Origin of the sequence: Rhodococcus sp. 24CO, assembly GCF_050586165.1 — a bacterium.
Taxonomy (GTDB): domain Bacteria; phylum Actinomycetota; class Actinomycetes; order Mycobacteriales; family Mycobacteriaceae; genus Rhodococcus_F.
Map to the genome: position 1 here is coordinate 515442 of NZ_JAZFNF010000004.1, position 57671 is coordinate 573112.

Below are 57671 nucleotides of genomic sequence, written 5' to 3' on the forward strand. Positions count from 1 at the left end.
CCGGTGCGGTGGTGAAACCGACCTGGTTGTTCACGACGATGTGGACGGTGCCGCCGGTGCGGTATCCGCGCAGCAGCGACAGGTTCAACGTTTCCGCGACAACACCCTGACCGGCAAATGCCGCGTCACCGTGAAGCATGAGCGGGAGAACGGTGAAGCCCTCTTCGCCCTTGTCGAGGATGTCCTGCTTGGCGCGAACCAGGCCTTCGAGAACCGGGTCGACGGCCTCGAGGTGCGACGGGTTGGCCGTCAGGGACACGGCGATGTCGTTGTCACCGAACATCTGGATGTAGGTGCCCGAAGCGCCGAGGTGGTACTTCACGTCGCCGGAGCCGTGGGCGGCTGCCGGGTTCATGTTGCCCTCGAACTCGGTGAAGATCTTCGAGTACGGCTTGCCGACGATGTTGGCCAGCACGTTGAGGCGACCGCGGTGCGGCATGCCGATGACAACCTCGTCGAGCTGATGCTCGGCAGCCTGGTCGATGACGGCGTCCATCATCGGAATGACGGTCTCGGCACCTTCGAGCGAGAAGCGCTTCTGACCGACGTACTTGGTCTGCAGGAAGGTCTCGAAAGCCTCGGCAGCGTTGAGCTTGCTCAGGATGTACTTCTGCTGAGCAACCGTCGGCTTGGCGTGATGCCCTTCGACGCGATCCTGAATCCACTGACGCTGATCCGTCTCGAGGATGTGCGTGTACTCGACACCGACGTGGCGGCAGTACGCGTCGCGAAGCACGCTGAGCACGTCGCGCAGCTTCATCTTCTCTTTGCCGTGGAAGCCGCCGACCTTGAACTCGCGGTCCAGATCCCACAGCGTCAAGCCGTGGCTGATGACGTCGAGATCGGGGTGGCTGTGGAACTTGTCCTTGACGAACTGCAAGGGGTCCGTGTCGGCCATGAGGTGGCCGCGGTCACGGTAGGCAGCGATCAGTTCGAGAACACGGGTGTTCTTGTCGACCGCGCCTTCCGGCACGTCCTTACGCCAGCGAACCGGCTCGTACGGGTTGCCGAGTGCGTGGAAGATCTCGTCGTAGAACTCGTCGCTGATCAGCAGGTTGTGGATCGTGCGAAGGAAATCGCCCGATTCGGCACCCTGGATGATGCGGTGGTCGTACGTCGACGTGAGCGTCATCAGCTTGCCGACGCCCATCTCGGCCAGCTTCTCGTCGCTGGCGCCCTGGAACTCGGCGGGGTACTCCATCGCGCCGGCGCCGATGATGGCACCCTGGCCCTTCATCAGGCGGGGGACGGAGTGAACCGTGCCGATGCCGCCCGGGTTGGTCAGCGAGATGGTGACGCCGGTGAAGTCTTCGCCGGTGAGCTTGCCTTCACGGGCGCGGCGGACGATGTCCTCGTACGCAGCGTGGAACTGGACGAAGTTCATCGCCTCGGTGTTCCGGATAGCGGCGACGACCAGTGAGCGGTTGCCGTCCTTACCGGGAAGGTCGATCGCCAGTCCGAGATTGGTGTGCTCGGGGGTGACCGCGTGCGGCTTGCCGTTGATCTCGGCGAAGTGGCGGTTCATGTTGGGGAACGCGTTGACGGCCTGGATGATCGCGTAGCCCAGCAGGTGGGTGAACGAGATCTTGCCGCCGCGAGTGCGCGCGAGGTGGTTGTTGATGACGATGCGGTTGTCGAACATCAGCTTCGCGGGGATCGCGCGGACGCTGGTAGCGGTCGGGATCTCGAGCGAGGCCGACATGTTCTTGACTACCGCGGCTGCCGCGCCGCGAAGAACCTTCGTCTCTTCCGCGCCGCCGGCCGGAGCCGGCTTGGCGGGAGCGGCCTTGGCGGCCGGGGCGGGCTTGGCCGCAGGCGCTGCGGCGGGCTTGGCTGCAGGCGCAGCGGCCTTCGGCGGAGCCGGGGGTGCGGGCGGAGCGGCCTTAGGAGCAGCAGGCGGAGTGCGCACAGCGGCGGGGGCGGTTGCGTTGCCGTTCGTGGCAGTTCCGTTTCCACCCCCCGTGTTCGCCGACTCCGGCGAGTAATCGGTCAAGAATTCGTGCCAACTCGGATCCACGGACGACGGATCGTCCTGGAAGCGTTGGTACATCTCGTCAACCAGCCACTGGTTCTGTCCGAATTGGGATGTAGAACTGCTGCTCACGGCAGGTGTTCGCCTCGTTTCTATTTCGGTACCCGATCAGAGCGCCTATATACATGAGATTAGCCCGAGCGTGTGACGAGCAATTGTGCGGCACACAATTTGTGATCTGTCTCACGGCAGCACGAAATCTTTCGACTTCGCGACGCCACTCGGCGGTACAAATCTGTCACTACTGCCGTGCGACGGGGTTACCTTCGACGACAGTTCTCGCTGACAGATTATTCCCTTCGCGCGCCCGAGATGCATCCCAGAGTCTCGAGTAGTGACCATTGGCATACCGCAGGAGCGCGTGCGGGCCGTATTCAACGATACGTCCCCGGTCAACTACGACAATCAAGTCGGCACGTGCGGCCGTCGCGAGGCGGTGTGCAACAACGATCGAGGTCCTTTTCCGGGTGACCGACCGGCTTGCTTCGAGGACCATTTTCTCGGTCGCGGGATCAAGCGTCGCGGTCGCTTCGTCGAGCAGAAGTAGGTCTGGGTCGACCAACTCGGCGCGCGCGAGTGCGATGAGTTGTCGCTGTCCGGCCGACAGTCCCTGTCCGCGTTCCCCGACCGGATGATTCATGCCGCCGCGCATGTCGGCGATCGCGCGTAGTGCGCCGACCGCGCGTGCGGCCTGCTCGATGTCGACATTCGACGCGTCAGGTCTCCCGAAGGCGATGTTCTCTGCGACGCTGCCGGTGAACAGATGCGCTTCCTGCGGTACGACGCCCAACCTGTGGCGGTACTGCGTCAGGTGAAAATCACGGATGTCGGTGCCGTCGACCTGCACTGATCCGCTGGTCGGATCGTAGAACCGGGCCAGTAGTTTGACCACTGTCGACTTCCCGGCGCCCGTCCGTCCGACCAGTGCCACGGTTGTTCCGGCCGGGATGTGTAGGTCGATATCTGTGAGGGCGTCGACCTCGGCGCCGGAGTATCGAAAGCCGACATCCCGCAGCTGAACGTCGCCGTCCAGGCGTCCGTCGAGGGAGATCAAGTCCGCGGAGTCGGCTGTTTCGATGGAACTGGGCGTCCGGAGAAGATCACCGATCCGCTTGAGCCCCACGTTTGCCTGTTGGTAACCGTCGAACACCTGTGAGAGTTGCTGAATCGGTCCGAACAGCAAGCCCAGGTACAGAACAAAGGCGATCAGGACACCCGCGGACGTCGAGCCGTCGGACACCTGACGGGCCCCGACGTAGACCACTCCCGCAAGCGCGAGATCGGAGAGAAACGCGATGAACGGGAAGTACAGCGAAATTGCCCGCTGTGAACGCATCCGTGACCGGCGGTAGCTTTCGGCGCGCTCGGCAAATCGACGTGCCGCGCCCTCTTCCCGGCGGTAGGCCTGCGCTGCCCGCAACCCGGTGATGTTCTCCTGGAAATCCGCGTTGACCATGGAGATCCGCTCGCGGGACTGGCTGTACGCCACCGCGGAGAACTTTCGGAAGATCAGGGTCGAGATGATGAGCGGCGGAATGACGGCAAGCGCCACCAATGCGAGGGTCACATCGGTGACAAGGAGGGCGATCGCGATGCCGCCGATCGTCAGGACACTCACGATTGCCGTCGACATTCCGGTCTGGATGAACGAGGAGAGTGCGTCGACGTCCGTGGTCATCCGGGTCATGATCCGCCCGGACAGTTCCCGCTCGTAGTAGTCGAGACCAAGTCTCTGCAGGTGCGCGTAGCTGCGGATACGTAGCCCGAACAGGACCCGCTCGCCCGCTCGGGCGGTGAGGACCGTCATCACGGCGACTATCGCCCAGCCCGCCACCACCAGCAGCGCGCCCAGTATCGCCGCGGCGGTGAGCGTCCCTGAGTTCTTGTCGACAACCCCGTGGTCGATGGCGTACCGAACCAGTGACGGGAAGGCGATGGTTGCAGCGGAATCCAGTGTCAGGCACACCACGACAGCCGCCAGAATCCAGCGAACCGGGCGGAGTATCCGCAGAAGTGAGAACTGCGGATCGGACTCGCGAAGGCGCGCCGTGTCGGTTGTCGGAGCCTCGCGCAGCGGAGGCAACGCGTCGACCGCAGCCTCCAACGACGGTGTGACGGCAAGAGCGCCGCCCGCACGTGCCGAATCTGCCGGCGATACCGCCGGCCACAGTTGCTCGGCAGTGGGTTCGGACTGGTCGGCGTGATCGAAAGGGCCGATGTCTGCATGTGCAGGGTCGATGTCTGCCGGCTCATCGCTCGATGTGGCGAAGAGGACCCGAAAGAGTGGGCACCGAGATTCCAATTCGTCGACCGTCCCGGAGTCGATGATCCGTCCCTGGTCCAGGACGGCAATTCGATCAGCCAGGGTCAAGGTCGATCGGCGGTGCGCAAGGATGAGGGTGGTCTGCCTGCGTCTGGCCCGGAACGCGTCGAAGATCGCCGCTTCAGTGGCGGCATCGACGGCCGAGGTGGCGTCGTCGAGGATAAGGATTCGAGGGTTGACGAGTAGGGCGCGCGCGAGCGCGATGCGCTGACGTTGCCCGCCTGAGAGTGTCAGACCGCGTTCGCCGACAACGGTGTCGTAGCCGTCCGCAAGCGCCTCGATGAATTCGTCGGCGTGGGCCATCGCGGCCGCTGCGCGGATGTCGTCGGCCGACGCGTCCGCGCGGCCCAACGCGATGTTGGCGGCAACGGTGTCGGAGAAGAGGAACGGCTCGTCGAAGGCGAGGCCGATGGCAGCGCGGAGTTGCTCGCTGCGAAGCTCGCCGATCGGCAGCGACGCGTCGGCGCTGTCGAGACTGATGGTCCCGGACTCGGGCGCGTAGAAGCGGGGGAGCAGCAGCGACAGTGCTGTTTTTCCCGAACCGGCCGGTCCGACGACGGCGACGGTCTCACCGGGTTCGATCTTCAGGTCGAGACCGGACAAGACATGGCGGTCGGAATCAAAGCCGAAAGTGACGTTGTCGAATGTGACGCCGAGCGGTCCGTCGGGGAGATCGAGTGGATGGTCGGGCTCGGCGATGTCGGGCCCCGCCCCGATCACGCCGTAGACGCGTTCGACGGCGGCGCGGGCGAGTTGTGCCATCACCACGACGGAGGACAGCGTGCGCGTGACCGCGGTCATGGTCACGATGTAGGTCGCGAATGCGAGGAAGGTACCGATGGTGATCTGGCCGTGGAGTGCAAGATAGCCACCGACAGCGATCACTGCCACCTGTCCCAGTTGGGGGAGCGCGGCCATCGTCGGTGTGAAACGGGAGTTGATCCGGGCGACACGCATCCGTTCCCCGTAGAGCGTGCGGCCGTGTTTCTCGAGTTGATCGATTGCTCGTTCTTCCTGCCCGAATCCCTTCACCACCCGAACCCCGGTGACTGTTTCCTCGACGTGCTGGGCGAGGTCTGCGGCGCGCTGCTGCGCCGACCAGGTGGCGGCGTACAGGGTCGGTCTCATCAGGAAGACCACAAGCCCGACAGCGGGGATGATCGCCAGCGCGATGAGGGTGAGCAGGGGCGAGAGCCACATCATGATGCCGATGGCCAGCACGAATTGCAGCAGGGCACCGGCGGACATCGGGACCATCGCGAGCAGACCCTGCACGAGTTGCAGATCCGAGATCGAGCGCGAGACGACCTGTCCGGTGCGGATGTCGTCCTGTCCGCGGCCGTCGAGCCGCTGCAAGGACCCGAGCAACGCGAGTCGCAGGTCGTGCTGGACGTCGAGTGAGAGACGGCCGGCCAGCATTCTTCGGCCGTACTGGCAGGCGAAGCGCACGATCGCCAAGCCGGCGATGGCGAGCGCGGTGAGTGTGATGACGGTGCCGGCGTTCTGCTCACCGGCCGCATCGAGGGCATAGCGGGTGAGCAGCGGGAAGGAAATGTCGATCGTTGCGGCGACCACCGTCACGGTGAGCGCGCCGATTGCCAGCCGGCGGTGCAGCCAGCAGGCGTGGACCAGTCGGCGTATCCACCCCGGGTTGTCAGCGATCGTGTTCATCTCGATCCACGGTAGACCCGGGGGCAGACACGCTCGATCACTCAGGTGATGTCGCGCATCCTGGTGCGCAGCCAGCCGCCCCCGACGAGTGCGACGACCCACGCGGCGAGGATCATCGCTGCGCCCGGCCAGGAACTCAACAAGTCGATGTCGATCGAGGGCGCCGCATTGACGAGCACTCCGAGGGTGGCCGACACCGGCAGCGCCTTGCCGATACCGTCGGCGCCGACGGCAAAGGCCAAGGCTCGCAGAATCCATTCACCGAAGACGAACCAGCCGATCACCGACAACATGCCGACCAATTGTGAACCGGCGAGCAGTGTGACGCCGGCACCGATCAGTGCCCACAGCGCGCAGGCGACGATTCCGACGCCGCAGATCGCAAACAGATCCGCGGTGAAGGTGAAGGCGCGAGTGAACAGGAGCATCGCGCCGACGGCAACGACCTGCACTACCAGTGCGTATCCGACCGCGAATGCGGCAACGACACCCAATTTGGCGGCCAACACTGCGTCGCGTCCACGTGCGGTGAGGAACGTCGTGGTGAACGTGGCGTAAGTGAATTCGTTGCCGGCGGCGGTTACACCGAACAACGCCGCGAAGACGAGGGCGATGGTGGTGGGTCCGCCAACCGCGATGGCAGTGGACACGAGATTCACATCGAACCCGGTGTCGGCTCGCTCGGCAACGGCCTCGACAATCGGACGAGTGAACGACGCGGCCACGAGGGCAACGACGACGGGTGCCACGGCAAGTGCCCACCAATAGCGCAGCGAGAGGACCTTCTTGATTTCTGCTTGTGCGAGCGTTGTCACCGGTGGCCTCCCGACGGTCCGTAGGCAGTGGGACCGTAGTAGCCCGACGGCGGACCGTAGTGGCCGGATGGCGGACCGTACTGGCTGGATGGCGGACCCTGTCCGGGAGGGCCGGCGGAATAGTGCGGTGTAGTCATGGCAACGAACAGTTGCTCGAGATCTGCGTGATCAGCTACGACACCGAAGATCGTGACGCCGGAGGCCGCCGCAACCGGAGCAAGTACGTCGCTGTCGGTGCCGCTGACGGCGAGTCGGCCGTCCGGTGTGATCGTGACCGCGGTGATCCCGCGGGCGGCCAGCGCCGTCGCGAACAGTGCGGGGTTGGAGCACGAAACCATCAGTCGACTCTGATGTGACGCGCGGAGGGCCTCGACACTGCCGTCGTAGACCAGAGAACCCGCGCTCAGAAGCACCAGGTTGTCCACGACGGGTTCCACGTCTCGCAGCGCCTGGCCCGTGATCAGTACGGTCCGCCCGGACTCGGCAAACGTCGTCAAGAACTGCTGTAACCAGGCCGTGCCTTCGGGGTCCAGTCCGTGGGTGGGTTCGTCGAGGACCAGGATTTCCGGGTCCCCGAGCAGCGCTGTGGCAAGGGCGAGTCGTTGCTGCATTCCTAGTGAGAAAAGTCCGATTCTGCGGTCGGACGCCGAACTGAGTCCGACTACCGCGAGAACCTGTGTCGTTCGCTGGGCGGGCAGGCCGATCGCGGCAGCGTAGATGTCGAGGTGAGCGCGCGCCGTCCGCGCTGGATGGAGGCCGCGTGTATCGAGGACGGCACCCACAGTCCGGGCGGGCGACGCCAATTTCGAGATGGGCAGGCCGCGGATCGTGGCAGATCCATCGCTGGGCGTCACTAAACCGAGCAGCATGCGCAGAGTCGTCGTTTTTCCGGCTCCGGCGGGGCCGAGTAAGCCGGTGATCGAGCCCGCGTGGACGTCGAAGCTCAGGTCGTTGACCGCCCGTACCGCTTTGAACGTCTTGGTCAAACCGCGAAGTTCGATGGGCGCGGAAACCCACCCCGGTGCACTACTGGTCAAAGATGCTCCCGCGTCGACGGACGTTGTGTTGTGTCGAGCCTACGTTCTCGGCTGTTATCCGCGGAGTACCCGAGTGGTGTTGGCGGGATGGGGCGCGAAGTCGTCCTCGGGGAGAATGACGAGGTGATCGGTCCAGCGCACCGGGGCCGGACCAAAGGCGTCGCGGGCATTCTTGACGACACCCTTACCGATGACGCGGTTGCCGGCGCCACCGATGACCGCGCCGATCCCGGCGGGGACCAGCTTGCCGAGTATGAGTGCGCTGCGCTTTGCGGCGTATTTCATCACGAACTTGCGGACCAACGTGCTGTTCATTCCGCGCATCGTGGAACTCGGGATTTTGCTGGTGATCGCGGTGCCCCAGTTCTTGGCGGTGACTCCGGTGACCTTCTGGACAATTTCCATGCCGGATTCGCCGAGGGCGACAGCGAGGACGAGGGCTCGTCGTTGTTGGTGGTTCTCGATGGAGATTCCGTGGACCGACGCGACTGCCAGAGTGAGAAGTGCCGATGCTTCGAGGAAGAATGCCGACTCCGCGCCGACTGCGGCGATCGACGCCACGGTTCCGACACCGGGGATTGCGGCTGTGGCGCCGACCGCGCTGCCGCTTCCTGTGACGGCCAGGAGAAACATCTTCTCGAGTCGATCGATGATTTGCGCGGGAGACTCGTCCGGATGCGAGTGCCTGACGTGCTCGACGTACTTGGCGACGGCCGGCGCCTGGAGCCGGCTGCCGTTGTCGAGTACCGAGATGAGGATTTTCTCGACCCGCCCGGCGTCGTTGCTGCTCGCGTTGTCGATCGACTTGGCCATCGCTCTGCCCCTCCACAGGTGTCCACTCGGCAATCGGTGGACTTCGCTGTCGAGGATAGGTGAAGTTTTACAGCGGAGCAGGTGGCCTGCGCCATAGGCTTGTGTTGTGTAGCCCGAGACGGAAGGGAACTGCTGTGGGAACCGTTGCTGTGGGAACCGTAGTGTGGCCGACGCTGGTGTATGCCGATGCCCGAGCGGCTGTCGATTTTCTGGTGAAGGCCTTCGGATTTGTGGAGAAAGCGCTGTACGCCGACGGTGACGTCGTTGCACACGCTCAGCTCGATTGGCCCGGTGGCGGCGGGATCATGTTGGGTTCACCCCGCGCCGATTCGTCGATTGCCGGTCTACCACCGGGAGTGGGTTCTGTGTACATCGTTGTCGACGATGCCGACGGCCTTCATGATCGGGCAGTTGCCGCCGGCGCAGTGATCACGCAGGGTCTTCGGGACGAAGATTACGGTTCGCGGGGTTTTACGTGCCGTGATCCCGAGGGCGTGTTCTGGAGTTTCGGAACGTACGGCGGGGAGTAGTTCTTTACCCGATTCCGGGTTACCGTGTTGCCCAATGTTCTTGTGGCACTAATTCGCTCGGGATCGGGGGATGCGGCGGTGTGCCGTCTCCGAACGGCTGGCCGCCGAGTTGTTCGCGGCCGTGTGGTTCGAGCCAGTGCGTCAGTTCCGGCCCCTTGGGAACGATCTGGCTGGGATTGACGTCGGAATGAACTATGTAATAGTGCTGCTTGATCTGGGTGAAGTCGATGGTGTCGCCGAACCCGGGGGTCTGGAAGAGGTCACGGGCATAGTCCCACAGCACCGGCATCTCGGTGAGTTTGCTTCTGTTGCACTTGAAGTGGCCGTGATAGACGGCGTCGAATCGGGCCAGTGTCGTGAACAGTCGAACGTCCGCTTCGGTGATGGTGTCGCCGACCAGGAAACGTTGCTGTGCAAGGCGTTCCGTCAGCCAGTCCAGTCGCGCGAACAGTTGGTCGTATGCCGTGTCGTAAGCTTCCTGGGATCCGGCGAAGCCGCAGCGATAGACACCGTTGTTGACGTCGCGGAACACTTGTTCTGCAACATCGTCGATTTCGGTGCGGAGAGCCTCCGGATACAGATCCGGTGCCCCTTCTCGGTGGTACTTCTTCCACTCGGTGGACAGATCCAGTGTGATCTGCGGGAAGTTGTTGGTGACGACCTTGCCCGTCGCGATCTCCACCATCGCCGGCACCGTGATGCCGCGCGAGTAGTTGGGGTCGCGGGCAAAATATGCGTCCTGTAGTCGGGGGATTTTCAGAACCGGATCGACACCGCCGGGATCGAGATCAAAAGTCCAACTGCGTTTGTCGTGGACCGGTCCGCAGATTCCCATCGACAGAACGTCTTCCAGGCCGAGGAGTCGGCGGACAATGATGGCGCGGTTCGCCCATGGGCAGGCGCGCGCGACGATCAGCCGATAGCGATTCGGTTCGACGGGAAATCCGTCGCGGCCGTCCTCGGTGATACGTGCGGCAATGTAGTTGGTGTCGCGAGTGAATTCGCGGCCTTCTTCGACAAATGTTGCAGAGTTGTCCGCGTTCATGGAGATTCCTCTCGCTCGCGTGTCTCTACACAATACGTCGTTGGACCTGCGCCGTGGTGTGCATTCCCAGGACAGTGAAATCGAGTGCGCGTGCGATTGCAGCGCCGCCGACGTGTCCGCTCGGGATCCGGAGTTGCGGTATCAGACCGGCATCGAGAGCGTCTTCGGTAGCGAGAAAGATTGTTCCGCAAGCCAAACCGCGCTGCCGGTGTGCGGGATCGGTGAGCACAGTGAGATCCGCGACGAATCCTTGGAACTCGCGGTAAGCGGCGCAGGCGAGGGGTTGGTGATCATCCCCGAGCGCTGAGAACCACTGGTCCTGGGCGCTCAGATCGGCAACTGTCGCGTCGTCGGGTGGGCAGGATCTGGCGATGCTCATCGCGTCGGATCGCTCGCGGCTGATCAGAAGTTGTTCTGCGGGTGTGTGATCCGTGTAGTCGGCAAGGAATGCGAGCTCGGTGTGCGAGGTGATCCTGCCGCCGTGATCCTTCGTGAGTTCGAGAAGTCGCGCTGGTTCCAGCAGTGAGGTGGCGTCCTCGTTCGCGGTGTGCTGCGTGAACCATCGCGGTCCGACGACGGCGGCTGCGTCGGCGAGATGCAGCACATGGATCCGATCGCTGTGCTCGTCGTCGACCCGCGCGGTATGCGCCGGACGCAATGCGGAGTCGCCCAAGCCCAGTTCTCGGGCCCACGCGAGTCGGATGATGTCGAGGTGATGGTCGTCCACTCGCTACACGCTAGTCCGGTTCGGGTGGGTTGATCGAGATGGCCTGGCGTCGTATATTCCATGTGGACTATTTCGGGTGGAATAGTCAAGAAATAGTCAATTGCGTTTTGCCGGGAAAGGGGGATCTCATGGGTGACGTGTCATTGACGCCCTTGGGAATCACCGTTCTGGGCCTGCTGTCCGAGCGTTCGATGCACCCGTACGAGATGTATCAACTCGCCTCCGTCCGCCGGGGGGATCAGCTGGTGAAGATCAAACCGGGCTCGCTCTATCACACGGTTTCCAGGCTGGAAAAGCAGGAACTGCTCGCTTCGATCGGGACGGATCGTGAAGGCAATCGGCCGGAGCGGACGACGTACGAGATCACCGATCGAGGCCGGAGCGCCCTCGAGCACCAATTGCGTGAGATGTTGGCGGTTCCGGTGCGAGAGTATCCGCGGCTGCCACTTGCGCTCGCAGAAATGCATAACTTGTCCGCCGCAACTGCGTGTCAGATGCTCCGAATACGTCTCGCACATCTCGACGAGACTATTGCGAAATTCGAGATCGACTACGAAGCGTTGAAGGCCGCGGAAAAACCACGAATCTTCACGGTGGGCGCCGATTACGCCCACGCACTGACCGTCGCCGAACGGGAGTGGATCGGCGCGTTGGTGACAGACATCGAGAGCGGCGAAATGCCCTGGCTCTCACAAGAACTTCTCGACCGGCTGGCCGGCTCCGCAGGCTCTTCCGCACATACTAAGGACTGAAGATGGAAAAGCAGGTCAATCCCTGGCACGCCCTGTGGGCGTTGTGTATCGGTTTCTTCATGATTCTCGTGGACAGCACGATCGTTGCGGTGGCCAATCCGGCGATCATGGCGGACCTCGGAACCGACATCAACAAGGTCGTCTGGGTAACCAGCGCCTACCTTCTGGCTTACGCTGTGCCGCTGCTGGTTACGGGTCGATTGGGCGATCGGTTCGGGCCCAAGAACCTGTACATGATCGGACTCGTCCTGTTCACCGCCGCTTCACTGTGGTGCGGTTTGTCCGGCAGCGTCGAACTTCTCATCGTCGCAAGGGCTTTCCAGGGCTTTGGTGCCGCGATGATGACGCCGCAGACGATGGCCGTCATCACCCGCACGTTTGCGCCGAACAAGCGCGGCGCAGCCATGGGTCTGTGGGGCGCGGTTGCCGGCGTTGCCACCCTGGTCGGCCCCCTCGCCGGTGGCGTTCTGGTCGACAATCTCGGCTGGGAGTGGATCTTCATCGTCAACGTCCCGGTTGGTGTGATCGCGTTCGTGCTGGCGTGGAAGCTGGTTCCGTCTCTACCGACGAGCGAACACAAATTCGACATCCCGGGCGTGATCCTCAGTGCCGCGGGCATGTTCCTGCTGGTGTTCGGCATCCAGGAGGGAAGTTCGTACAACTGGAACGGATTTGTATGGAGCCTGATCGGCGCGGGCGTGCTGCTGCTCGTCGTGTTCGTGTTCTACCAATCACGCAACAAGAACGAACCGCTGCTGCCGCTCGGACTCTTCAAGGATCGCAACTTCTCACTCGCCAATGTCGCCATCACAGCAATGGGCTTTGCCATCACGTCGATGGTGCTGCCGCTGATGTTCTACACCCAGGCGGTACGCGGACTCTCGCCGACACAATCGGCATTGCTGCTCGTTCCGATGGCCGTGCTGACGGGTATCTTCGCTCCGATCGTCGGCAAGCTGGTCGACAAGACGCACCCTCGCTACATTGCCGGAACCGGCTTCGCATTGTTTGCCATCGCACTGGGGTGGCTGGCGATGGTGATGACCCCCGAGGTCGCAATTTGGGAGCTGTTGTTGCCGATCGGTCTCATCGGATTCGCGAATGCATGCATCTGGTCGCCGCTCGCCGCCACCGCGACGCACAATCTGCCGCCTTTGCAGGCGGGCGCCGGAGCCGGCGTCTACAACACCACACGGCAGGTGGGTGCGGTTCTCGGTAGCGCCGCGATCGGCGCATTGATCACCGCGCGGTTGGCTGCGCAGGGCCTCACCGGTGGCAGTTCCGAAGCCGGCGTCGGACATCTACCCGAGGTAGTCCGCGAACCGTTCAGCACCGCGATGTCACAGTCCGTGTGGCTTCCGGCCGCGGTACTCCTCGTCGGATTCGTGGCGTCGGTGTGCTTCGAACGGCCGCAGCGCGGCGACGCCCATGACATGGCAATGGCCGTCGACGCAGAACCGAACCGGGAAACGTCACTGCGCGATTGAGAGAGTTGTCGCGGCTCAGACGGGGCGGGCGCAGGCGCACTGGGTAGCCGCCAGGGTGCCTTCGTCTTGCGCGGTTTCGTAGGCCTCGCCGACCGTCGGCGAGGCGGGTAGTTCTGTACCCGTCTCGCGAGGCCACAGCACCCATCCCGAGGCGGCTCCCACCGTGGCGAGGGCTGCGAGGATGCTCCAGGTGAGCGCGAATCCCGCGCTCGTGCCAACCCATCCGGCGATCGGATAGGTGAGAAGCCAGGCCAGGTGTGAGAGGGAGAACTGGGCTGCGAACACTTCCGGTATGCCTGCGGGGTCGACCGACCGTCGAAGTACCTTTCCGGTCGGGGTGACGATCATGGCCATCCCGGCGCCGATGAGAGCCCACACTGCGGCGGTGAGTGTCCACATGAACACACCGGCCACGGCGAGGGATGCTGCGGCACTTGCGCTGAAGACCAGGACGACGGAACCTGCTGTCATCACGGTCCGTTCGGCCGTTCGGTCGAGAACGCGGGGAAGAACCAGCGCGGTCAGCAACGTGCCGCTACCCGATGCGGCCAGCATCCAGGCCACGTCGGATTGGGTTCCGACAAGTTGGTCGCGGACGTAGTTGACGGTGTTGACCACAACGATCGAGCCGGCTGCTGCCACCACGAGGTTGAGTGCCATGATGCCGCGCAGTCGCGGCGTGGTTACGAAGATCCGCACGCCCGAGGCGATTCGGTCCCACGCCTTTCGGTGAGTGCTGGGACGGGCGTTGGGGATTCGGGTGGCCAACACGAGCAGCGCAGAGATGGCAAAGCCCACGGAGGTGGCGACAAAGAGCAGGTTGAACGTCATGAAGGACAGTGCGACCGCTGCGAGAACAGGGCTGAGCAGGCTTTCCATCGTGTAGGCGACCTGCGATGCCGACAGTGCGCGGGTGAAATCCGCCTCGTCGGTCACGATGTCCGGGATGACCGCCTGGAACGTGGGTGTGAACGCTGCCGACGCAGCTTGGAGAACACCCACCAGCAGATAGATGTGCCAGATCTCGCTGACGAAGGGCAGCGCGATCACCACCGATGCGCGAATGACATCGAGTGCGACGAGGAACGCCCGTCGTGGCAAGCGGTCCACGTATGCCGCCGCGAGTGGTGCGATCAGGACGTACAGGGACATCTTGATCGTCAACGCGGTGGCGAGCACCGCCCCTGCGGACGGTCCGGCCAACTCGTAGGCGAGCAGACCCAGCGCAACCGTCGCCAACCCCGTGCCGAACAGCGCGATGATCTGGGCGCTGAAGAGCAGGCGATAGTCGCGAATCAAGAACAGACGCATGCTGTTCCGTTCCGGTGCGGTCTTAGCGATCCGGTTCATCTGGTTTCACTCCCGCGACAAGATTGAAAGCTCCGGTGAGGACATTGAGGGCGACGATCCCGACTACATCGGCGATCTCGCGATCACCGTAGCCGTGCGCTCGAAGGCCTGCGATGTGTTCATCGGAAATCGAGGTCGGCTCCCGATAGATACGAAGTCCGAGGTCGATCATTGCCGCGATGGCGGGATCGGCCGACGTGCCCGTGCGGGCACGCTCGATCTCGTCCAGTTCGACGCCGTTGGCGTGCGCGGCGGCAACGTGGGCTTCGAGGCAAACAGCGCAACCTTGCTGGACCTGCACGGCGATCGAGATGCGCTCGGTGATCTTGCGGCTGAGTTTCGCTCGCTTCATTGCCCGGGTGAGTTGCAGATAGCCACCCAGTACGGCGGGCGAATGAGCCATCGCCGCGACCATGTCACCGACCTGTCCGTGACGGTTGACGAGTTCGGCGAGAAGGTCTTTCGATGCACCGACAGCCGTGGCCGGTGTGAGAGATGCAAGGCGAGGCATAGCAAGTCCTAAGTGGTTCCGACGGTGGTGGGTTCGGCCGGCGATCGCGAGCCGAACCCACCACCGGAGTTGGTCAAGAATTGACGGTGGATGGGATGGATTCAGGCTCTTCGATCTTCGTCGACCGCATCACTACTGCGGTGATTGCTGCGCCCACAACTGCAATGACGGCTGCACCGATGAACACTGCGGAGAACCCGTTCGTCAGCTCGGTCAGATCGCCGAGTTGATCGGCGCCGAACACTGCTGCGATCGCGGTCATCACCGCGAGACCGACGGCCGAGCCGACCTGGTAACTGACATTGACGATGCCGGAAGCCAATCCGCCTTCTTCGGGGCGCGCGGCCGAAATCGCCGTTCCCAGTGAGGGAATGAACGCCAGCGTCATACCTGCCGCAGCCACGAGCGACGCCGGCAGTACGTCGACCCAGAAGTTGCCGGTGGGCCGGATCAACGACATCCACCCCAAACCGATTCCCAGTACCAGCAATCCGGCCACGATCATTGCTTTTGCACCGAAGCGCGCCATGGCCCGTGGTGCCACGACGACCATGCCGAGCATGACGAAGATCGTCATCGGCAGCAGAGCTGCTCCCGCCGGGAAGGCGCTGTATCCGAGCACTTGCTGCAGGTACAGGTTCAGGAAGAACCACATCGGTATCCAGGCAGCGCCGAGGACGAGCTGAGCGATGTTCGCGGCACCGAGGTTGGGCGCCTTGAAGATTCCCAGACGCACCAGAGGTTCCCGACGCTTGGACTGGATCAACACGAATGCACCCAACAGCGCGGCCGAAACGACGAGCGCCAGCCACGTCTGCCCGGATCCCCATCCGACGTCAGGTGCTCTGACGATTCCGAAGACTCCGACAGCCAGGCCTGCGGTGACCGCCAGTGCGCCGAGGAAGTCGATCGACCCGGTGCGTGCCGGTGCGTTGGGCATCAGGAAGGGAATGGCAATCAATGCGATAACTGCGATAGGGATGTTCAGATAGAAAACCCAAGGCCAGCTTGTGTATTCGGTGATGACGCCGCCGAGGAACACGCCGGCCGTACCGCCCGCCGGGGCGGCAGCGCCGTAGATGGACAGCGCCTTGGTCATCTCTTTCTGCGTGCTGCCGAACAGCATCATCAGCAGGGTGAGCGCCGACGGCGCGATGAGTGCGGCCCCGGCGCCCTGAACTGCGCGGCCCGCAAGTTCGACAGCGACGTTACCGGCGGCACCGGCAACAACGGAACCGATCAGCAGGATCAGCCAACCAGCGGAGAACACTCTGCGGGCGCCGAACAGGTCGGACAGACGCCCGCCGAGGAGGAGCAACCCGCCGAATGCGATGACGTAGGCATTGAAGACCCAGGTCAAGCCTTCCTGAGAAAAGCCGAGATCACTCTGCATCTGGGGGAGAGCGACGCCGATGATCGAGGTGTCCATGATGACCATGAACTGAGCGGCGGCGATCAACGCCAACGCCCACCACTTACGGGTGGATTTCGGTTGTGCGGACATTCTGATTTCCTTACGGGTACGGGGTATATGGGATGTTTGCGAGGTCTGGGAGCGTCGTGGTCGAGAAGTCGCGACATCGGAGCTTCAGGGTGATGAAATGACCTGCAAAGGTGTGCTTTTCGAAGTTGCTCGGCCGGCGCTCGGTGTGGGTGCGCATCGGCTCTCCTTCGAGTCAAAGCAAAGTGTTCGGGCGGTTCGTTGCATACCCTAGGGGGGTATGGTAAAAATTGCAATAGGTTCGGCGAGAGCGGAACCTTACACAGACGGCAGTGGGAGTTCTTCCGACGAGGAAGCCGCTGCCGACCTAACCTCAGGAGGGCAAGATGTTCAGCGAAAACGGCTACACATTGGAATTGGCAACGTCGGAGGCTGCCGTCGGCAACCATGTCCCTCTCCAGTTCCGGATCGTGGATGCAACCGGAACTGCGTTGACCCGGTACGCAGACACCCACGACAAGCAGCTACATCTGATCGTCGTCGGCCGCGACCTGACTGGATTTCAGCACGTGCATCCCGAACTGGACGCGTCCGGAACCTGGCATGTATCAGTAGATTTCGCCCACCCCGGGGACTACCGAGTCTTCGCTGACTTCACCCCGGACGGCGGCGACGGAATCACGCTGAGTGCTGACGTACGCGTCGCCGGCGCCTATGACCCTCGTCCGTTGCCAACCGCGGCCGCCACCACGACGGTCGACGGCTACACCGTCTCCCTCGACGGCGCAGCCCACGGCGGCCAGACATCGAAGCTCACACTCTCGGTCGGCCGAGACGGACACCCGGTCACGGACTTGCAGCCCTACCTCGCCGCCTACGGACATCTGGTTGCGTTGCGCGCCTCCGACCTCGCGTATCTCCACGTCCATCCGGACGGCCATCCCGGTGACGGTGTTACCCCAGCCGGACCGGCAATCACCTTCTACGCCACAATGCCGAGCGCCGAGGACTATCGATTGTTCTTGGACTTCAAACACGACGGAGTGGTGCGTACGGCCGAATTCACTCTCACTGCCGACAGCGCGACCTCGCCCGTGTCAGAGCACGCACACGCTCACCACGGGCACTGAACTCGAACGCCGACATGCAATATGACATTGCCCCGTCAATAGCCAGACGGGCGTGGGCGGTAGCCAGGCATCCTGTGGTTCTCGCCGCGGCACGCTGTGTAGCTAGGTGCGCGCTGACTGCCTTGCAGGACAACCGAAGCCGACAGGTTCACATGTGCTAGTCAGCGACGAAGGGAGTCCGGAAACATCACTGCACGATTGAGAAAGTCGTCCGGGTCGAAGGCTCGTTTGATCGCCCACATCGCGCCGATGTCCTCGGGTGTGAGCGCCATGTCGAGGTAATTGCGTTTGAGCGAGCCGACACCGTGTTCGGAACTGATATTTCCGCCGTAGTGCCGGACCAGTTCGAGAATGCGGAGATAGACGACGTCGGCGTCGGGGCAATTCAGGACGTTCAGATGGATGTTCCCTTCGGCCACGTGGCCGAACAGTATCGGGATCGCCTCCGGTGCGTATTCTGCGATAACGCCGACCGCAGAGTCCGCGAATGCCGCCAGTGTGTCAAGGGGGAGTGCGGCGTCGAACTTGAGGGGTGGGCCGAACAATCCTACGACCTCCGCGAAACATTCACGTGCCGACCATAATCGGGCGGAACCGGCCGGATCGAGCGCTACAGCGGGCACGTCCGGCGGATTGATCCGGTCCATGATCGCGCTCACGTCTTCGGAAGGATCGTGTGCGCCGGATACTTCTGCCAGCAGATACCATCGGCGTCCCGTCGGGACACCTGCCCCTAATCTGTTCGCCGCAAGTTCCAAACCACGGCCGTCGAGTAGTTCAAGTGCATCGACGCCGCCGACGGTACGCAGAATGCGTCCCGCGTCCACAACGGCGCCCAGTGAATCGAACCCGGTGAGTGTGGTGACGCGGTGCTTCGGGACGGGTTGTAATGCCAGGTCGACGCGTGTGATCACTCCGAGAGTTCCCTCGCTGCCCACCCAGAGCCCGGGCAGGTTGTAGCCGGAGTTGTCGACGCGGACGGCGGCTTTACGACGCACGGTGGTTCCACCGGGAAGAACTACCTCGAGTCCGGTGACCTGCTCGGCCATGTTGCCGTATCGAACCGTGTGCAGCCCACCGGCGTTGGTGGCGGCCATACCGCCGATTGTCGCCGTATCACGCGACGCGATGTCGACGCCGAACTTCAGTCCAACATGGGCAGCAGCGGAATGTACTTGCGCGAGTGTCACTCCCGCGTCGACGGTGATCCTCCCCGTGGCGGCGTCGACCTCGCCGATCGTTGTGAGGCGCTCGGTGGAAAGTAGAACGTCGTCGTGTTCGGGCACGGTTCCGGCGACAAGTCCGGTGCGTCCTCCCTGCACGGTGACGGGTGCGCCGAAACGTCGGCAGACGTTCAGTGTGGCGGCTACTTCGGCGGTATCGGCGGGGCGGACGAGGGCCTGGGCACGTCCGCTGTATCGGCCCGTGTGATCGACCGAACGGGAGCGCAGAACATCGGGATCGTCGGTGACGAACCGTTGTCCCACAACGTCGGCAAGCGCTTTTCTCAGACCGTCCACTCCCTGATCGTATGTCGCCCGCGGTGTGGCATGGTGACGGCCATGACTGCTTCCGAACCGCATCCCACCCGTCTCGAGCGAATCGTCACCGATGGCGGTGCCGAGGTTGCCGTGCTGACGTTTGCTCACGGACCGCTCAATCTGTTCGATCAGGCGATGTTCGACGCAGTGATCGCGGATATCGCGTCGTTGACGGCTGCGCCGCCGCGCGCGGTGTTGCTGCGGGCCGAGGGCAAGGTCAACTCCGCCGGTGTCGACGTCCAAGTTTTCGACGGTTTGACCGCCGAGCAGGGCGCCGAGTTGTGGCGCGAGCTTTTTGCGCAGATCTGCCACCCACTCGAGGTGCTGCCGTGTCCGGTGGTCTACGCGGCGCATGGGTTGACACTGACGGCTGCGTTCGAGATTTCGCTGGCCTGCGACATCATTCTCGCCGCGCCCAAGGCGAAGTTCGGGTTGGTGGAGACAGTGGTCGGATTGACGCCGTCGATGGGTGGTCCGCAACGCCTGGCCGAGCGTGCGGGTTCCGGCCGCGCTCGTGAACTGGTGATGACGGGTGATCTGTACGACGCGGCGACGCTTGCATCATGGGGTGTGGTCAATGCCGTTCACGACGATGTCGACGCGGCGGCGCGGGCATTGGTGGCGCGGTTGGCGGACGGGCCGACGCGTGCACATGATGCGACCAAGCAGATCGTGGCGGCGTGGCGTTCCGGCGGTATCGCTCATGCCGATGCGGTGACGCCGACAGTGTCGGGAGCGTTGTTCGAGACCGACGATCTTCGCGGCGCCGTGCGCAGCTTTCTCGATGTAGGTCCAGGAAAGGCCATCTATACAGGCAAGTAAGCACACGGGTATCGCCAGAGTGCTCCACTAAGTGTGACTCGCGTCATATAGTCGAATGGCGCGGGTGTGGGTTTGTCACGGTCTGTGGAGGTACAGATGCGGTCGAGGCTTGTGGAGTATCACTGTTCGAATGGGCTGCTCACGGATACGCGGGTCAGTCGGGCGACGGACGGTCTGCTGCGTTACCGGCAGTTGGATCCGTCGCTGTCGGAGTTGCTCGATGTTGCAGTGCACCGGTTTGCCGGGCGCACGGCGGTCGAGGAAGTGCACGGGGAACAGGTCACCTACGCCGAACTGTGGGCTGAAGCGTCTCGGGTGGCCGGGGGATTGAAGTCGCGGGGAATCGAGATCGGTGATCGGGTGGCCATCCGGTTTGCGGCCGGCGTTCGGTGGCTCGAAGCGTGCCTCGGAGTCATTCTGGCCGGTGGGGTTCCGGTGTCTCTCGGCATGGCGTGGGGCGACGCGGAGGTTTCCGCGGTGATTGCGGATAGTGGATCGGTGTTGGTGCTCGACGGGGAACTGCCGCACGGGGTTCCGTTCATCGACGACGGTGCTGCGCCGGACGAGTTGGCGGTTCTGGCGTACACCGCTGATCCGTCCGGCGCGATGCTGGGCGTCGAATTGAGCAACGAGAATGTGCTCTCGACAATCGAAGGGCTTCTGCATTCGCGCGACTACGGCGTCGAGGGTGTGCGGAATCTTCTGGTGGACAGTGATTTTCGATCTGTCCGCGAGCTGGTTCATGTGCTCGCCACGTTGGTTGTCGGCGGCACCGTTGTTGTGGCGGGTGATTTTTGGCGTGAAAGCGCCCATACCGTCGACATTCTCACCGGGCGCCCCGAGGATCTCCTCGAACCACGATTGCTTGCGGTGGGTCCGGCGGCGCGAGCGGCCTCGCGATCGGTGAAGTGGGTGGACTGCAGTGGGTCTCCGGTGACGGCCGAGCAAGAAGAGAAGCTACTGGCGGCGTTTCCGGCCGCGCAGCATGTGATCGGTTGGGGAAAGACCGAGACGTGTGGCGGGGGTCTGATCTTGCCGATCGAATCGGCTTCGACACATTTGGGAAGCGTGGGAATCGCTTTCGGTGGAATGGAAGTCGCGTTGTACGGCCCAGACGCACCGGGAGGATACGGCGAACTGTGGTGCCGCGGGCCGAGTGTCGCGCGCCGGTACTGGAATTCGCCGGCAGTGACGTCGTCACGTTTCCTGCAGGGCTGGTTCTGCACCCATGACACCGCACAGATCGATGCGGAAGGCTTCGTCCGTATTGTCGAACGAAACGCAGCATGAGTATGCGCGGCGTCGAAAGACTACGAGAGGGAGATGCATGGCAGACGAGGTTCTCACCGAGCGGCGTGGGCGGACGCTGATCATCACGATCAACCGGCCCGAGGCACGAAACGCGATCAACGCCGCGGTAAGCCACGGATTGGCAGCGGCTGTCGAAGAACTCGACGGTGACGACGAGCTGTCGTTGGCAGTGCTGACCGGTGCGGGCGGCAATTTCTGTGCCGGTATGGACCTCAAGGCATTTGTGGCCGGCGAGAACGTGCTGGTTCCGGGCCGTGGTCTCGGTTTCACCGAGGGACCGCCGCGAAAGCCGATTATTTCGGCGGTCGAAGGCTTTGCCCTGGCAGGCGGCACGGAGTTGGTGCTGGCCACCGATCTGGTGGTTGCCTCTTGCGAAGCCAAGTTCGGTATCCCCGAGGTCAAACGAGGCCTGGCCGCAGGGGCCGGCGGATTGTTCCGTCTACCCAAGCGTATTCCGTATCAGAAGGCCCTGGAATATGCCCTGACCGGTGACGCTTTCACGGCGCCGGAAGCGCACTCGTACGGTTTTGTGAACACACTGACCGAACCGGGTAAGGCGTTGGAGGGCGCGTTGGACCTTGCCGACCGCATCAGTCGTAACGGTCCGCTGGCCGTCGCGGTCACCAAAGAGATCATGGTCAAGGCCGGCGGATGGTCGGACGACGAGGCTTTTGCCAATCAATTGCAGTTGTTGGCACCGGTTTTCGGGTCCGAGGATGCACGTGAAGGCGCGACGGCTTTTGCCGAGAAGCGCGCGCCGGTATGGAAGGGTCGGTAACACGACATGGCTACACCAGTTGCCGAATTGCACATGCACATCGAGGGTTCGCTCGAGCCCGAGCAGATCTACCGCCTCGCCGAGCGAAATCGAATGGACTTGCCGTACAAGGACATCGAAGATCTGAAGTCCCGGTACGAATTCTCGGATCTGCAGTCGTTCCTCGATCTGTACTTTGCCAACATGGCTGTTCTGCGCACTGCCGAGGATTTTGCGGATCTCACGCGGGCGTACTTCCGCCGTGCTGCCGCTGCCGGGGTCTCGCACGCCGAGTTCTTCTTCAACCCGCAAGCGCACGTGGTTCGAGGTGTTCCGTTGACCGAGGTTCTCGACGGAATCATGGACGCTGTTGCATCGAGTGAGCGGGAGTTCGGACTCAGCAGCAGCGCCATTGCCGCGATTCTGCGTGATCAACCCGTCAAGGATGCCGAGGAGATCTTCTCGGAGATCATCCGGTTGCAAGCCCCGATTGTCGGTCTGGGCCTCGATTCCGCTGAGGTCGGTAACCCGCCGTCACTCTTCGAGGACGTGTTTGCGCGGGCTCGCGCCGAGGGACTTCGCGTGGTTGCCCACGCCGGTGAGGAAGGTCCGCCGGAGTACATCTGGCAGGCGCTCGACATCCTCGGTGCAGAACGTATCGATCACGGCGTCCGCGCACTCGAAGATCCGGCGCTTGTGGAGCGGTTGGTCGACGAGGAGATTCCGCTGACGGTCTGCCCGTTGTCGAACGTCCGGCTTCGGGTGTTCGACAAGCTCGAGGATCATCCGTTGCGGACGATGCTCGACCTCGGGCTGATCGTGACCGTCAACTCCGACGATCCGGCGTATTTCGGCGGGTACGTCGACGACAACTTCGCCGAACTCGGCCGAGCAATCGGGCTGACCGAGTCCGAACGTGAGACGTTGGCCCGCAATTCCATCAAGGCGTCGTTTGCCAGTGAATCGCGGAAGGCGGAATTGCTGCGTTAGCGAAGCGAACTCAGGCGCCGAGCACTTGGCGTAGGTAGTCGTTGTCGAATACGCGATCCGAGTCGTACTTGTCTCGCACAGCAATGAAGTTGTCGAGTTTGTCGTACGTGGGGCGTAGGTCGTCGACGGTGCGGTTGTGCATTTTTCCCCAGTGCGGCCGGCCGTCGACGGCCTTTGCCATTGCTTCGACTGCGGCAAAGTACTCGGCTTCGGATCGGCGGTGATACTGGTGCACGGCGACGTATGCGGTATCGCGTCCGTTGGCAGTGGAGAGCCAGAGGTCGTCGGCGGCGGCAAAACGAACCTCGACGGGGAATGCCACGTTGGTTCCGGTTCGTTCCAGCCACTGATTGATCTCGTGGAGTAGATCTTTGACGTGTTCGGCCGGGACGGCGTATTCCATTTCCTTGAACTTCACGCGGCGCGGTGAAGCAAAGACCCGATAGCTGCGGTCGGTGAATTCCCGGGCGCCGAGCAGGCGTGACGATATCTGGTTGATGGTGGGGATCGCGGCCGGCGCCAGGGTGGCGATGCGGTTGACGCCCTCGAAGAGCGTGTTCGACATGAAGTCGTCCTCGACAAAGGTTCGGATCGCGCTGACGGGCTTCAACGGTGCGTCGCCGGGCAGGCGGGTGTTCCGTTTGGTGAGGACCCGATCGGTGTGAGGGAACCAGTAGAACTCGAAGTGGTCGACGGTGCGGCACTCGTCTTCCAGCGTGTCCAAAATGTGGGACAGCGTGTCGGGTTTTTCAACGGCGTGCAACGTGAATCGAGGAGAACACGCGAGGGTGATCTTGGTGATGATGCCGATCGCACCCAAGCCGATGCGCGCAGCTTCGAACAGTTCCGGATTTTGGTCCGAGGACGCGGTGACGATTGCTCCGTCGGCTGTCACGATTTCGAGGCTGTGAATCAGTGTAGAAAGTCCACCGAACGCGGCGCCGGTTCCGTGAGTTCCGGTGCCCAGGGCTCCCGCGAGGGATTGGGCGTCGATGTCGCCGAGGTTGGTCATGGCGTAACCGCGTTGCCATAACGCCTCGTTGAGGGCGCGTAGGCGCGTGCCTGCGAGAACCGTGACCAGCGCGCCGTCGTCGGTGGGCGTGATCGATTCGATCCCGGAGAAGTTGTCGAGGCTGACCAGAACCCCGTTGGTGACGGCAGCGCCGGTGAAGGAATGGCCCGCCCCGACTGCCTTCACCTGCCACCCTCGGTTTGCGGCCTCGGCGACAAGCGCCGCGAGTTCACGAGTGTTCCGCGGGGTTGCCCATTGTCGCGGTGAGGCGCTTTGAGTGCCTGCCCAGTTCTGCCATGTATCCGAAGCCATTGGACAATAATGTACTTGGACGTTCGTCCAAGCAAGCATTGTGCCTAGTTTTTCCGTTCTCCGTTCTAACATCATGGGATGCTGAACAGGCTTCCGGCGGACGAGCGCCGCACACAATTGATCGAATCTGCTATTTCCATCGCCGAACAGCGCGGCGTGAGTTCGGTGACGGTCCGTGCTGTGGCGGAAGAGGCGGGCGTATCGCTCGGCGTAGTTCACTACTGTTTCGAGAGCAAAGAGGAACTCATCGCCGCGATGGGTGAGACGCTGATCGTTCAGCTCAGCGAATCGCTCCAGCATGCCTTCGGGCAGGTGCGCCACGCGCCTGATCTGACCGGGATCCAAGGACTGAAGGAACTGCTCCACATCGGATTGACCGGGATGTGGCCGCTCATCGAGGTGACGCCTGATCGGCAGTTGCTGACCTACGAAATCACCGCGCAGGCCCTGCGTAGTCGCAATCTCGGGGCCGAGCGCGCCGGTGCCGTCGCCATCGATCAGTACCGGATCATGGACGAGCATGCCATTGCATTTCTCGAAGAATGCGCCACGATTTCCGGGACTGTCTGGACGGAGTCCTTGCAGTCGTTGGCGCGATGGAGTCTGGCGATGATCGACGGATTGGTTTTGCGTTGGCTCGTTGATCGTGACTCCGATGCCACCATTGCGGAATTCGGTGAAATGGTTCAGGTCATCGCCGGCAAAGCGATCGAGGCGCCGCACTGACCCCGTCATGGACATGCGTCCAATTCAGGTGTTGACTTGACCGCGACGCCGCGACGATGGGACACACGTGAGAACAACACTGGATCGACTTGCTTCCGCTACTGCTGATTTCGACCCGCCCCTGGCCGCTCTCGACCTGACGACTCTGCGCAGCAATGCCGCCGATCTGGTTCGCCGGGCCGGGGGAACACCGGTGCGCGTTGCCAGTAAGTCGGTCCGGTGCCGCGCCGTGCTCGAGGAAACACTGGGCGGTGGGCTCACCGAGCAGGGCGGCTTTCGCGGAATCATGGCCTACTCACTGCGGGAGGCATTGTGGTTGGTCGGTCTTGGCGCCCGCGACATCCTGATGGGATATCCCACCGTGGATCGTGGAGCGTTGGCCGAACTTGCCGGTGATCCGGCTGCGATCGCGGCGATCACGCTGATGATCGACGACGACGCTCAGCTCGACGTCATCAGATCCGCTGCGCCGGGCGCTGCGCCGATTCGGGTGTGCCTCGACGTGGACGCGTCCCTACGGATCGGGCCGATTCACCTGGGCGTACGACGCTCTCCGCTCCGCGAACCGAATGATGTTGCCGCACTGGCTGTGCGCGCGCGGTCGCGCGGATTTGCCGTCGTCGGTGTCATGTTCTACGAAGCGCAGATCGCCGGACTGCCGGACACCAGCGCGCCGATCGGCTGGGTCAAGAAGGTCTCCGCGCGGGAACTGTCGCACCGGCGAAGTGCTGTCGTTTCTGCGGTCACGGATGCGGTGGGCACCCTGGAGATCGTGAACAGTGGCGGTACCGGATCACTCGAAGTCAGTTCTGCCGATCCGGTGGTCACCGAGGTGACGGCGGGTTCGGGGCTGTATGTACCGACACTCTTCGACAGATACCGCGCCTTCCGGCCGGACCCCGCTCTGTTCTTCGCGCTCTCCGCGGTTCGCAAGCCGACCCCGAAGGTCACCACCCTCTTCGGCGGTGGGTACATCGCCTCCGGACCGGCCGGCGCCGCGAGGGTTCCGAAACCGATGCGCCCACTTGGTCTGAAATTACTCCGCAACGAAGGCGCAGGCGAGGTGCAGACGCCGGTCACAGGACGGGTTGCCGGTGATATCGCGATCGGTGACCGAGTGTGGTTCCGTCATGCAAAGGCCGGCGAATTGTGTGAGCGTTTCGACACCGTGAATCTGGTCGATGCCGACGGCACCACCACCGCGGTACCGACGTATCGCGGCGACGGGCAGTGTTTCGGCTAGCCGGCCGTCAGACGCATGAAGGCGCCGAGTTCCACCAGCCCCGCTGGAGTGGTCGGCATGTACTGCGTCAGTGCATACGACCGGACGATGATGGCGCACCATTTTCCGCGTGAGACAGCAACATTGAGGCGGTTGCGTGAGAGCAGAAACGACATGCCGCGTGGAACGTCCTCAATTGCGGACGCTGCCATCGACACGATCGCGACTGCCGCTTCACGCCCCTGGAATTTGTCGACGGTACCCACCTCGACGTCGGTGAATCCCGCTTCGGTGAGATCACGCTCGATAGTGCCCACCTGGGCGTTGTAGGGCGCGACCACCAGAATATCCGCCTCGGTCAGGGGCCGGGTGCCGTCGAACTCGCTGGGATCGGTCCACGGCGTGCCGAGAAGTTCGCGGATCTGCGTCACGATGACGGCAGACTCTTCGGGCGAATACGTCGAGTTACCGGAATGATCGACGTACACCGTGTGCACGCCCGCCGCCAGACCGTCGAGTTTCCGTGCAGCGCTTACCGATTCTTGGGACAGCAGCTTGCCCTCGTAGGACAGGGCCGAGACCGGCGCGCACAGGTCGGGGTGCATCCGCCAGGTCTTTTCGAGGAAGTATCCCAACTCCGGTGGCAGTGCGCCGTGCCCTTCGGCCAGCCAGCCGAGAGCGGACTCGTCAACGGGTTCGGGATGCGTTCCCTGACTGACCTGCGGCAGTTGTTGTGGATCGCCGAGCAACAGCAGATTCCGCGCGGAGACGGCAACGGCAATGGTGTTGGCCAGCGCGAACTGGCCGGCTTCGTCGACAACGAGGAGATCGAGGCTGCCAGGGGGCACTCGATCGGTGTTCGCAAAATCCCACGCGGTGCCGCCGATCACGCAGCCAGTGGATTCTGCCTCGGACAGGAAGCGGGGGAACTCCTGGGGCGTGATGTCGGTCCACTCCGCAATTCGGCTCCGGCTGCCCTTCTTCGCGACCAGAGCCGGATCGAGGCCGGCCTTGACGATGCCGCCCAGCATGTTCTCGACCACCGAATGCGATTGCGCAACAACACCGATACGCCACTGGTGCTTCTCCACCAAGGCCTTGACCACTCGGGCCCCGGTGTACGTCTTACCGGTGCCGGGTGGACCCTGCACCGCAACATAGGAGTCGTCCAGATCGAGGACGGCAGCCGTGATCGCGGACGCGTAGTCGTTGCCTTCGCCGACCGGTGGAAGCGCGTCGCCGGACAGGGTTCGAGGCGTGAGTCGACGCAGAATGTCGACCGCGGCGCGGCGCGGCAACGTGGGCAATCCGTCGCAGGCTTCGGATGCCGCTGTAGCGATGGACTTTTCCATCGGAACCGTCGGAATAGGGCGACCGGGAGCCAGTGCAACGGGAGTCTCGGAGAACTCGTCACCTCGGAGTAGCTCCTCGATGGTGACAACGTCGAGATTGCCGGATTTTTCGACCGAGACGATCTTCACGCCGTTGGTGCCGCGCTGCGCCGGATTGTCGCCCGCAACAGCGTCGGGGGAGGGAACCTCGTACAGCGCATACATGTCGGTGCCGGGACTCAACGTGGTGCCGGTGCCCAGGGTGCCGGTCAACTGGATGCGCCGTCGTGGCTTCTGCCTGGCAGTGTTCTTGTGCCAGTCGGCCTGAATGTCAGGCACGTCGACCACCATCACGTCACGGACATCGACGAGATCTTCGATGGGGGCCGACAAGCGATCGAAATGCGCCCACCAGTGCGGCTTCTTCTCTCGGCTGTGATAGCCGACTGCCGCGGCGAGGAGGGCTGCGGCGTGTTGCTCGGCGGTTCGCGTCGAACCGGCTTTGTGCCCGGCGAATTCGCGCAATTCGATTTCGGTCTCGGTGAGGTCTTCGACGGGCAGGGCGATCTGACCCGTCGGCGCACGCAAGGTGATGTCGTGTTCTGCCGCGCGGTCGACCAACCAATTACGCAGTCGGAGAGTCGATTCGCAGTCGTACTCGTTGTAGTCGGAGATGCCTTGCAGCAGTTCGCTTGCTTCGTCGTTCTTGCCGCGCTCGCGTAGTTCGCAGTAGTCGGAGTACGCAACCACGGACGCTGCGGCATTGACGACGTCGCCGTCGCGGCCGTGTTCCCCCATATAGAGCGGTTCGAGTTTCTTGATGCTGTACGAGCGAGCCCCGATCCGCAGTGCCGAGCGAACAAGCGGATACAGGTCCACGAGCACGTTCTCGCGAAGCAGCGTGTCCACCACCTGCTCGCCCACCCCGTGGCGCGCGGCGAGTCGCAACAGCGCGGACTTCTCGTAGGCCGCGTAGTGATAGACGTGCATGCCCGGATGAGCTTCGCGCCGCGCGGTCACGTAGTCGAGAAAGTCGACGAGGGCTTGGCGTTCACCGGCGCGGTCGTGTGCCCAGAACGGTTTGAACACGTAGTTCTCCGCCGGACCTTCGACGACGCCGAACAGGTACTCCAGCCCCCAGTCGGTGGAACCGTCCTCCGCCCACAGGGGATCGCCCTCGAAGTCGAAGAAGATGTCTCCGTCGTCCGGAACGGGTAGCCCGCCGAGCACCGACGCGTTGTAGATGTGGAACTCGGCCTCGCCGGATTGTTCCTGGCGCAACTGCAGCGCGGCCTGCGCGCGCAACTTCTCCAGAGTGTCGCGGCGGATACCGTCGACGGGTTCGGTGCTGACGGCCAGTTGATCGATCGACTCGATGCCGGCGGCAATCAACTGCATTCGCTGATTGCCACGGAGACCAGCGACCACGAGCAGGTCACGATGGTTCTCGACTTCCACACTGCAGGTATCGCACCGTCCGCAGCGCAGGTACCGGCCGTCGAGCCACTCGGCGGGTGTTCCCTCGGCGCGATGTTCATCGAGAACCTGCTCGAGCTTGGCTCGGCTTGCCGAGAACACCGGCGCGATGTCACCGATGTCGTGGGACGACGTGCTGCCGTCGCCGAGCATCAGATGCACCTGGTCGGAGGCGGCGATTGCGTTGCGGCCCAACGCGTCCGCATAGGCGGCCAACTGCAGCAGTGCCGATACCTTCGCGTGCCGCGACAGCTTGCTGTCGTATACCGCGTACCGATCGCCTTCGCGCACCAGGAAATCGCAGAACCCCAGGAACCGGCCGTCGAAGAACGTTCCCTGGTAAATGACGGGGGCGCCGGAGCGCAGGGCTTCGACTGTGGCGAGTGCTGCTTCGGTGAGCCCGGCGCGGGTGTGTTCGGGCCGTTCCATCACAATCACGCCGTCGCCGTGTTCGGCGATGAACCGTTCCAACTGTTCGCGCTCGTGGTGTTGACCGAGCGCGGACGTTCGTTCCAGCATCGGATCGGCGTCGACGCCCTCCGTCTTGATCAGCCCGGTCCGCGCGTCGAGTCGCCTCAGCAGGCCGAATTCGCATGTTGCGGCCGCCGAGAGGTCACTGGCGCTGTAGATGATCTGATCATCGAGGAGGAACACAGGGGCGATTGTGCCAGCGATGTCCGACAAAACAGCGCGTTGGACACGTCAGAGACGTCGCAAAGCCCGTGAGCCAGGCAGAATGTCCACCATGCCCTTTTTTGACGGTCGACGCGGTCAGGTCCATTTTCGGCGGTGGCCCGCTTCCTACGACGAGCCACTGATGTCGCTGGTGTTCCTGCACGGGTTGGGGCAACACAGCGGGCAGTATCACCGATTTGCGGGCGCTCTCACGTCTTCCGGCATCGAGGTCTGGGCGATCGACCACACCGGGCACGGACTGTCCGAAGGTGAACCCGGCGTGGGTGCTCCGCTGTCGGATCTTGCTGCTGATGCCGCGACCTTGGCGGAGATCGCCCGAGAAGCGCTACCAGGCGTTCTGCAGGCGGTCATGGGGCATTCTCTCGGCGCCGTGACCGCGCTGTCGATGCTGACGCATCAGGATCATCATTTTGTGTCCGCCGTCCTGTGCGGGATCCCGCGCAACGCGGTGGCCCAGGCAGGGTGGGCGGACTTGGCCGATTCCGGGATTCCGGTTCTGGTGGTGCACGGCGTCGACGACCGGATGGCACCGATCGAGCCGGTGCGCACCTGGGCGTCGTCGCTGCCGAATGTGGAGATGCGGGAATTCGAGGATGCAGGCCACGACCTGCTGCACGAGAAGGTGCACACCAGCGTCACTGCCGTGAGCCGCGATTTCCTTCTCGCGCACAGTCGTTGAATCAGGCGAGTGCGTCGAGCACGTCCTTGGACGTAACCGGATGCGAGAACATCGGGTAGTCGTAGGTGATGGCGTTCTCGTGTTCTGCTGCTGAGGTTCCAGCGACGCAGTCGGTGAGAGTGATGACGCGGTAACCGTTTTCGTAGCCGGTGCGCATGGTGGACTCGACACAGCAGTTGGTCAGGAATCCGCCGAGGATGATCGTTCGGATTCCCTTGCTGCGCAGGATGAAATCGAGATTGGTGCTTGCAAAAGTGTCGAGGCCGCGTTTGCCTTCGACGAGAATATCGCCGTCCTGAGGAGTCAGTTCGTCGACGATTGCGGCTCCCCAGCTGCCTTTGACAAATGCCTTTCCGTCAACGACGCCCTTGAGGATTCCGTACGGGTGTGAGGTGATCTCGTTGTATCCCTCGGCAAACGTGATCGGCGCGTGCATGACGGTGACGCCGGCAGAGCGAGCGGCCTCGACCAGTGCCGTGGTGTTCGCCAGTAGCCCGGTTGATTCCATCACGGGGGCAACGGCGTCATGCAGGACTCCGCCTTCGGTGGTGAAGTCGTTCTGATATTCGATGAGCACGACTGCGGTGGTTGCGGGATCCAACTCGAGCTTTTCGGTCATGTCGACACCTTTGGTTGTGTGTTTCGGGCCACGTCTATTTAACAGTTTGTCTGACAAGCAGGCAAGAGGTAGCGTCGGCGGCATGGACACAACTCCGCTCGCGCGTATTCCGCTGAGCCTTGCCGTGTCTGGCAGGCTCCGAGACGCGATTCTCGACGGATCTTTGCCGGTCGGCGAGTCCTTGCCCACGGAGCAGGAACTGGCACAGACGTTTTCGGTGGGCCGCTCCACAGTTCGCGAAGCGCTGCGCGTACTTCAGGCGCAGGGGCTTGTGACCGGTGCCGACACTGTGTCGACAGCTCGTCCCAAGGTGACGCACGAGAACACTGCTGATTCTGCAGCCACCGCTTTGAGTACAGCTGTGCAGGTGGGCGCTGTTCCGCTTCCGGACCTGGTCGAATTGCGGGTGCTCCTCGAAGCGTCGGCACTGCGCGGTGTCCGCGAGGTTCCGGGCGCTGCGCGCGTTGCCATCGAGGAGATGCGTCGGGCCACCGAGAACAACAACGTGTCTGCGTTCCACGACGCGGATGTCGACTTTCACGTCGCCTTGGCGGGCGCCGGTGGGAACCGCGCCTTTGTGTTGGTGATGACGGTTCTGCGGGAGTGTATCGCCGGCTATCTGATGAGCGAACTCGCGGCGATCGAGGACTCGGCGGCCACGCTGCGGTGCCTGCTTGCGGAGCACGAAGCCATCGCTGACGCGATTGCGGCCGGTGAATCCGATTATGCGGCACAGCTTGTCGAGAAGCATGTACGCGGTTTCTACGAAGGACACACGGAATGACGACGACGGTGGACATGCTGGGAGAGCGACTACGGGAAGTGCTGGGGGAGAAGGCCACCACTGATCCCGATCGGATGGGCGCCTATACCCGGGACCAATCCTTGCTGACCACGGCCGGTGTTCCGGCGGCTCTCGTCAAGGCAACGTCCGTCGATGACGTCGCCGCGACGATGACGGTTGCCCACGAACTCTCCATTCCGGTCGTGACCCGCGGTGCGGGAACCGGTTTGGCTGGCGCTGCCAACGCTCTCGACGGGTGCATTGTGCTCAGTGTCGCGGGTATGAATCGCATTCTCGAGATCGATGCCGCGGCCCGCACGGCAACAGTGGAGCCCGGCGTGATCAACGGCGATCTTGCGGATGCGGCTCGGGCACAGGGTCTTTGGTATGTTCCGGATCCGGGAAGTCGGGCTATCTCGAGCATCGGCGGTAACTTGGCCACCAATGCCGGTGGTATATGTTGCGCGAAATACGGTGTCACGGGTGATCATGTCGCGGCACTCACCGCAGTTCTCGCTGACGGCCGCGTGATCCACACCGGGGCAAAAACCCGCAAGAATGTGGCAGGTCTGGATCTGACGCATCTCCTGGTTGGTTCCGAGGGAACGCTTGCCGTCATTGTCGAAGCCACGATGCGATTGCGGACCGCGCCCACCGCTGCAACCACGGTTGTTGCGTTCTTCGACTCGGCGGAGAAAGCGATCGAGGCGGTCCTGGCCGTTGCCGCGGTGGCCGAACCGTGCCAGATGGAATTGATGGACGCGGTGACCATCGACGCTGTAAACCGATTCACGAGAATGGGTCTCGACGAATCGGCAGGGGCGATGCTTCTCATTCAGTGCGACGGTAGATCCGCCGCGCAGGAAGCGGCAGACTGCGCGGCGGCCTGCACGCGCGTCGGCGCAACCGAGGTGTTCCACACCGACGATCCCGAGGAAGGCGACGCGTTCACCGCTGCGCGTCGTATGGCGTTGCCGGCGCTCGAGGCGATGGGAACCGTGTTGCTCGACGACGTCGCCGTACCGGTACCGGCGTTGCCCCGAATGCTCGAACGTATCCAGGAAGCTGCTGAGCGGCACTCGGTGACCATCGGAACCTTCGGTCATGCCGCTGACGGAAATCTCCATCCCACCATCGTGTTCGACGCCGCGGAACTGGGCGCGCAGGATCGTGCGCGTGGGGCGTTCGACGACATCGTGCACGCGGCACTCGAACTGGACGGCACGATCAGCGGTGAGCACGGCATCGGAGTTCTCAAGGCGCCGTACATGTCCGACATGATCGGCTCCGTCGAACGTGAGTTGATGCTCTCGGTGAAAGCCGCCTTCGACCCGAGAAACATCCTGAACCCCGGTCGCGGTATCTGAGCAGTCATATAGAAATGGCCCGGTTCGCCAACGATGTGAATCATTGGCGAACCGGGCCACATGCTTGCTGGGAGATCAGGCGTACAGGTCCGTGATCGCACCCTTGTGTGCTTCGTGAATGATGTTGCGCTTGAGCTTGAGCGTCGGGGTCAATTCGCCGCCCTCCTGGGTGAAGTCGACCTCGAGGATCGTGTACTTCTTGATCTGCTCCGGATTCGAGACCTTCTTGTTCGCGTCCGCGACCGCTGAGTCGATTTCGGCGATGAGATCGGGATTCTTGATCAGATCAGCGATGGGACTTCCGGCCGGCAGGCCGTTGCGCTCGACCCAGCCGGGCAGGGTTTCCAGGTCGAGTGTGATCAGTGCGCCGATGAACGGTTGGCCGTCACCGACCACGAGGCACTGGCTGATCAGAGCGTGGGCGCGGAGTGAATCCTCGAGACCGGCCGGAGCGACGTTCTTTCCGCCTGCGGTGACGATGATTTCTTTCTTGCGCCCGGTGATCGAGACGTAGCCTTCGTTGTCGATCGATCCGAGGTCACCGGTATGGAACCAGCCGTCGATGATCGACTCTGCGGTGGCCTTCTCGTTATGCCAGTAGCCGGCAAAAACCACCGGACCCTGCACCAGGAGTTCACCGTCGTCTGCGATGCGAGCGGCATGACCGTTGATCGGCTTGCCCACGGTTCCGACGCGCTGCGCGGCCGAGGTGTTGACCGTGAGGGCGGCGCTGGTCTCGGTGAGGCCGTAGCCCTCGTAGATCGGGATGCCGACGCCACGGAAGAAGTGACCCAGGCGGGCTCCGAGTGCAGCGCCGCCGGAGACTGCCCGTTCGCAGTCGCCGCCGAGGGCCGCACGCAGCTTCGAGTACACAAGCTTGTCGAACACAGCGTGCTTGAGCTTGAGCGCGATGCCGGGGCCGCCCTTTTCGAGCGCTTCGCTGTACTCGATGGCCGTCGCTGCGGCCTTGTCGAAGATGCTGCCCTTGCCGCCGTCAACTGCCTTCTGGCGTGCCGAGTTGTACACCTTCTCGAATACTCGCGGAACCGAGAGAATGAAGGTCGGCTTGAACACGGCAAACTGCTCGAGGAGTGTCGTGAGGTCCGACGTGTGGCCAACGGTGACCTTGGAGTCGAAGGCGCCGAAGGAGATTGCCCGCGCGAAGACGTGAGCCAGCGGCAGGAACATCAGTGTCTTCTTGCCGGGAATCATGGATTCCGGCATGGCCAGGCGGCAGGCCGCGGACTCTGCGTAGAAATTGGCGTGCGTCAGCTGGACGCCCTTGGGACGGCCAGTTGTGCCGGAGGTGTAGATCAATGTTGCCGGCGATGCGGCCGTGACCTGGTGACGACGGGCTTCGAGTTCTTCATCGGTGATTGCAGCGCCGCGACTCGTCAGGTCTTCGAGAGCGCCCGATTCGATGACGAGGACCTCACGAAGCGCCGGGGCGGCTTCGGTGACGTCCTTGATGTTCGTGGCGTGATCGGCAGTCTCGACGATCAGCAAAGACGTAGCCGAATCCTCGAGGATCCACTGTGCCTGATCGGGGGAAGAGGTTTCGTAAATGGCGACCGTGCAGCCGCCGGCAGTCCAGATCGCGTAGTCGGTGACAACCCACTCGTAGCGCGTTGCCGAGAGGATAGCGACGCGGTCGCCGAGCCCGACTCCCGACGCGATCAGACCCTTGGCTACAGCCGAGACCTGCTTGGCGAATTCGGCTGCCGTGACATCGACCCACGCGCCGTTGACGAGGCGCTGGAACGGCACGAATGTGGGGTCTTCGCTGGCGTGCCGGAACACGGAATCCGCCATGGACGCGTTCTCCGGAATTGTGAACGTCTGTGGAACTGAAAACTCACGCACTTTGACCCCTCCAGTGACAACCGATAACTTCGATGTGCATTGCATCACATTAGTCGTTATTTTGCACTGTCGTTACTATTCGGTAGATCCAATTGAGGTCCGACCAGGGAATTGGTGTTACCGAACGTTGCGGGTTACTTATGCCGCGCTCTCCAGCGACCGTCCGTGAATCGACAGCCAGCGCCTGATTGCGTAGTCCAATCTGTCTGAATCCACTCCCAGTTGCTCCGCGGTTGCTGCCAGGATCTCGGCCGCATCCGTCAGCGGTTCCGTCGTGCCGAGTGTCGTGCTGATGAATGTGTGGGCGGCGGTGCCGAGATCGATGTGGGGAATGCCCGCCAGCATCAGCAGATGCGCCCAGGTCACTTCCGCGTCGTCGCCGCACGCTTCGGTCCAGGCTTGCCTGACGGAGTCGAGGGCGTGATCGGAATCAGCTGCAGCGAGAAGATCCTCGACAGAGTTGATGTGTAGATGATGCAGGCGCTCAGCGACCTGCTGGATGTGTCGCGCCTCGATCGGTACGCCGGTCGCGGTGTATCGACGCTTGTACGAGCCGATCTTGCCGGCCCACTGGTCGGAACTGCCCGCTTCCTCGAAGGTTCGGAGAAGTTCGCGTGCGCCGTCGGTCACGGGCAAGGATTCACGAGCTTGACGGTAGGCGAGGTATCGGTCGACGACGGCAACTTCACTGTGGCCGCAACTGGACTGCACGGACTCGATGATGCACAGGGCCAGGCTCGCGCGGTAGGCGTCCGACGCCACCCACGCAGAGGGGTCGCCTAATCGGTCGCGGCAGGCTGCTGCGACTACGTCGACGGTGTCGGTCGAAATGCTCACGATGTCCTCCGGAAAACTTCTGTGCCTATGTCGTTTCTGCTCCACACGGGCTATCGGCACCGAGGCGCAAAATGTTGCACACATCACACAATTTTTCTGAAACGTCGAGAAGTTTCATCCTTCGAGCAGGTCAACGACCTCGGCGTCGGTCAGCTGATGGAAATCGTCGAAGGCCGCGCCGACCCCGCCGAGTATCGCCGGAACGAAGGGACATATGACGCGGTCGGCCGAATCGGCAAGCAGGCGGATCGATTCCGGTGATGCCACGGGGACGGCAACGATCACTCCCGTTGCACCCTGCGCACGGGCACATACCGACGCCACAGCGGCACTCGCTCCCGTCGCCATTCCGTCGTCGACGATGACGGCCGTTCGCCCGCTGAGCGGAACTGCCGGGCGACCGGCCCGGAGCAGGTGTGCCCGGCGCTCGAGTTCTGCGCGCTCGGACTCTTCCACCCGCGCGAGCGCTTGCGGTGATACCCGCTCGGCGGCAATCACGTCGTGGTTGAGTACGCGAGTGTCACCCTCGCCGATGGCACCGAGAGCCAATTCGGGATTTCGGGGGGAACCGAGTTTGCGTACAACGAGGATGTCGAGCGGTGCATCCAGTGCCGACGCGACCTCGACCGCGACAGGAACGCCGCCGCGCGGCAGTCCGAGAACGACGGGATCGTGGAGTCGCGCGGCGTCCAGCGACCGGGCGAACATCGCAGCAAGGGCCCGGCCTGCTTCAAATCGGTCTCGGTACTGTGCCATAGCTGTCCTGATTGAGGTGTGACCTCGATACTTCCGACGCTACTCGGTTCTCCCGTCACCGTTCGGTAACTGTGAACCGCCGCAGTGAGAGGGCCGGATTCTTTTCGCGGACCTCGTCGATTCGGCTTCGACTGACCTGCGCCGCGGCCACACCCACCTGCTCGCCGAGTGAGCACAGCACCACACCCATGGGGTCGACGATCATGCTGGCACCGGCGCCGCCGCGCGCGCTTTGGTCCGCCGCGGCGATGTACATGGTGTTTTCGATCGCGCGCGCCCGGACCAGCGTGGTCCAGTGGTCTTCCTTCAACGGCCCGGGTACCCACTGCGCCGGCAGGAGCAGGACGTCAGCGCCGGCGTCGACGATCCTGCGGGTGACTTCGGGGAACCGGAGGTCGTAGCAGGTCTGGAGGCCGAATGTGAAGCCGTCGCACTGAAAGGTCTGGGGGTCCTCGATCTCCCCAGGTGCGATCACTGCCGATTCGAGGTAACCGAACGCGTCGTAGAGGTGAAGCTTGCGATACGTGGCGACCAAATCGCCGCGCGGGTCCATCGCGACGAGCGTGTTGGAGATCCTGCTCACGTTGGGCAGACGTTCGTTCATTCCCGCGACTACGAAGATCCCGAACTCTGCGGCAATGGCAGACAGCCCGGTTCCGAAGTCACCGCCGAGGTCCTCGGCGGCCTCGATCAGGCGCTCGTCGCTGCGTGGCGGCGTGAACATCGAGTACTCGGGAGCGACCAGTACTTTTGCGCCCTGACCAGCGGCATCGGCCGCCAAGGTGTGTAGTGACTTCAGGTTCGCCTCCTTGTTCATATCGGGAGCGAACTGTGCAACGGCAACGACGGTCCGAGAGGGGCTGTTGGCGGTGTCTTCAGTCATGCTTCTTACGCTAGGCGAAACGCCCGGTGAACGCGGATCCACCGGAATAGTTCAGCAGGTCGGTTCTCGTGTCTATACTCCTTCGGCTAAACTGCTGGTCAAATGAGTGATATTGAGCGTGACCCCGAACCCCCAACATTTGCCGACCTCGACATCGATGATCGGGTACTGAAGGCACTGTCTGACGTGGGCTACGAGTCGCCCTCGCCGATCCAGGCTGCCACCATTCCGCCGCTGCTCGAAGGCAAGGACGTCGTCGGACTTGCCCAGACCGGTACCGGTAAGACGGCTGCTTTCGCGGTTCCCGTCCTGTCGCGGATCGACACGTCGATCAAGCAGACGCAGGCACTGGTACTGGCTCCGACACGTGAGCTCGCGTTGCAGGTTGCCGAGGCATTCGGCAAGTACTCCGCGCACATCCCCGGACTCAACGTCCTGCCGATCTACGGCGGCCAGAGCTACGGTGTCCAGCTGTCCGGCCTGCGCCGCGGTGCGCACGTTGTCGTAGGTACGCCCGGTCGTGTCATCGACCACCTCGAAAAGGGCACTCTGGACCTGACAAACCTCAAGTACCTCGTTCTCGACGAGGCCGACGAGATGCTCAAGATGGGTTTCCAGGAGGACGTCGAGCGCATCCTCCGCGACACCCCCAGCGAGAAGCAGGTTGCCCTGTTCTCCGCGACGATGCCCGGTTCTATCCGTCGCATCTCCAAGCAGTACCTGAACAACCCGGTCGAGATCACGGTCAAGTCCAAGACCTCGACGGCGTCGAACATCACGCAGCGATACATCCAGGTCGCGCACCAGCGCAAGCTCGACGCGTTGACCCGTGTCCTCGAGGTCGAGGCCTTCGAGGCGATGATCATCTTCGTCCGCACCAAGCAGGCCACCGAAGAGTTGGCCGAAAAGCTGCGCGCTCGCGGGCATTCCGCTGCCGCTATCAACGGTGACATCGTGCAGACGCAGCGTGAGCGGACCATCGGTCAGCTCAAGAACGGTGCCCTCGACATTCTCGTGGCCACCGACGTCGCTGCGCGTGGCCTGGACGTCGACCGCATCTCGCACGTCGTGAACTACGACATCCCGCACGACACCGAGTCGTACGTTCACCGCATCGGCCGTACGGGTCGCGCCGGACGCCAGGGTGACGCGTTGCTGTTCGTCGCTCCGCGCGAGCGTCATCTGCTCAAGTCCATCGAGAAGGCAACCCGCCAGCCGCTGGCCGAGATGCAGTTGCCCAGCGTCGATGACGTGAACGCGCAGCGTGTTTCCAAGTTCGGTGACTCCATCACCGAGAGCCTGGCATCGGAGAACCTGGCGCTGTTCCGCAAGATGATCGAGGACTACGACCAGGAACACGATGTTCCGCTCATCGACATCGCTGCCGCCTTGGCAGTGCAGTCGCGTGACGGCGACGCTTTCCTGCTCGCTCCCGAGCCGCCGGCACCGCCGCGTCGTGAGCGTGAGCCGCGCGAACCGCGTCCACCGCGCCGCTTCGACGACGGTCCGGCTCCGCGTTCGCGTGGACCCGAGGGCCAGGAATTGGCGGCGTACCGCATTGCAGTCGGCAAGCGTCACCGCGTGGTGCCGGGTGCCATCGTCGGTGCCATCGCCAACGAAGGCGGCTTGCGTCGCAGCGACTTCGGACACATCAGCATTCGTCCCGACCACTCCATCGTGGAGTTGCCGGCAGATCTGTCCAACGAGACTCTCGAAGCCCTGCGGCGGACCCGCATCTCGGGCGTCTTGATCCAGTTGCAGCCTGACTTCGGCCCGCCGCAGGGACGCCCCAGCGGCCGTGGTGGTCGTGATGACCGTGGTGGACGTGACGACCGCGGCGGACGCGACAGCCGTGGTGGCGGACGCGATCGCTACGACAGCTGATCTTCGTCTCGAAAACTAACAGGCGCTGCACCCCGATTCGGGGGAGCAGCGCCTGTTTTTGTATCCGGTTTTCGTATCAGAGGGTGCTGGGCGCGAGATCGTGGGAATCTTTACTGCCGGTGTTGAATTGGGTTCGGTACAGCTCGGCGTACCGACCGCTGTGAGCGAGCAGTTCGGTGTGCGTTCCGCGTTCGATGATGCGGCCCGCTTCGACAACCAGGATGAGATCGGCAGCGCGAATGGTGGACAGGCGGTGCGCGATCACGACTGCCGTCCGGCCGGCAAGAGCCTCGCCGAGTGCTTCCTGAACGGCAGCTTCGGACGTCGAATCCAGATGGGCGGTGGCTTCGTCGAGGATGACAACGCGAGGTTGGGCGAGCAACAACCGCGCGATGGTGAGGCGTTGACGCTCGCCGCCGGATAGTCGATAGCCACGTTCGCCGACAACGGTGTCGAGTCCTTCCGGCAGTGACGCGACCAGAGCGGTGAGGCGGGCACGCTCGAGGACTTCGCGGAGTTCGGTCTCGGATGCATTCGGTCGTGCGAGCAGCAGGTTGGATCGCAGACTCTCATGGAACAGGTGCCCGTCCTGGGTGACCATACCGACGGTTTCGCGGATGGAGTCGGCGCTGAGGTCGCGGACGTCGACGCCGGCGAGTTCGACGGAACCCGAATCCACGTCGTAGAGGCGCGGAATCATTTGGGCGATGGTGGATTTACCGGCGCCGGATGTTCCGACGAGCGCCACCATCTGGCCGGCTTCGGTGCGGAAGGACAGATCATGGAGCACGTTCTCGCCGCCGCGGCTGTCGAGAATCGCCACTTCCTCGAGGGACGCGAGGGACACTTTGTCCGCCGACGGATATGCGAACTTCACGTTCTTGAACTCGACGGATACGGGCCCGTCCGGCACTGCGACGGCGTTGGGCTTCTCGGTGATCAGTGGCGCGAGATCGAGTACTTCGAAGACCCGCTCGAAACTGACGAGGGCGCTCATGACGTCCATGCGGGCGCTCGCAAGAGCCGTCAGCGGGGAGTACAGCCGAGTCAGCAGCAATGCCATCGAGACAACGGCACCGGCGTCCAGTTGCCCGCGCAAGGCGTAGTAGCCGCCGAGACCGTAGACGAGCGCCAGAGCCAAGGCTGAGACGAGCGTCAGGGCCGTGACAAAAACGGATTGAAGCATGGCCGTCCGCACGCCGATGTTGCGCACGCGCCGGGCGCGCACCGCGAACTCGACGGACTCTTGTGACGGGCGTCCGAACAGCTTGACCAGCGTTGCACCCGGCGCTGAGAAGCGCTCGGTCATCTGGGTGCTCATCACGGAATTGTGGTTGGCGGCTTCACGATTGAGAGCCGCCAGCCGGGCACCCATGCGCCTGGCCGGAATCACGAAGATCGGCAGAAGCAGTAGTGCGAGGACGGTGATCTGCCACGAGATGCCGAGCATGACGATCAGCGTGATCACCAGCGTGACCAGATTGCTGACCACGCCGGAGAGCGTGTCACTGAACGCGCGCTGGGCCCCGATGACGTCGTTGTTGAGGCGGCTGACCAAAGCTCCCGTGCGCGTGCGAGTGAAGAACGCGATAGGCATTTTCTGGACGTGGTCGAACACCGTGGTCCGCAAGAGCAAGATCAGGTCTTCACCGATACTCGCGGAGAGCCAGCGCGTCAGCATTCCGAGTGCGGCCTCGAGAATTGCCACAACCGCGATCAGCACGGCCAGGATGACAACAACCTTGACGGCGTCGCCGCCGACTATCGCGTTGACCACCCGGCCTGCGAGGACCGGTGTTGCGACGGCTAGTGCCGCCGTCACCACACTCAGCAGGAGATACCAGCTGAGGTTGCGTTTCTGCGGAATCGCGAATGTCGCGATTCTTTTCAGCGTCGCCTTCGAAAAAGGCCGCTTGTCGTCTTGCGCGTGCATCGCGTTGTACATCGCGTTCCACGCGGTGACTTCCATACTCATGTCTCAGGCCCTTCGGTCGCCGGCCACGAAGATTACGCGGCCGGTACGACACGAAGGTAAAACCTCGAGTGTGCTTGAGGTCAAGCCCACTACTTGGCTACGTCCACCACCACACGCGTGGGGTCCGACAGCAGCGTCACCGAGAACGGCTGCTTTTCCGTTACGCCGATGAACGACTGTGTGACGCCTTCGAAGACAGACGACCCGTTGACTTCGGTGACAACCCCACCGGCGATTCCTGGGACGGGGTTCGGGCCGGAGTACTGCTCCACGCCGCTGTCGAACGGGTAGGCGGAACCGTCGATCAGCACCTGGATTATTGCGTCGCCGGCAATCTCCATCGGCTTGCCGCTACCTTCCTGGACGGCAGCGTCGACGTACTTGACGCGCCATCCGGGGGTTCCGGTTCCGCCCATTTCGTACACGACGCGGTCGAAGTTCTCGTGCGAGCCGATCCGGACGTCGGTGACGGTCAGTTTCGATTCGGCGACGGCCGCGGCGGTTTTGTCCGAGCTATCGGTTGGCGCGGGTTCCGCAGCGGCGGCGCTCGTGGTTGCAGACACCGAGGTGGTGACGGCAGTCGGTGTGGTCTCTGCGGTCTGTGAGCACGCGGTCAGGCTCGCCCCCACGATGATGGCAGCGATGGCGGCAACTGATTTCGTCCGGTTCGTTGTCATGCTTCGATCGTAGGGCTCTCGGTCGGTGGCTCTGCGACGGCGTGCGCGGAGTTACCTAACCGATATCGCCGTCGACGTAGAGCCAGTTGCCGTCGATTCGAGCAAATCTGCTGCGCTCGTGGAGGTTTCCGCGTTCGGTTCCGTAGGAGTAGTGGGCGCGGAATTCGACCGTACCGTCCGAATCGAACAGGCTGCCGCGCTCGGTGGAAAGAATCTCGAGCCCAGTCCAGCGCTGGTGTGGGTCCAGATCCAGTGTGGTTGGACGGTGGTCGGGATGCCAGGTCCGCTTCAGATAGTCGGTGTCCAGGAGGGCAAATGCCGTGTACCTCGAGCGCATGAGAGTTTCAGCGGTCGGTGCGGACGCACCGCCCTCGAGATATTTGCCGCAGCAGTCGGCGACGGTATTGCCGGTGCCACACGGGCAGAGTTGGGCGGTAATGGGGCGGCGTGAGGTCACCACCCCATTACAGCACGCGAACTCAGACCAGCTTGCTTTCGTGGTTGTCCCAGTACGGCTTACGAAGATCTCGTTTGAGGATCTTGCCCGTCGGATTCCTCGGGAGTATCTCGACAATGTCGATGCTGGTGGGGCACTTGAACTTTGCGAGGCGTCCCTGGGTGTACGTGATCAGTTCGGCTTCGGCGATCTGGGTGTCGGCATGCAGGACGACCACGGCTTTGACGGTTTCGCCCCACCGGTTGTCCGGTACGCCGATCACGGCGACTTCGGCGACGGCGGGGTGCTCGACGAGTACTCGTTCGATTTCCGGGGAGTAGACGTTCTCTCCGCCGGTGATGATCATGTCTTTGAGGCGGTCTTCGATGAAGACAAATCCCTCGGAATCGGCGCGGCCCATGTCGCCGCTGCGTAGCCAACCGTCCGGTGTGATTGTTTCAGCAGTAGCTTCGGGCTTGTTGAGGTATCCCGGCGTGCATTGCTCCGATCGCCACCAGAGTTCTCCGACAGTTCCGACGGGGGTGTCCTCGAGCGTGACGGGATCGACGATGCGAATCTCGACCCCCGGAATGGCAGTGCCCGCCGATGCCATGCGTTCGACTTGTGATTCGTCACGGTGGACGTCAGGCATGAGAGCGGTGACAACACCGGCCATTTCGGTCATGCCGTAGACCTGGACGAACTCGGTATCCGGCCAGGCTGCCAGCGCTCCTCGCAGCAAAGGCAGGGGCATGGGGGCTGCGCCGTAGGTGATGCGTTTGAAGGCGCGGAAGGCGGCGACGGCCTGATCGCCTGCAGCCAGGACTCCGGCGATGACGGGTGGCACCAGGAATGCGATGTTGGCGCCGGCGGCGAGGCCGGCGAAGATCGACGGTCCGTCAGCTTCGCGGGTGAAGTAACAGCGTCCACCTGCGTGAATTGCCATGATGGCGTAGCAGGTTCCTCCGACGTGGAACATCGGCATGGCGACCAGGAATATGTCGTCATCGTGTTTCGGCAGGATGTCGAGGACATTGTTGCTGTGCGCGAACAGGTTTCGGTGGGTGAGCTGAACTCCCTTGGGGCGCCCGGTCGTTCCGGAGCTGTAGAGGATCAGGGCTGTGCTGTCGGCCGTGACTACGGGACGAGCGGCCAACGGCGGGGCTTCGTCGAGCCACGGTTCGAATTCGTCGTTCTCGCTGCCGACAGCGATGATCAGTTCGACGGCGGTGAGGCGATCGCGCATGGCGACGACCTGGGGGAGGAGTTCGTTACCGACAAATAGGATGCGTGCCCCGCAGTCACCGAGGATGTAGTCGAGTTCCTCGCCGGCGAGCCGCCAGTTCGGAATGGCATTCGAGGCGCCGAGTAGTGAAGCGGCATAGGTGATTTCGAGACAGGAGAGATGGTTCTTGTCCAGGAAGGCGACGGTGTCTCCCGGTCCGATTCCGGATTCGGCGAGTGCGCCCGCAATGCGCAGGATGCGACCGTGCCACTGGGCCCACGTATAGGTGGTTTCCTGGAACGTCACGGCCGGTTCTTCGGGTTTGACGCTCGCCCAGTGTTCGAGTTGATCGAAGATGATTGCAGTGGCGGCGTCGGACATCGGACCACCTTTCTCGAGTGATGTGTGTCACAAGGCTAGTGGGCGGTTGGCGTCCGCATGTGTGTTTTCCGTTGACAACTCAGGGGAGCACCTACGGAAATCAGGGTGGTCCCTGATAGCGGTGGCGCCGAGTAGACGACAGGATGGAGCGGAGCCAGTTGGCACCCTCATGCCGTGGGTGCTCGATACACCGAAGTGAAGACGAAAGGCGATCATGAGTTCGCACGCCCAAGATGTCGCGGCCCGCGCTGTCGGCCTGTCCAAGACGTACGGCACCGGGGATACCCAGGTGCATGCACTCAGCGCTGTATCCGCAGATTTTGCTCGGGGTGAGTTCACGGCGATCATGGGCCCGTCGGGTTCGGGGAAGTCGACGCTGATGCATTGCCTCGCAGGTCTGGATTCGGCGAGTTCCGGTTCGGTGCTCATCGGTGACACCGAACTGACCGGGCTGTCGGACAAACAGATGACGGCGCTACGACGCGACCGCATCGGATTCGTTTTTCAGGCGTTCAATCTGGTGCCGACGCTGACGGCGCTCGAGAACATCACGTTGCCGCTCGATATCGCGGGGCGCAAGGCCGATCCGGCGTGGTTGGACAATGTGCTGACGAAGCTCGGTTTGAAGGACCGCCTCGATCACCGGCCGGGTGAGTTGTCGGGTGGGCAGCAACAGCGTGTTGCGTGTGCGCGGGCTCTGGCCGGTCAGCCCGAGATCATTTTCGGGGACGAGCCCACGGGCAATCTCGATTCGCGTTCCTCGGGGGAGGTTCTGTCGATTCTGCGGTCCGCGGTGGACGAGTTCGGTCAGACCGTGGTGATCGTGACGCATGATCCGCGCGCTGCTGCGTATGCGGATCGCGTCGTATTTCTGGCGGACGGCAAGATAGTCGACGAATTGCGTGAGCCGACGGCCGATTCCGTTCTCGATCGGATGAAGCGTCTGGATGCTCCGCAGGTTCCGGTCAACGTAGAAGCCGGAGCTTGACGATATGGCTTCGATAACCAATTCGCCGATGCGCAAGGTGTCGTTGCGTAACTTGGCGGCGCACAAGGTGCGGTTGGCGCTCACCGTGTTGTCGGTGGTGCTCGGTACGGCGTTTGTCGCCGGGTCGTTTGTGTTCACGGATACGTTGCAGAAGACGTTCGACTCGATTTTCGAGAACACTGCTCAGGGCGTCGACGTCCGGGTGTCGATGCCGGATCGCAACACCAGTGGCGTTCCGATCGAGGATGTCGACAAGCTGGCGGCCGTCGACGGAGTTCGCGCCGTGGCACCTGCCGTGAGTGGACAGATCGTTCTGATCAACGCCGACGGTGGTGCCGTGCAAACGGGTGGCGCTCCGAGCATCGGTACGTCGTACCTGCCGGCAGAGCGGGCGATCACACCGCCCGATCCGTACTCGGAAGGTGGCCCACCTGCGGCTGCCGGAGATATCGCATTGAATGCGAGTGCGATGGAGAAAGCGGGTTTGTCGGTCGGTGACCAGGCTCGGATACTGGTGCCGGCGAGAGGAATCGTCGACGTCACGGTGACCGGTATCTACGAGGGGTCGGGTAGTGACACCGGGGGTTTCATCGGAGCTTTGTTCACCGACGAGCAGGCGCGCAGCCTGTTCACGGACGGTAAGCATGTCGACTACATCGACGTAGCCGGTACCGGCCTGTCGCAGACCGAGATGCAGCAACGGGTGGCGCAGGCCTTCCCGGACTTGCAGGTGCAGACCGGAGACGAGGTCCGCGAGGAGACCAAGGCCGAGGTCGACACCGCGCTCAGCTTCATCAACTACTTCCTGCTGGCGTTCGGCGCTATTGCCCTGTTGGTCGGCACGTTCATCATCTACAACACCTTCTCGATGATCGTCGCGCAGCGTTTGCGTGAACTGGCGTTGCTGCGTGCGGTGGGAGCGAGCCGGGCTCAGGTCGGCCGCTCCGTCGTCACCGAAGCGTTGATCGTCGGATTGATCGGCAGCGTCATCGGATTGCTGGCCGGCATCGGACTGGCCTACGGTCTGCGCGGGTTGCTCAATGCCTTCGACGTCGGGTTGCCGGAAGGTTCGTTGCAGGTCAGCCCGCGCACGGTCGTTGTCGCGTTGGTTGTCGGCGTTGTCGTGACGACGCTCAGTGCCTATGCGCCGGCGCGTCGGGCGTCCAAGGTTCCGCCCGTCGCGGCGATGCGCGAAGAGTTCGCTTCCACCGGTGACTCGCTTCGTGTCCGGACGCTTGTCGGCGCCGTTCTCGGTGTTCTCGGTGCTGTCCTGGTGGTCGTCGGTTCGCGGGGAACCGGTGAGGGCGCGGCGCTGACCGTCGGCGGCGGAGCGTTTGCGCTGATCATCGCTGTTCTGCTCGGCTCACCTGCGTTGTCGCAGCCGATCGTGGGTGCGCTCGGTGTTGTCTTCGCAAAACCGTTCGGATCGGTGGGGCGTCTGGCGCGTACCAATGCGGTCCGCAATCCGCGTCGTACTGCTGCCACGGCCTTCGCCCTGACGTTGGGCTTGATGCTGGTGACGGTCATCGGTGTGTTCGGCTCTTCGGCCAAGGCGAGTATCAATGAGCTGATCGACGTGGGCGTGACCGCTGATTACATCCTGACCGGGCCCAATGCGGTGGGCGTGCCGCGAGGCGCAGCCGACGCAGTACGGGCGCTCCCGGATGTGCAGAGTGCAACGTCGCTGCACGGGGTTCGGGCAACTGTGAACGGACAGGACGAGCAGGGGGCGTCGTTGGACGGCCCGATCGACGGGGTTCTTGATTACAACATCGTCGAGGGCACTGCCGATCTGTCCGGAAACAACATGATGGTCTCGCAGACCACGTCGACCGAGAACGGCTGGACCGTCGGATCGACGCAGACGTTGACGGGCGCAGACGGGACCCAGTACCCGGTGGTTGTTGCGGGAGTGTTCGAGGACAACCAGCTGATCGGCTCGTGGATCGTCTCGGACGAGGCGTATCAGGCATTGATGCCGGCAACCAGCCTGCCTGATTTTGCCGTTCTGGTGAAGGCGACGCCGGGCGCCGATGTGACAGCCTTGCGCGGAGAACTCGAGCAGGCCACGGAAAAGTATGTGGTTGTCCAGGTTCAGGATCGTGAGGAGTTCAAGGGAACCCAAGGGCAGCAGATCAATACGTTGCTTGCGATTTTGTACGGACTCCTGGCACTGGCGGTGGTGATCGCGATTCTGGGCATCATCAACACCTTGGCTCTTTCGGTTGTGGAACGCCGTCGAGAGATCGGAATGCTGCGGGCGGTCGGTATGCAGCGGGCTCAGATGCGGCGCACGATCTACCTCGAATCCGTTCTCATCGCGGTCTACGGCGCGGCCGTCGGCGTCGTGCTCGGCATCGGATTCGGTTGGGGATTCGTCAGTACGCTCCGGGACCAGGGCCTGGGCCAGATCACGATTCCGTGGGGTCAGGTTGCGTTGATGCTTGTCGGTTCCGGCATCGTCGGTGTGCTCGCGGCACTGTGGCCGGCCAATCGAGCGGCCAAGACGAAGCCACTGGAGGCGATTGCGGACCTGTAGGGGGCAAGGGGCTGTCACATTCACGCGACCCGCATGGTGCGCACTTTTGGCTGTTCACGCTGCCAAAAGTGCGCACGGGTAGCGTTGCTACCCATGATTACTCTTCAAGAAGTCGGCGATCGTGAATCCTGGCGCTGCTGGCTGTGTGACGAGCCCGTCGACCCCGACATGTCGGTGAACGATCCCCGCGGCCCGAGTGTCGACAGCATCAACACCGCCAAGAAGGGCGGCAAGTCCAAGGGTGGTGTCGAGCGACTCGCACACCGCGCATGCAACACCAAGAAGGGTGCCGTCAAGCCGGTCGTGGCGTGGCCGGATCGGTTGTTCGTGGTTGATCCCGCGCCGATCATCGGTGTTGTGGAGCAGCTCGAACGTAAAGGTGGCCGGGTCGCGGTTGCACGTTGCCCCGGCAAGGACGACGCCCAGGACGCGTCGGAGTGGTTGCTCGATCGGCTCTCGCGATTGGCCCCGGATCTGAACGTCGAAACGAGTATCGACCCTGCTGGTGGTGGGTTCCTTTTGGTTTTGAAAACCGTGTAGTCGGATTCGGTCCGCCTTTTCTCCGGGTGTCCTAGCCTTGTCGTGAGCGATCGGGGTACGGTCGAGTCGAACATGAATCCGGTTTCGAGTGCGAAGGAATCACGATGAATCTGGCGTTGACCGACGAGGAACTGGCGTTCCGGGACGAAATGCGGACTTTCTTCCGCACACAGATTCCTGAATCGACCAGGAACGCGTACGCCCACGGGGAAGAGCTGGGACGCGAGCGAATGGTCGAGTCGCAGCAAATCCTCAACGCCCACGGCCTGGCCGTCCCGCACTGGCCGGTCGAGTGGGGCGGTAAGGATTGGACTCCGGTTCAGCACAACATCTGGCTCGACGAGTTGCAGTTGGCGTCTGTTCCGGAGCCCCTCGCGTTCAACGCGAACATGGTCGGACCGGTCATCGCGGCTTTCGGTTCGCAGGAACAGAAAGAGAAGTTTCTTCCGGCGACGGCAAACCTCGATATCTGGTGGTGTCAGGGCTTTTCGGAGCCGGAAGCCGGTTCCGACCTCGCGTCGCTCAAGACCCGCGCAGTCCGGGACGGCAACGACTGGGTGATCAACGGCCAGAAAACCTGGACCACGCTCGGTCAGCACGCAGACTGGATCTTCTGCCTCGTTCGCACCAACCCCGATGCGCCCAAGCGGCAGGCGGGTATCTCGTTCATTCTGGTCGATCTGAAGACGCCGGGTGTGACGGTCCGTCCGATCAAGCTGATCGACGGTGGCTACGAGGTCAACGAGGTCTTCTTCGAGGACGTCCGCGTTCCGGGCGAGAATCTGGTCGGCGAGGAAAATCAGGGCTGGGGCTACGCCAAGTTCCTGCTCGGCAACGAGCGCACCGGCGTCACGCGGGTCGGTTTCTCCAAAGTCCGTGTGGCTCAGGCAAAAGCACATGCCGCTGAGGTCAAGGTCGGAAACGGGACGCTGCTCGAAGATCCGTTGTTCGCCGCTCGCCTGGCAGAGCTCGAAAACGAGTTGCTCGCGCTGGAGCTCACCCAACTGCGTGTTGTCGCAGGATCCACGGACGGTAAGCCGAACCCGGCTTCCTCCTTGCTGAAGTTGCGTGGCTCCGAATTGCAGCAGGCCAGCACCGAGTTGCTGATGGACGTTGCCGGCCCCGATTCGCTGCCGTTCGACGCGGGCACCGACATCGCGTCGGCGGGCTGGGCGCAGCACTCGGCCCCGGCTTACCTGAACTACCGCAAGGTTTCCATCTACAGCGGATCGAGCGAAGTGCAACGCAGCATCATCGCCTCCTCGATCCTCGGATTGTGAGGCGTGGCATGGACTTCGAACTCAATGACGAACAGAAGCTTCTTCGCGACACCACCAAGGATCTTCTTTCGCGTAGCTACGACGCGGAAAAGCGAAATGCCATCACCGACGCAGACCCCGGTTGGAGCCCGCAGGTGTGGAAGCAGTTGGCAGAGGTCGGACTGCTTGGTCTGACGTTCTCCGAGGACGATGGTGGCATGGACGCCGGTCCCGTCGAGATCGGCGCTGTCATGACCGAGATCGGTCGACGCCTTGCGCCGGAGCCGGTTCTGGACGCAGTCGTGACGCCGGGTGGACTGATCTCCGAAGGCGGCAGCGCGCAGCAGCGGTCGTCGATTCTTTCCGGGGTTGCCGAGGGCGTCACATTCCTTGCTTTTGCCGATCAGGAACCCGGAATTCGTTGGCCTGCAACGCAGCGGGCGACGACGGCAACGCCGGCGGGTGACGGCTGGAGTATTACCGGTATCAAAAATCCGGTCGGCCACGGCGGATCTGCGGACATCCTGGTTGTGAGCGCGAGCTTGCCGGAAGGCGGTGTCGGCCTGTTCCTGGTCAAAAGTGACGCATCCGGATTGGTCCGCAAGTCCTACGCAACCCACGACGGTTTGCGTGGAGCGCAGGTCGAGTTCACCGATACGCCTGCCGAGGCGCTCGGTGCGGGCGGCGACGCGTCGGCGTTGATCGTGGCCGCGCAGATTCGTGAGCAGGCCGCTTTGTGTGCCGAGGCTGTCGGTGCGATGGAAGAGGCACTGCGTCTGACCACCGAATACCTCAAGACGCGCAAGCAGTTCGGGGTTCCGCTGGCGAAGTTCCAGACGCTGACACATCGCGCGGCGGACCTGTACGTGTCACTCGAGTTGGCGCGCAGCATGAGCTTGTACGCGACGATGTCGCTGGCCGACGGAGTGGTCGATCCCGTCATCGCGTCTCGGGTCAAGTTGCAGATCGGGCGATCGGCGCGCCTGATCGGTCAGGAAGCAATTCAGATGCACGGTGGCATCGGTATGACGGCGGAGTACCCGGTAGGTCATTACGTCAGCAGGCTTGTTGCCATCGAGCACACGCTCGGCAGCGCCGAGGATCACTTGCGTGTGTTGGCTGCAGGCGTGGCCGACCACGAAATGGTCACTGTGGTCTGATCTTCCACGAGAGCCGGTCAGGGGCCGCATTCCGCAGTCGCGGGGTGTGGCCCCTGACCGGTCAGTGTCCGCCCCGCAGCACGTCCAACCGGATTCTGCGCGCTTCGATGTGCGCGGCGGTCTCGGTGAATGCACGTTGCCAGTCGGCGGACTGTGTTCGCTCGGCCGCCTCCAGCAGGAGCGCACCGGCGTCGAGGGGGAAGCGGGCTTGCGCGCTTCGCAGCGTCGAGTAGTGGCTGTGACGGGAGTGGATGCCCAGTTCTTCGCCGGAGGCAGCGTGTTTGGCGGCTTCGCATTCGAGGGCGCTGACAAGTTTGTGGGCGATCGCCAGCGGCCAGGGGCGGTCGATGCCGTCCAGCAGTGCACTGCCGTCGACGCCGAGGAGATAGCTGTCCGCATGGCCGGCAAGGATGTACGTGATCCGTTCACGCGGATGCGCAATTGCGACGACGCGGCGGTCGGTGTTTCTGCCGTCCCGCTCGAGCAAAGCCGATGCCCAGGCCGGGTTCTTCTGCAGAACTGTTGCGGCGGTCCATGATTCGGTCATCACGTCGCGCCACTGTTTCTCGATGGGAATGCGAAGAACGTCGTGTGGTGAACCGATCATCGCTTCCCACAACACAAGCGGAGTAGCCGTCACCACTTGGCGTAGCCACCATTTCCCGATTCCCTTGTACTGGGCCCCGACGTCTTCGATACCGTCGCGTGGGGCTTTGTCGTCGAGTGAACCGGGCAACCGAATGACGAGGCGCGGCCGCAGGGGTTTGGTCTCGAGTCGCACCCAGGTGTGAGCCCGGGTAGCCATACGTTCGGCAAACGGGGACTCGGGAAGTTGGCGGAGCAGTTGGATCGAACGTTCTCGGACCGGCGGCGACAGATCGTCGAGTCCGCGTTCGAGAATGTCGTAGTCGTGCTCGCCCAAGCCGACGCTCAGCCGGTCCAGGAATTGGCGTCGCAATCCCGCGGGTTCGTTGTCCCACGCGATGTCGAGTTCTTCCGTTGCGAGCGCGGGGTCAACTGTGCGGATGTAGTCGAACCACGCAAGACGGTCGTCCGGGTCGGGTGAGAGCCACAGTTCGTCGCGGCGTGACCCGACGCGACGCAATTGTGCCCAGGCAGGATTGTGGTCTGCCAGATACTGTCCGCGCGGACCGGCAAGTCGAAGGAGGGCCTCGCGATGTTCGAGGTGGGTGCGCGCCGCTTCCATGAGCGCGGGAACCGTCGGTGCGGGGGCAACGTATCGGTAGGTCTCGGCAACCTCGAACCATTCGGGCAACGACGGTGACCGCGTCTCGAGCAGTGACGTCACGTGCGTGATCGCCGACGCGGGGAGCGTCGGACGCTCTGCCGTTCCGGCGGATCGCAGCGAGGTCACTTGCCTACGGTAAGGCAGGGGTGTGCCGACTTTCACTCGGGGTAGCGGCGCGGATGTCGAGATTCTGGGAGAGTGGACAGCGGCACCTGGGAGGCTTGACATGGCAGAAATTCATGGCGTCACGGTGGGCGATGGAACCAGTGGGGCGGAAGTGAACAGTGGTGCAGATGTGTCGGTTGCCGAACGTCGTGCCCTGATTTCCAGCCATGTCCGAACCTGGTGCGAAGCAGGAATCGTCGAATCGAATCGCCCCGAGCTGTCCACTGAAGTCGCGCTGCTGTTGGCGGGCGGCTACGTCGACGACGAGACCCGGGCAGTCATGGCCAACCGTCGCGCGGTCGGACGGTCGTTCCCGGACATCGGTGGCTGGTCCGAGCTGAGATACCTCACGGACGAGTACACGCGAACGTGTCGACGGCTGAGCGCTGCCCGAATCGGTCCGGTGCAGGTTGTCCTGGAACGGCGAGTGCAGGCTTTGGAGAAACGCGTCCACGCCGCACGCTCGGCGGTCGTGCGATCAAACCGCCATTTTGCGAGCAGCGTCCGCGCTATTCGCAAGGACCGGCGTGACGGACTGCATCTTGACGTGGAGCAACGCGAAGCCCTGTTCGTCGGACTCACGCGCACACCGGTCCCGGCGAAGTCGACTACCGGACTGGGCTCCGTCGCAGATAGCGGAAGTGCTGCACTCGATAAACTCGCCGGGCGGTTGGCAAGCATCGAGGGTTCCGGAGTCCTCGCCGACGCGGGCCGTCGTATGGCCGAAGTGCTCGACGGCTTGGCGCCACACGACGACGACGGCATCGCCGGGAAATACGACGCGCTGCTCTATCTGGCCGGCAACGTGTACGACCGCATCGAGTCCTCGCATGCCTGGCATTCCGATCATTTTGTCGTTCAACGCAATCAACTCGACCTTGCCGACGAGATAACCCAGATATCCGTGGATACGGTTGCCTTGCGGTCGATCCTTGCCGAACTCGACGAGGCCGCCGACCTTGCGCGCGACGCGGCGACAAGAGAGTCGATCGACTCGCGAACGCGGGCCCTCGGCGCGGTGTGGGATCAGTTGGTCGAGCGAGTTGCGGCGTTGGCGCGGATCGGTGACCTGGTCTCCCGGGCTGAGGAGCAGCTCAGTTCTCAGCGGGCCGTGGAGCACGCGGCGAGCTTGGACAGCCGCATCGACGACCTGCTGGCGCGGTCCGGATCGCGGGAGTTGTCGGCGGCCAACACGCACTACGTCGGCGATCAATTCGACGGTGTCGAGGAGCTGATGTTCGCCCACCGCGCGGCGCTGTACGGCGACATCGCACTTCTGACCTCTGGGAATGAGCGGCCCGCACCTTAGGTGTTGAAGCGTGGGCGCGGTAAGGTCGAGGTAAGTAGCCGGCCGTGAGCCGGATTCGCCGGGCGTTGGACGCGACAATTGTTCGCTGGCGCCCCACCCGCAGGCCGATCTGGCGATACCGGGCGCAACAGCTTCAAGAAAGTCGACCATGGAAGACACCGCAAGTCGTGGCATCAACGCGTTCATTTCCGAGGTAACCCAGCGTGGGGGCCAGGCCGTGCGGTTGACGCATTCGCGTCGCAACCCGGTGCAGGTGACGGGCAATGACGGCAGTTCTCGCATCGTCCGGGTTCGGTCCAAGCTCGATGGTGACTGGCAGGCCCGGCGCCAGGACGAGTCGATCGAGAGCGACGACACTCGCTCCGAGTTCTGGGTTTTTGTCGATCTTGCGGTTACCCCTCACCAGTTCTTCATGCTGCCGTCGGTGGAGGTGGCGGACGATATCCGGTCCGAGGTCGATCTGTGGATGATGGACACCCCGGGTCGCACCCGAACGGGGCATCACGCAATTGCGCGTGGACGTGTTGCCCACGGGCATGACCGCTGGGACGTTCTGGGCGTCGCTGCGGTCAAGGATCCGAGCATCCACGTTGCAGCGCCGGTAGCACCGAAGCGCGCGAAGACTGCGGTTGTCGTCAAGAAGCGTCGTGCCAGCGCCGCCGACGACGAGATCCCGGTGATTGATCTGCGCGTCGAGGTGAGCGCCGATTGCCACGGGTACCGCTGGATCGGTCGATTCGACGAAACGAGCGGCGTACTCGAAATCATGCGTGGCCCCATGGAGGGACGCAGGTTCCCCAACCCGACAGCTGCTGCGAATGCTGTCACCGGACATATTTCCGGAGATATCGAGAGCTACGACGGTTGGGTGTTCTGGACCGTCGACGGCGCCGCGTTGGGTTCGCGGCACCGCCGTAGCGCCTGAGCTCTCATCACTGCGCCTGAGCTCACATCACTGCGCCTAAGCTCCCACTGCTGCAGACACCTGTTCGAGCAGGTCGAGCTCACTCGACGAGAGCACCAGATCCGGTGCGTCGAGTAGTGCTGGAAGCTGTTCCACTCGGCTGACGCTGGCAATGGGCGCTGTGATGCCTGGCCGGGTCAGCAGCCAGGCCAAGGCGACGGTCGACATTTCACAGGTGTGATTTGCGGCGATCTCGGCAATCGCGTCGACCACCGCCAGACCGGCATCGCTGAAGTAACTTGCCGTGATGCGTTCGCGGGGGCTTCCGTCGATATCCGCGCGGGTTCGGTACTTTCCGGTGAGGAACCCGGACGCGAGTGCAAAGTAGGGAAAGACGCTGATGTTGTTGTCGGTGGCGATCTTCGCGAGCTCCGGTTCGTACGAATTCCGGTGCACCAGGTTGTAGTGGGGCTGCAACGCGATGGGTCGCGCGTACCCGTTCTCCTCCGTGATTCGCAGCCATTCGCGAACGCGTTCGGGTGTGTAGTTCGAGATGCCGAGGTGTCGAACCTTGCCGCTCTCGACCAGTGCGTTGAGCGCTTCGAGAGTTTCCTCGAGCGGTGTACTCGGATCGTCGAAGTGTGCGTAGTACAGATCGATGCGGTCGGCTTGGAGGCGGCGAAGTGACGCGTCCGCTGCGGCAGCGATGTTCTCTGCCTTCAACCCCTTGAAATCGGGGTGGCTGCCGACCTTGGTGGCAACGACGATGTCTTCCCGGAGCCCGCGATCGGTGATCCACTTTCCGATGATGGTTTCGGATTCTCCACCGGAGTTACCCGGGGCGGAGGCCGTGTACGAGTCGGAGGTGTCGATGAAGTTCGCACCGGATTCGGCAAAGGCGTCGAGTATCTCGAAGGACGTCGCCTCGTCAGCGGTCCACCCGAAGGGGTTGCCGCCCAAGGACAACCGAAAAATGTCGATATCCGAGCTGCCGATTTTCGCCACTGCGCAGAACTCCCGTCGATGCAACGCCGACGCCATTCGTCGACGTTCGAACCGTACCGTGTAGCACTCCGGAAGGGGGTGTGGAGTCCGGAGAACGGGTCGAAATCGTTGCTGTTCGTGATTGCCTCTGGCGGTGCGGGGTATGGCCACTTGGTAATGAGCTTTGTTCGACGGACTGTGAGAAGGAGAGTCCGATGTCGATGGTCAGTGAAGCGACCCGGGTGGTAACGGGCGCGGCAAGCGTGACCACCAGTGCCGTGGGCGCCGTGGGTGGCGGTCTTGTCGGCGGGGTGAACGGCGGAATCCGCGGCGCGGTCGGTGGTGTTCGCGACGGTGTGCGAGCGGGAAGCAAGTCGACGCCGACGGCTGTTCTCACCCTCGCGGCGATGGGTGCTGCCGGTTTGGTCGAGTGGCCGATCCTGCTGGGTGTGGGCGGCGCGGCCGTCGTGCTACGGCAGTGGGATCGTCACGACGGCGAGCGGGAGGCAGGTGAGCCGAAAGAAGTCGAGCAGAAGAAAATCGACAAGACTGTGAGAGCGGAGCTGGGTGCTGCCCAGACGCCGGATCCTGCGCAGGTGGCAGGTGTGGGCACGCCGGAAAAATATACGACCAAACCGGGACCGGTGGCGTGAATATGTTCCCAGCCGGACTCACCGGACTTCTGTCCACACCGTTTCGATCCACGGCCGATCGTCAATTGATCGGACGGGCCTTCAGCACTGCTGTTGCGGCCGCGGGAATTGTTCCGGCACTGGCAGGTTCGGTGACGCGGGTACCGAACCTACCGGGATCGTCGTTGCTCGCGGCCGGGGTCTCGGTTCTACATCATCAACCGGCGCTGCGTCAGCAGCTGGAACGCCTCCTCGGGCGCGAATTGACCGATCTGATCCTCGAATCGGCCAAGTCGGTGACCGACGTGGTGACACAGGCACCTGCGGCGTTGACGGTTGATCTGGGCATGCGCTCGCTGCTGCTCGGCGAAGCCTGGAGTCTGCGTAACGCGTCGCAGGAGTGGGGTGTTGCCGTGTCGTCGGAGGTGCCGGATGACGAGAGCCGCGGGCAAGGTGAGCGCCATGCGGAGCGAGTAGCGCTGGCTCAGTTGGCAAGTGGTGCTGCAGTCGGTGCGCTTACCCAGAATTCCGAGATCGCGTCGACTGCAGTGCGTGTTGCGGCGCCACGGGCGTTGCGGATTTCCCGCGAGGCGTTTGCCTCGGTGCTGACGAGGGAGCTGTGGCAGCGCGAGGGATCGCTGGTTGTCGACCCCGGTGCCGCTCGGCGGCTCGACCGGGTCGACACAGTTCTGATCGATCCGCGGGTACTCCTCACCCAGGAGCTTCGGGTGGCAGACATTCGCGGTGTCGCGGACTCGGACCGGGTTCATATCTGGAACCGTTCGCGCCGAAAACTGGGAAACGACAAGCTCACTGTCGGGTGGCACCGGATCGGCGGTGCCGATGTGCTGGTGCGTCCCGCCCGAAAACCATTGGCACAAGCTGTAGTAGCGGAACTGCGGGCTGCTGGGGTACGCGCCGTCAGCCTCGATGTCGACACTCTCGGGTCTCTGCGCGGCGGTTTCGACGAACTCCTCGATGCCCCCGGCGACAGCGACCGGGACGTCGACCGGGCGTTGGAATCGGCACTGACGACGCTGTCGGATTCCGGCGCACGTGTCGGAGTGGTCAGTTCGGTCCACCTGGCCGGTCCTGCTGAGATCAGGATCGGCGTGGCCGAGCCTGATCGGGCGCCGCCGTCTGCGGATATCCTCGAACATGACCTTGCCGGAGTGTGGCGCGTGCTGCACGCTCTGCCAGCGGCACGGGCAGCGACGAGACGCGGCGTCGAATTATCCAGCGGTGCTTCGGTCCTGGGCGCCTTGGTCATGCTTCCCGGCGTGCGTGGCCGCGGCCCGGGTCCGATTACGATCGGGGCCGGCGCTGCGCTGTGGACCGGTTTCCAGTTGGCCCGCTCGGCAGTTGGTGTCGATCTTCCCGAAGGTTCCTCGCGCAACGACTGGCATGAGCTGGGGACCGACGAAGTGCTACAAGAACTCCCGTCGCACGACGAGAAGGCGCCGGCTGAAACTCGATCCGGACCGTTGTCGCGCGTTGCTGCGCCGATCCGGGTGGGCCGCGACGTTCTGGACGCAGTCCGATCCGAGTTATCGGATCCCCTGACGCCGGTACTGGCGACCGGATCGGCGGCCAGTGCAATTCTGGGCTCGCCGATCGACGCGTTTCTGGTGGGTTCCGTGTTGGCCGGTAATGCCACGCTGTCTGCGGTACAGCGACTGCACTCGGAACATGTTGTTCGCGAACTCCTTCGGGTGC

General features: G+C 63.1%; 47 protein-coding genes (2 of these 47 cut by a window edge). 23 read left to right on the plus strand and 24 right to left on the minus strand.

Annotation, left to right across the window (positions count from 1 at the left end):
• From V2B23_RS12620 to V2B23_RS12640, 5 genes are all read right to left on the minus strand, one after another.
• On the minus strand, positions 1 to 2104 hold the 5' portion of the coding sequence (locus tag V2B23_RS12620; protein WP_430950634.1) for a multifunctional oxoglutarate decarboxylase/oxoglutarate dehydrogenase thiamine pyrophosphate-binding subunit/dihydrolipoyllysine-residue succinyltransferase subunit. 1625 nt of this gene lie to the left of the window's left edge; 2104 of the gene's 3729 nt are visible here — the first part of the coding sequence; the start codon lies at positions 2102 to 2104; its stop codon lies beyond the left edge, outside the window.
• A gap of 169 nt (positions 2105 to 2273) precedes the next feature.
• Positions 2274 to 6026: an ABC transporter ATP-binding protein gene (locus V2B23_RS12625; RefSeq protein ID WP_430950635.1), complete on the minus strand. Its 3753-nt coding sequence runs from the start codon at positions 6024 to 6026 to the stop codon at positions 2274 to 2276.
• A gap of 41 nt (positions 6027 to 6067) precedes the next feature.
• Positions 6068 to 6841, minus strand: coding sequence for an ABC transporter permease (locus V2B23_RS12630; protein ID WP_430950636.1), 774 nt, complete (start codon positions 6839 to 6841; stop codon positions 6068 to 6070).
• A complete protein-coding gene (locus V2B23_RS12635) occupies positions 6838 to 7878 on the minus strand; it encodes an ABC transporter ATP-binding protein (protein WP_430950637.1) in 1041 nt (346 codons plus the stop codon). Before V2B23_RS12635 ends, V2B23_RS12630 begins: the two co-directional genes overlap by 4 nt.
• A 54-nt stretch (positions 7879 to 7932) precedes the next feature.
• Positions 7933 to 8691, minus strand: coding sequence for a hypothetical protein (locus V2B23_RS12640; protein WP_430950638.1), 759 nt, complete (start codon positions 8689 to 8691; stop codon positions 7933 to 7935).
• Positions 8692 to 8852: 161 nt separating this feature from the next.
• On the opposite strand from V2B23_RS12640, the gene V2B23_RS12645 reads away from it, so the two are divergent.
• Positions 8853 to 9221 (plus strand): VOC family protein, encoded by a 369-nt coding sequence (locus V2B23_RS12645; protein WP_172937482.1) that lies wholly within the window; start codon positions 8853 to 8855, stop codon positions 9219 to 9221.
• 19 nt (positions 9222 to 9240) lie between these two features.
• Here the strand turns inward: V2B23_RS12645 and V2B23_RS12650 are convergent, their stop codons facing one another.
• Both V2B23_RS12650 and V2B23_RS12655 read right to left on the minus strand, forming a co-directional pair.
• Positions 9241 to 10266, minus strand: a complete 1026-nt coding sequence (locus V2B23_RS12650) for a glutathione S-transferase family protein (RefSeq protein WP_430950639.1) — start codon at positions 10264 to 10266, stop codon at positions 9241 to 9243.
• A gap of 25 nt (positions 10267 to 10291) precedes the next feature.
• On the minus strand, positions 10292 to 10993 hold the full coding sequence (locus V2B23_RS12655; protein ID WP_430950640.1) for a GNAT family N-acetyltransferase: 702 nt from the start codon (positions 10991 to 10993) through the stop codon (positions 10292 to 10294).
• A gap of 128 nt (positions 10994 to 11121) precedes the next feature.
• Between V2B23_RS12655 and V2B23_RS12660 the strand changes: the two genes are divergently transcribed.
• Together V2B23_RS12660 and V2B23_RS12665 are read left to right on the plus strand one after the other, a co-directional pair.
• On the plus strand, positions 11122 to 11745 hold the full coding sequence (locus tag V2B23_RS12660; protein ID WP_430950641.1) for a PadR family transcriptional regulator: 624 nt from the start codon (positions 11122 to 11124) through the stop codon (positions 11743 to 11745).
• Between the two features lie 2 nt (positions 11746 to 11747).
• The gene (locus V2B23_RS12665; protein WP_430950642.1) at positions 11748 to 13232 is read left to right on the plus strand and encodes a DHA2 family efflux MFS transporter permease subunit; all 1485 of its coding nucleotides are present in this window, start codon (positions 11748 to 11750) and stop codon (positions 13230 to 13232) included.
• A gap of 15 nt (positions 13233 to 13247) precedes the next feature.
• Here the strand turns inward: V2B23_RS12665 and V2B23_RS12670 are convergent, their stop codons facing one another.
• The 3 genes from V2B23_RS12670 to V2B23_RS12680 all read right to left on the minus strand — a co-directional run bounded on the left by V2B23_RS12670 (position 13248) and on the right by V2B23_RS12680 (position 16597).
• The gene (locus V2B23_RS12670) at positions 13248 to 14582 is read right to left on the minus strand and encodes an MFS transporter (protein ID WP_430950643.1); all 1335 of its coding nucleotides are present in this window, start codon (positions 14580 to 14582) and stop codon (positions 13248 to 13250) included.
• Complete coding sequence (locus V2B23_RS12675; protein WP_430950644.1) at positions 14566 to 15093, minus strand: carboxymuconolactone decarboxylase family protein; 528 nt, start codon at positions 15091 to 15093, stop codon at positions 14566 to 14568. The genes V2B23_RS12670 and V2B23_RS12675 overlap by 17 nt, the downstream gene beginning before the upstream one ends.
• 73 nt (positions 15094 to 15166) lie before the next feature.
• On the minus strand, positions 15167 to 16597 hold the full coding sequence (locus tag V2B23_RS12680; RefSeq protein ID WP_430950645.1) for an MFS transporter: 1431 nt from the start codon (positions 16595 to 16597) through the stop codon (positions 15167 to 15169).
• A 323-nt stretch (positions 16598 to 16920) separates the two neighbouring features.
• Here V2B23_RS12680 and V2B23_RS12685 point away from each other — a divergent pair, with 323 nt between their 5' ends.
• The gene (locus tag V2B23_RS12685; protein ID WP_430950646.1) at positions 16921 to 17664 is read left to right on the plus strand and encodes a hypothetical protein; all 744 of its coding nucleotides are present in this window, start codon (positions 16921 to 16923) and stop codon (positions 17662 to 17664) included.
• Positions 17665 to 17825: 161 nt separating this feature from the next.
• Here V2B23_RS12685 and V2B23_RS12690 read toward each other — a convergent pair whose 3' ends face one another.
• Positions 17826 to 19184 (minus strand): FAD-binding oxidoreductase, encoded by a 1359-nt coding sequence (locus V2B23_RS12690; protein WP_430950647.1) that lies wholly within the window; start codon positions 19182 to 19184, stop codon positions 17826 to 17828.
• Positions 19185 to 19226: 42 nt separating this feature from the next.
• Here V2B23_RS12690 and V2B23_RS12695 point away from each other — a divergent pair, with 42 nt between their 5' ends.
• The 4 genes from V2B23_RS12695 (at position 19227) to V2B23_RS12710 (ending at position 23085) form a co-directional block, all read left to right on the plus strand.
• Complete coding sequence (locus tag V2B23_RS12695) at positions 19227 to 20027, plus strand: enoyl-CoA hydratase/isomerase family protein (RefSeq protein ID WP_430950648.1); 801 nt, start codon at positions 19227 to 19229, stop codon at positions 20025 to 20027.
• Positions 20028 to 20123: 96 nt separating this feature from the next.
• Positions 20124 to 21317 carry a class I adenylate-forming enzyme family protein gene (locus V2B23_RS12700; RefSeq protein WP_430950649.1) on the plus strand — a complete coding sequence of 398 codons (1194 nt, stop codon included), beginning with the start codon at positions 20124 to 20126 and terminating at the stop codon, positions 21315 to 21317.
• A gap of 37 nt (positions 21318 to 21354) precedes the next feature.
• A complete protein-coding gene (locus V2B23_RS12705) occupies positions 21355 to 22116 on the plus strand; it encodes a crotonase/enoyl-CoA hydratase family protein (RefSeq protein WP_430950650.1) in 762 nt (253 codons plus the stop codon).
• A gap of 6 nt (positions 22117 to 22122) precedes the next feature.
• Complete coding sequence (locus V2B23_RS12710; RefSeq protein WP_430950651.1) at positions 22123 to 23085, plus strand: adenosine deaminase; 963 nt, start codon at positions 22123 to 22125, stop codon at positions 23083 to 23085.
• Between the two features lie 10 nt (positions 23086 to 23095).
• Here the strand turns inward: V2B23_RS12710 and V2B23_RS12715 are convergent, their stop codons facing one another.
• Positions 23096 to 24409 (minus strand): D-arabinono-1,4-lactone oxidase, encoded by a 1314-nt coding sequence (locus V2B23_RS12715; RefSeq protein ID WP_430950652.1) that lies wholly within the window; start codon positions 24407 to 24409, stop codon positions 23096 to 23098.
• Positions 24410 to 24487: 78 nt separating this feature from the next.
• Here V2B23_RS12715 and V2B23_RS12720 point away from each other — a divergent pair, with 78 nt between their 5' ends.
• The gene (locus V2B23_RS12720; protein ID WP_430950653.1) at positions 24488 to 25135 is read left to right on the plus strand and encodes a TetR/AcrR family transcriptional regulator; all 648 of its coding nucleotides are present in this window, start codon (positions 24488 to 24490) and stop codon (positions 25133 to 25135) included.
• Positions 25136 to 25202: 67 nt separating this feature from the next.
• Positions 25203 to 26378 (plus strand): amino acid deaminase/aldolase, encoded by a 1176-nt coding sequence (locus V2B23_RS12725; RefSeq protein WP_430950654.1) that lies wholly within the window; start codon positions 25203 to 25205, stop codon positions 26376 to 26378.
• On the opposite strand, the gene V2B23_RS12730 is transcribed toward V2B23_RS12725, so the two are convergent.
• On the minus strand, positions 26375 to 29818 hold the full coding sequence (locus tag V2B23_RS12730) for a TM0106 family RecB-like putative nuclease (RefSeq protein ID WP_430950655.1): 3444 nt from the start codon (positions 29816 to 29818) through the stop codon (positions 26375 to 26377). The two genes, V2B23_RS12725 and V2B23_RS12730, sit on opposite strands and share 4 nt — an antisense overlap.
• 82 nt (positions 29819 to 29900) lie before the next feature.
• Here V2B23_RS12730 and V2B23_RS12735 point away from each other — a divergent pair, with 82 nt between their 5' ends.
• Positions 29901 to 30539 (plus strand): alpha/beta hydrolase, encoded by a 639-nt coding sequence (locus V2B23_RS12735; protein ID WP_430950656.1) that lies wholly within the window; start codon positions 29901 to 29903, stop codon positions 30537 to 30539.
• Between the two features lies 1 nt (position 30540).
• On the opposite strand, the gene V2B23_RS12740 is transcribed toward V2B23_RS12735, so the two are convergent.
• Entirely contained in the window at positions 30541 to 31158 is a 618-nt protein-coding gene (locus tag V2B23_RS12740; RefSeq protein WP_141486230.1) for a cysteine hydrolase family protein, read from the minus strand.
• A gap of 82 nt (positions 31159 to 31240) precedes the next feature.
• Between V2B23_RS12740 and V2B23_RS12745 the strand changes: the two genes are divergently transcribed.
• Both V2B23_RS12745 and V2B23_RS12750 read left to right on the plus strand, forming a co-directional pair.
• The gene (locus V2B23_RS12745; RefSeq protein ID WP_430950657.1) at positions 31241 to 31942 is read left to right on the plus strand and encodes a FadR/GntR family transcriptional regulator; all 702 of its coding nucleotides are present in this window, start codon (positions 31241 to 31243) and stop codon (positions 31940 to 31942) included.
• A complete protein-coding gene (locus V2B23_RS12750) occupies positions 31939 to 33309 on the plus strand; it encodes an FAD-binding oxidoreductase (RefSeq protein ID WP_430950658.1) in 1371 nt (456 codons plus the stop codon). Before V2B23_RS12745 ends, V2B23_RS12750 begins: the two co-directional genes overlap by 4 nt.
• Positions 33310 to 33384: 75 nt before the next feature.
• Here the strand turns inward: V2B23_RS12750 and V2B23_RS12755 are convergent, their stop codons facing one another.
• The 4 genes from V2B23_RS12755 to V2B23_RS12770 form a co-directional block, all read right to left on the minus strand.
• A complete protein-coding gene (locus V2B23_RS12755) occupies positions 33385 to 35172 on the minus strand; it encodes an AMP-dependent synthetase/ligase (protein WP_430950659.1) in 1788 nt (595 codons plus the stop codon).
• A gap of 138 nt (positions 35173 to 35310) precedes the next feature.
• Positions 35311 to 36009, minus strand: a complete 699-nt coding sequence (locus tag V2B23_RS12760) for a heme peroxidase (protein WP_430950660.1) — start codon at positions 36007 to 36009, stop codon at positions 35311 to 35313.
• A gap of 114 nt (positions 36010 to 36123) precedes the next feature.
• Complete coding sequence (locus V2B23_RS12765) at positions 36124 to 36765, minus strand: phosphoribosyltransferase (RefSeq protein ID WP_430950661.1); 642 nt, start codon at positions 36763 to 36765, stop codon at positions 36124 to 36126.
• Between the two features lie 55 nt (positions 36766 to 36820).
• Positions 36821 to 37648 carry a carbon-nitrogen hydrolase family protein gene (locus tag V2B23_RS12770; protein ID WP_430950662.1) on the minus strand — a complete coding sequence of 276 codons (828 nt, stop codon included), beginning with the start codon at positions 37646 to 37648 and terminating at the stop codon, positions 36821 to 36823.
• Between the two features lie 102 nt (positions 37649 to 37750).
• On the opposite strand from V2B23_RS12770, the gene V2B23_RS12775 reads away from it, so the two are divergent.
• Positions 37751 to 39532, plus strand: a complete 1782-nt coding sequence (locus V2B23_RS12775) for a DEAD/DEAH box helicase (protein WP_430950663.1) — start codon at positions 37751 to 37753, stop codon at positions 39530 to 39532.
• Between the two features lie 76 nt (positions 39533 to 39608).
• On the opposite strand, the gene V2B23_RS12780 is transcribed toward V2B23_RS12775, so the two are convergent.
• The 4 genes from V2B23_RS12780 to V2B23_RS12795 form a co-directional block, all read right to left on the minus strand.
• Entirely contained in the window at positions 39609 to 41507 is a 1899-nt protein-coding gene (locus V2B23_RS12780; RefSeq protein ID WP_430950664.1) for an ABC transporter ATP-binding protein, read from the minus strand.
• Positions 41508 to 41596: 89 nt separating this feature from the next.
• Positions 41597 to 42184 (minus strand): AMIN-like domain-containing (lipo)protein, encoded by a 588-nt coding sequence (locus V2B23_RS12785; protein ID WP_430950665.1) that lies wholly within the window; start codon positions 42182 to 42184, stop codon positions 41597 to 41599.
• Between the two features lie 55 nt (positions 42185 to 42239).
• A complete protein-coding gene (locus V2B23_RS12790; RefSeq protein ID WP_430950666.1) occupies positions 42240 to 42641 on the minus strand; it encodes a YchJ family protein in 402 nt (133 codons plus the stop codon).
• A gap of 22 nt (positions 42642 to 42663) precedes the next feature.
• Positions 42664 to 44226: a long-chain-fatty-acid--CoA ligase gene (locus V2B23_RS12795; RefSeq protein WP_430950667.1), complete on the minus strand. Its 1563-nt coding sequence runs from the start codon at positions 44224 to 44226 to the stop codon at positions 42664 to 42666.
• Between the two features lie 214 nt (positions 44227 to 44440).
• On the opposite strand from V2B23_RS12795, the gene V2B23_RS12800 reads away from it, so the two are divergent.
• From V2B23_RS12800 to V2B23_RS12820, 5 genes are all read left to right on the plus strand, one after another.
• The gene (locus V2B23_RS12800; protein ID WP_033236733.1) at positions 44441 to 45214 is read left to right on the plus strand and encodes an ABC transporter ATP-binding protein; all 774 of its coding nucleotides are present in this window, start codon (positions 44441 to 44443) and stop codon (positions 45212 to 45214) included.
• A 4-nt stretch (positions 45215 to 45218) separates the two neighbouring features.
• Positions 45219 to 47753 (plus strand): ABC transporter permease, encoded by a 2535-nt coding sequence (locus tag V2B23_RS12805; RefSeq protein WP_430950668.1) that lies wholly within the window; start codon positions 45219 to 45221, stop codon positions 47751 to 47753.
• 93 nt (positions 47754 to 47846) lie between these two features.
• A complete protein-coding gene (locus V2B23_RS12810) occupies positions 47847 to 48293 on the plus strand; it encodes a hypothetical protein (RefSeq protein ID WP_045069580.1) in 447 nt (148 codons plus the stop codon).
• A gap of 104 nt (positions 48294 to 48397) precedes the next feature.
• Positions 48398 to 49573, plus strand: coding sequence for an acyl-CoA dehydrogenase family protein (locus V2B23_RS12815; protein WP_430950669.1), 1176 nt, complete (start codon positions 48398 to 48400; stop codon positions 49571 to 49573).
• Between the two features lie 8 nt (positions 49574 to 49581).
• Positions 49582 to 50712: an acyl-CoA dehydrogenase family protein gene (locus V2B23_RS12820; RefSeq protein ID WP_430950670.1), complete on the plus strand. Its 1131-nt coding sequence runs from the start codon at positions 49582 to 49584 to the stop codon at positions 50710 to 50712.
• A gap of 61 nt (positions 50713 to 50773) precedes the next feature.
• Here the strand turns inward: V2B23_RS12820 and V2B23_RS12825 are convergent, their stop codons facing one another.
• Positions 50774 to 52087: a DUF5691 domain-containing protein gene (locus V2B23_RS12825; protein WP_430950671.1), complete on the minus strand. Its 1314-nt coding sequence runs from the start codon at positions 52085 to 52087 to the stop codon at positions 50774 to 50776.
• Between the two features lie 100 nt (positions 52088 to 52187).
• On the opposite strand from V2B23_RS12825, the gene V2B23_RS12830 reads away from it, so the two are divergent.
• A complete protein-coding gene (locus V2B23_RS12830) occupies positions 52188 to 53435 on the plus strand; it encodes a hypothetical protein (RefSeq protein ID WP_430950672.1) in 1248 nt (415 codons plus the stop codon).
• Positions 53436 to 53583: 148 nt separating this feature from the next.
• A complete protein-coding gene (locus V2B23_RS12835; protein WP_430950673.1) occupies positions 53584 to 54360 on the plus strand; it encodes a hypothetical protein in 777 nt (258 codons plus the stop codon).
• A 36-nt stretch (positions 54361 to 54396) separates the two neighbouring features.
• Here the strand turns inward: V2B23_RS12835 and V2B23_RS12840 are convergent, their stop codons facing one another.
• Positions 54397 to 55344, minus strand: a complete 948-nt coding sequence (locus V2B23_RS12840; RefSeq protein WP_430950714.1) for an aldo/keto reductase — start codon at positions 55342 to 55344, stop codon at positions 54397 to 54399.
• Positions 55345 to 55538: 194 nt separating this feature from the next.
• Here V2B23_RS12840 and V2B23_RS12845 point away from each other — a divergent pair, with 194 nt between their 5' ends.
• A complete protein-coding gene (locus V2B23_RS12845) occupies positions 55539 to 55976 on the plus strand; it encodes a hypothetical protein (protein ID WP_430950674.1) in 438 nt (145 codons plus the stop codon).
• A gap of 2 nt (positions 55977 to 55978) precedes the next feature.
• Positions 55979 to 57671 carry the beginning of a cation-translocating P-type ATPase gene (locus V2B23_RS12850; protein WP_430950715.1) on the plus strand. 2171 nt of this gene lie beyond the right edge of the window, so 1693 of the gene's 3864 nt are visible here — the first part of the coding sequence; the start codon lies at positions 55979 to 55981; its stop codon lies beyond the right edge, outside the window.

Excerpts from the sequence above, each read along its gene's own strand:
- V2B23_RS12745 (WP_430950657.1), top strand. The coding sequence starts at position 31,241 with ATGGACACAACTCCGCTCGCGCGTATTCCGCTGAGCCTTGCCGTGTCT.
- V2B23_RS12775 (WP_430950663.1), top strand. The coding sequence starts at position 37,751 with ATGAGTGATATTGAGCGTGACCCCGAACCCCCAACATTTGCCGACCTC.
- V2B23_RS12625 (WP_430950635.1), bottom strand. The coding sequence starts at position 6,026 with ATGAACACGATCGCTGACAACCCGGGGTGGATACGCCGACTGGTCCAC.
- V2B23_RS12715 (WP_430950652.1), bottom strand. The coding sequence starts at position 24,409 with ATGGCTTCGGATACATGGCAGAACTGGGCAGGCACTCAAAGCGCCTCA.
- V2B23_RS12750 (WP_430950658.1), top strand. The coding sequence starts at position 31,939 with ATGACGACGACGGTGGACATGCTGGGAGAGCGACTACGGGAAGTGCTG.
- V2B23_RS12785 (WP_430950665.1), bottom strand. The coding sequence starts at position 42,184 with ATGACAACGAACCGGACGAAATCAGTTGCCGCCATCGCTGCCATCATC.
- V2B23_RS12740 (WP_141486230.1), bottom strand. The coding sequence starts at position 31,158 with ATGACCGAAAAGCTCGAGTTGGATCCCGCAACCACCGCAGTCGTGCTC.
- V2B23_RS12780 (WP_430950664.1), bottom strand. The coding sequence starts at position 41,507 with ATGAGTATGGAAGTCACCGCGTGGAACGCGATGTACAACGCGATGCAC.
- V2B23_RS12845 (WP_430950674.1), top strand. The coding sequence starts at position 55,539 with ATGTCGATGGTCAGTGAAGCGACCCGGGTGGTAACGGGCGCGGCAAGC.
- V2B23_RS12770 (WP_430950662.1), bottom strand. The coding sequence starts at position 37,648 with ATGACTGAAGACACCGCCAACAGCCCCTCTCGGACCGTCGTTGCCGTT.
- V2B23_RS12685 (WP_430950646.1), top strand. The coding sequence starts at position 16,921 with ATGTTCAGCGAAAACGGCTACACATTGGAATTGGCAACGTCGGAGGCT.
- V2B23_RS12675 (WP_430950644.1), bottom strand. The coding sequence starts at position 15,093 with ATGCCTCGCCTTGCATCTCTCACACCGGCCACGGCTGTCGGTGCATCG.
- V2B23_RS12700 (WP_430950649.1), top strand. The coding sequence starts at position 20,124 with ATGCGGTCGAGGCTTGTGGAGTATCACTGTTCGAATGGGCTGCTCACG.
- V2B23_RS12710 (WP_430950651.1), top strand. The coding sequence starts at position 22,123 with ATGGCTACACCAGTTGCCGAATTGCACATGCACATCGAGGGTTCGCTC.
- V2B23_RS12680 (WP_430950645.1), bottom strand. The coding sequence starts at position 16,597 with ATGTCCGCACAACCGAAATCCACCCGTAAGTGGTGGGCGTTGGCGTTG.
- V2B23_RS12795 (WP_430950667.1), bottom strand. The coding sequence starts at position 44,226 with ATGTCCGACGCCGCCACTGCAATCATCTTCGATCAACTCGAACACTGG.
- V2B23_RS12800 (WP_033236733.1), top strand. The coding sequence starts at position 44,441 with ATGAGTTCGCACGCCCAAGATGTCGCGGCCCGCGCTGTCGGCCTGTCC.
- V2B23_RS12830 (WP_430950672.1), top strand. The coding sequence starts at position 52,188 with ATGGCAGAAATTCATGGCGTCACGGTGGGCGATGGAACCAGTGGGGCG.
- V2B23_RS12805 (WP_430950668.1), top strand. The coding sequence starts at position 45,219 with ATGGCTTCGATAACCAATTCGCCGATGCGCAAGGTGTCGTTGCGTAAC.
- V2B23_RS12640 (WP_430950638.1), bottom strand. The coding sequence starts at position 8,691 with ATGGCCAAGTCGATCGACAACGCGAGCAGCAACGACGCCGGGCGGGTC.
- V2B23_RS12735 (WP_430950656.1), top strand. The coding sequence starts at position 29,901 with ATGTCCACCATGCCCTTTTTTGACGGTCGACGCGGTCAGGTCCATTTT.
- V2B23_RS12705 (WP_430950650.1), top strand. The coding sequence starts at position 21,355 with ATGGCAGACGAGGTTCTCACCGAGCGGCGTGGGCGGACGCTGATCATC.
- V2B23_RS12820 (WP_430950670.1), top strand. The coding sequence starts at position 49,582 with ATGGACTTCGAACTCAATGACGAACAGAAGCTTCTTCGCGACACCACC.
- V2B23_RS12835 (WP_430950673.1), top strand. The coding sequence starts at position 53,584 with ATGGAAGACACCGCAAGTCGTGGCATCAACGCGTTCATTTCCGAGGTA.
- V2B23_RS12810 (WP_045069580.1), top strand. The coding sequence starts at position 47,847 with ATGATTACTCTTCAAGAAGTCGGCGATCGTGAATCCTGGCGCTGCTGG.
- V2B23_RS12660 (WP_430950641.1), top strand. The coding sequence starts at position 11,122 with ATGGGTGACGTGTCATTGACGCCCTTGGGAATCACCGTTCTGGGCCTG.
- V2B23_RS12650 (WP_430950639.1), bottom strand. The coding sequence starts at position 10,266 with ATGAACGCGGACAACTCTGCAACATTTGTCGAAGAAGGCCGCGAATTC.
- V2B23_RS12765 (WP_430950661.1), bottom strand. The coding sequence starts at position 36,765 with ATGGCACAGTACCGAGACCGATTTGAAGCAGGCCGGGCCCTTGCTGCG.
- V2B23_RS12665 (WP_430950642.1), top strand. The coding sequence starts at position 11,748 with ATGGAAAAGCAGGTCAATCCCTGGCACGCCCTGTGGGCGTTGTGTATC.
- V2B23_RS12720 (WP_430950653.1), top strand. The coding sequence starts at position 24,488 with ATGCTGAACAGGCTTCCGGCGGACGAGCGCCGCACACAATTGATCGAA.
- V2B23_RS12815 (WP_430950669.1), top strand. The coding sequence starts at position 48,398 with ATGAATCTGGCGTTGACCGACGAGGAACTGGCGTTCCGGGACGAAATG.
- V2B23_RS12695 (WP_430950648.1), top strand. The coding sequence starts at position 19,227 with ATGACTGCTTCCGAACCGCATCCCACCCGTCTCGAGCGAATCGTCACC.
- V2B23_RS12670 (WP_430950643.1), bottom strand. The coding sequence starts at position 14,582 with ATGAACCGGATCGCTAAGACCGCACCGGAACGGAACAGCATGCGTCTG.